General features: G+C 70.9%; 51 protein-coding genes and 2 pseudogenes (1 of these 53 running past the window's edge). 25 read left to right on the plus strand and 28 right to left on the minus strand.

Features of this window, described 5'->3' with window-relative positions:
* Positions 1-284: 284 nt before the first annotated feature.
* The 8 genes from V7E46_RS10475 to ssd form a co-directional block, all read right to left on the minus strand.
* Positions 285-1,388, minus strand: a complete 1,104-nt coding sequence (locus tag V7E46_RS10475; protein ID WP_333768156.1) for a hypothetical protein — start codon at positions 1,386-1,388, stop codon at positions 285-287.
* Positions 1,385-1,906 carry a hypothetical protein gene (locus tag V7E46_RS10480; protein WP_333768157.1) on the minus strand — a complete coding sequence of 174 codons (522 nt, stop codon included), beginning with the start codon at positions 1,904-1,906 and terminating at the stop codon, positions 1,385-1,387. The genes V7E46_RS10475 and V7E46_RS10480 overlap by 4 nt, the downstream gene beginning before the upstream one ends.
* Positions 1,903-2,322, minus strand: a complete 420-nt coding sequence (locus V7E46_RS10485; protein WP_333768158.1) for a DUF6907 domain-containing protein — start codon at positions 2,320-2,322, stop codon at positions 1,903-1,905. Before V7E46_RS10485 ends, V7E46_RS10480 begins: the two co-directional genes overlap by 4 nt.
* The gene (locus V7E46_RS10490) at positions 2,319-3,350 is read right to left on the minus strand and encodes a hypothetical protein (protein ID WP_333768159.1); all 1,032 of its coding nucleotides are present in this window, start codon (positions 3,348-3,350) and stop codon (positions 2,319-2,321) included. The genes V7E46_RS10485 and V7E46_RS10490 overlap by 4 nt, the downstream gene beginning before the upstream one ends.
* A gap of 201 nt (positions 3,351-3,551) precedes the next feature.
* Complete coding sequence (locus V7E46_RS10495) at positions 3,552-4,028, minus strand: hypothetical protein (RefSeq protein WP_333768160.1); 477 nt, start codon at positions 4,026-4,028, stop codon at positions 3,552-3,554.
* Positions 4,029-4,424: 396 nt separating this feature from the next.
* Positions 4,425-6,329 (minus strand): type II secretion system F family protein, encoded by a 1,905-nt coding sequence (locus V7E46_RS10500; protein ID WP_333768161.1) that lies wholly within the window; start codon positions 6,327-6,329, stop codon positions 4,425-4,427.
* Positions 6,330-6,587: 258 nt separating this feature from the next.
* The gene (locus V7E46_RS10505; protein ID WP_333768162.1) at positions 6,588-7,742 is read right to left on the minus strand and encodes a TadA family conjugal transfer-associated ATPase; all 1,155 of its coding nucleotides are present in this window, start codon (positions 7,740-7,742) and stop codon (positions 6,588-6,590) included.
* Positions 7,739-8,848: a septum site-determining protein Ssd gene (gene ssd / locus V7E46_RS10510; RefSeq protein ID WP_329176255.1), complete on the minus strand. Its 1,110-nt coding sequence runs from the start codon at positions 8,846-8,848 to the stop codon at positions 7,739-7,741. The genes V7E46_RS10505 and ssd overlap by 4 nt, the downstream gene beginning before the upstream one ends.
* 438 nt (positions 8,849-9,286) lie before the next feature.
* On the opposite strand from ssd, the gene V7E46_RS10515 reads away from it, so the two are divergent.
* Positions 9,287-10,132 carry an HAD family hydrolase gene (locus V7E46_RS10515; RefSeq protein WP_329182441.1) on the plus strand — a complete coding sequence of 282 codons (846 nt, stop codon included), beginning with the start codon at positions 9,287-9,289 and terminating at the stop codon, positions 10,130-10,132.
* Between the two features lie 363 nt (positions 10,133-10,495).
* Here the strand turns inward: V7E46_RS10515 and V7E46_RS10520 are convergent, their stop codons facing one another.
* A complete protein-coding gene (locus tag V7E46_RS10520; RefSeq protein ID WP_329176257.1) occupies positions 10,496-11,356 on the minus strand; it encodes an oxidoreductase in 861 nt (286 codons plus the stop codon).
* Positions 11,357-11,462: 106 nt separating this feature from the next.
* On the opposite strand from V7E46_RS10520, the gene V7E46_RS10525 reads away from it, so the two are divergent.
* Entirely contained in the window at positions 11,463-12,491 is a 1,029-nt protein-coding gene (locus tag V7E46_RS10525) for an ATP-binding protein (protein WP_333768163.1), read from the plus strand.
* Here the strand turns inward: V7E46_RS10525 and V7E46_RS10530 are convergent.
* The gene (locus V7E46_RS10530; protein WP_333768164.1) at positions 12,472-13,878 is read right to left on the minus strand and encodes a hypothetical protein; all 1,407 of its coding nucleotides are present in this window, start codon (positions 13,876-13,878) and stop codon (positions 12,472-12,474) included. The genes V7E46_RS10525 and V7E46_RS10530 overlap by 20 nt on opposite strands.
* Before the next feature lie 255 nt (positions 13,879-14,133).
* Between V7E46_RS10530 and V7E46_RS10535 the strand changes: the two genes are divergently transcribed.
* The 6 genes from V7E46_RS10535 to V7E46_RS10560 all read left to right on the plus strand — a co-directional run bounded on the left by V7E46_RS10535 (position 14,134) and on the right by V7E46_RS10560 (position 22,012).
* The gene (locus V7E46_RS10535; protein WP_333768165.1) at positions 14,134-16,410 is read left to right on the plus strand and encodes a bifunctional SulP family inorganic anion transporter/carbonic anhydrase; all 2,277 of its coding nucleotides are present in this window, start codon (positions 14,134-14,136) and stop codon (positions 16,408-16,410) included.
* Positions 16,411-16,497: 87 nt separating this feature from the next.
* Positions 16,498-18,456 carry an acetate--CoA ligase gene (gene acs, locus V7E46_RS10540; RefSeq protein WP_333768166.1) on the plus strand — a complete coding sequence of 653 codons (1,959 nt, stop codon included), beginning with the start codon at positions 16,498-16,500 and terminating at the stop codon, positions 18,454-18,456.
* A 276-nt stretch (positions 18,457-18,732) separates the two neighbouring features.
* Positions 18,733-20,127, plus strand: coding sequence for a Na+/H+ antiporter NhaA (gene nhaA / locus V7E46_RS10545; RefSeq protein WP_333768167.1), 1,395 nt, complete (start codon positions 18,733-18,735; stop codon positions 20,125-20,127).
* A gap of 92 nt (positions 20,128-20,219) precedes the next feature.
* Complete coding sequence (locus tag V7E46_RS10550) at positions 20,220-20,723, plus strand: phage holin family protein (protein WP_333768168.1); 504 nt, start codon at positions 20,220-20,222, stop codon at positions 20,721-20,723.
* Between the two features lie 13 nt (positions 20,724-20,736).
* The gene (locus V7E46_RS10555) at positions 20,737-21,693 is read left to right on the plus strand and encodes an alpha/beta fold hydrolase (protein ID WP_333768169.1); all 957 of its coding nucleotides are present in this window, start codon (positions 20,737-20,739) and stop codon (positions 21,691-21,693) included.
* 139 nt (positions 21,694-21,832) lie between these two features.
* Complete coding sequence (locus V7E46_RS10560) at positions 21,833-22,012, plus strand: hypothetical protein (protein WP_329176270.1); 180 nt, start codon at positions 21,833-21,835, stop codon at positions 22,010-22,012.
* A 156-nt stretch (positions 22,013-22,168) separates the two neighbouring features.
* Here the strand turns inward: V7E46_RS10560 and V7E46_RS10565 are convergent, their stop codons facing one another.
* The 3 genes from V7E46_RS10565 to nth form a co-directional block, all read right to left on the minus strand.
* A complete protein-coding gene (locus tag V7E46_RS10565) occupies positions 22,169-23,368 on the minus strand; it encodes a MarP family serine protease (RefSeq protein ID WP_333768170.1) in 1,200 nt (399 codons plus the stop codon).
* Positions 23,369-23,493: 125 nt separating this feature from the next.
* Positions 23,494-24,243 carry an NUDIX hydrolase gene (locus V7E46_RS10570; protein WP_333768171.1) on the minus strand — a complete coding sequence of 250 codons (750 nt, stop codon included), beginning with the start codon at positions 24,241-24,243 and terminating at the stop codon, positions 23,494-23,496.
* Positions 24,240-25,073 carry an endonuclease III gene (gene nth, locus V7E46_RS10575; protein ID WP_333768172.1) on the minus strand — a complete coding sequence of 278 codons (834 nt, stop codon included), beginning with the start codon at positions 25,071-25,073 and terminating at the stop codon, positions 24,240-24,242. The genes V7E46_RS10570 and nth overlap by 4 nt, the downstream gene beginning before the upstream one ends.
* Positions 25,074-25,336: 263 nt before the next feature.
* On the opposite strand from nth, the gene V7E46_RS10580 reads away from it, so the two are divergent.
* Positions 25,337-26,011: a Crp/Fnr family transcriptional regulator gene (locus V7E46_RS10580; RefSeq protein ID WP_033174884.1), complete on the plus strand. Its 675-nt coding sequence runs from the start codon at positions 25,337-25,339 to the stop codon at positions 26,009-26,011.
* 327 nt (positions 26,012-26,338) lie between these two features.
* Here V7E46_RS10580 and V7E46_RS10585 read toward each other — a convergent pair whose 3' ends face one another.
* The 11 genes from V7E46_RS10585 to V7E46_RS10635 all read right to left on the minus strand — a co-directional run bounded on the left by V7E46_RS10585 (position 26,339) and on the right by V7E46_RS10635 (position 37,263).
* Entirely contained in the window at positions 26,339-27,253 is a 915-nt protein-coding gene (locus V7E46_RS10585; protein ID WP_333768173.1) for an alpha/beta hydrolase family protein, read from the minus strand.
* A gap of 3 nt (positions 27,254-27,256) precedes the next feature.
* Complete coding sequence (gene kynU / locus V7E46_RS10590; RefSeq protein ID WP_333768174.1) at positions 27,257-28,492, minus strand: kynureninase; 1,236 nt, start codon at positions 28,490-28,492, stop codon at positions 27,257-27,259.
* A complete protein-coding gene (locus tag V7E46_RS10595) occupies positions 28,485-29,321 on the minus strand; it encodes a tryptophan 2,3-dioxygenase family protein (protein ID WP_333768175.1) in 837 nt (278 codons plus the stop codon). Before V7E46_RS10595 ends, kynU begins: the two co-directional genes overlap by 8 nt.
* Positions 29,322-29,490: 169 nt before the next feature.
* Entirely contained in the window at positions 29,491-30,366 is an 876-nt protein-coding gene (locus tag V7E46_RS10600) for a DUF3152 domain-containing protein (protein ID WP_333768176.1), read from the minus strand.
* A gap of 232 nt (positions 30,367-30,598) precedes the next feature.
* Complete coding sequence (locus tag V7E46_RS10605) at positions 30,599-31,012, minus strand: DUF3151 domain-containing protein (RefSeq protein WP_329176287.1); 414 nt, start codon at positions 31,010-31,012, stop codon at positions 30,599-30,601.
* 113 nt (positions 31,013-31,125) lie between these two features.
* A complete protein-coding gene (gene fbaA / locus V7E46_RS10610) occupies positions 31,126-32,148 on the minus strand; it encodes a class II fructose-bisphosphate aldolase (protein WP_333768177.1) in 1,023 nt (340 codons plus the stop codon).
* Positions 32,149-32,383: 235 nt separating this feature from the next.
* The gene (pyrE, locus tag V7E46_RS10615) at positions 32,384-32,926 is read right to left on the minus strand and encodes an orotate phosphoribosyltransferase (protein WP_333768178.1); all 543 of its coding nucleotides are present in this window, start codon (positions 32,924-32,926) and stop codon (positions 32,384-32,386) included.
* Between the two features lie 96 nt (positions 32,927-33,022).
* Positions 33,023-33,826: an aldose epimerase family protein gene (locus V7E46_RS10620; protein WP_333768179.1), complete on the minus strand. Its 804-nt coding sequence runs from the start codon at positions 33,824-33,826 to the stop codon at positions 33,023-33,025.
* Between the two features lie 86 nt (positions 33,827-33,912).
* Positions 33,913-34,908, minus strand: coding sequence for an SRPBCC domain-containing protein (locus V7E46_RS10625; protein ID WP_333768180.1), 996 nt, complete (start codon positions 34,906-34,908; stop codon positions 33,913-33,915).
* 69 nt (positions 34,909-34,977) lie between these two features.
* Positions 34,978-36,651: a polyamine aminopropyltransferase gene (locus V7E46_RS10630; protein WP_333768181.1), complete on the minus strand. Its 1,674-nt coding sequence runs from the start codon at positions 36,649-36,651 to the stop codon at positions 34,978-34,980.
* Positions 36,652-36,741: 90 nt separating this feature from the next.
* Positions 36,742-37,263 carry a DUF2617 family protein gene (locus tag V7E46_RS10635; protein WP_329176294.1) on the minus strand — a complete coding sequence of 174 codons (522 nt, stop codon included), beginning with the start codon at positions 37,261-37,263 and terminating at the stop codon, positions 36,742-36,744.
* 506 nt (positions 37,264-37,769) lie between these two features.
* On the opposite strand from V7E46_RS10635, the pseudogene V7E46_RS10640 reads away from it, so the two are divergent.
* The 5 genes and pseudogenes from V7E46_RS10640 to V7E46_RS10660 form a co-directional block, all read left to right on the plus strand.
* Positions 37,770-38,447: pseudogene (locus V7E46_RS10640) on the plus strand (aminotransferase class I/II-fold pyridoxal phosphate-dependent enzyme); the annotation flags it as partial.
* Positions 38,448-38,554: 107 nt separating this feature from the next.
* Entirely contained in the window at positions 38,555-39,721 is a 1,167-nt protein-coding gene (locus V7E46_RS10645) for a pyridoxal phosphate-dependent aminotransferase (protein ID WP_333768182.1), read from the plus strand.
* Between the two features lie 300 nt (positions 39,722-40,021).
* Positions 40,022-41,779, plus strand: coding sequence for a class I SAM-dependent DNA methyltransferase (locus tag V7E46_RS10650; protein ID WP_333768183.1), 1,758 nt, complete (start codon positions 40,022-40,024; stop codon positions 41,777-41,779).
* On the plus strand, positions 41,776-43,023 hold the full coding sequence (locus V7E46_RS10655; RefSeq protein ID WP_333768184.1) for a restriction endonuclease subunit S: 1,248 nt from the start codon (positions 41,776-41,778) through the stop codon (positions 43,021-43,023). The genes V7E46_RS10650 and V7E46_RS10655 overlap by 4 nt, the downstream gene beginning before the upstream one ends.
* Entirely contained in the window at positions 43,023-46,172 is a 3,150-nt protein-coding gene (locus tag V7E46_RS10660) for a type I restriction endonuclease subunit R (protein WP_333768185.1), read from the plus strand. Before V7E46_RS10655 ends, V7E46_RS10660 begins: the two co-directional genes overlap by 1 nt.
* A gap of 105 nt (positions 46,173-46,277) precedes the next feature.
* On the opposite strand, the gene V7E46_RS10665 is transcribed toward V7E46_RS10660, so the two are convergent.
* Positions 46,278-47,456 carry a helix-turn-helix domain-containing protein gene (locus tag V7E46_RS10665; protein ID WP_333768186.1) on the minus strand — a complete coding sequence of 393 codons (1,179 nt, stop codon included), beginning with the start codon at positions 47,454-47,456 and terminating at the stop codon, positions 46,278-46,280.
* Between the two features lie 211 nt (positions 47,457-47,667).
* On the opposite strand from V7E46_RS10665, the gene V7E46_RS10670 reads away from it, so the two are divergent.
* The 11 genes and pseudogenes from V7E46_RS10670 to V7E46_RS10720 all read left to right on the plus strand — a co-directional run.
* The gene (locus V7E46_RS10670) at positions 47,668-47,901 is read left to right on the plus strand and encodes a hypothetical protein (protein ID WP_333768187.1); all 234 of its coding nucleotides are present in this window, start codon (positions 47,668-47,670) and stop codon (positions 47,899-47,901) included.
* Positions 47,882-48,406: a DUF6879 family protein gene (locus tag V7E46_RS10675; RefSeq protein ID WP_333768188.1), complete on the plus strand. Its 525-nt coding sequence runs from the start codon at positions 47,882-47,884 to the stop codon at positions 48,404-48,406. Before V7E46_RS10670 ends, V7E46_RS10675 begins: the two co-directional genes overlap by 20 nt.
* Before the next feature lie 21 nt (positions 48,407-48,427).
* Positions 48,428-49,276 carry a helix-turn-helix domain-containing protein gene (locus V7E46_RS10680; protein ID WP_333768189.1) on the plus strand — a complete coding sequence of 283 codons (849 nt, stop codon included), beginning with the start codon at positions 48,428-48,430 and terminating at the stop codon, positions 49,274-49,276.
* A 361-nt stretch (positions 49,277-49,637) separates the two neighbouring features.
* Entirely contained in the window at positions 49,638-49,880 is a 243-nt protein-coding gene (locus tag V7E46_RS10685) for an ATP-binding protein (RefSeq protein ID WP_333768199.1), read from the plus strand.
* Positions 49,870-50,259 (plus strand): hypothetical protein, encoded by a 390-nt coding sequence (locus V7E46_RS10690; protein ID WP_333768190.1) that lies wholly within the window; start codon positions 49,870-49,872, stop codon positions 50,257-50,259. The genes V7E46_RS10685 and V7E46_RS10690 overlap by 11 nt, the downstream gene beginning before the upstream one ends.
* 36 nt (positions 50,260-50,295) lie before the next feature.
* Positions 50,296-51,321, plus strand: a complete 1,026-nt coding sequence (locus V7E46_RS10695) for a radical SAM protein (RefSeq protein ID WP_333768191.1) — start codon at positions 50,296-50,298, stop codon at positions 51,319-51,321.
* On the plus strand, positions 51,318-51,953 hold the full coding sequence (locus V7E46_RS10700) for an AAA family ATPase (protein ID WP_333768192.1): 636 nt from the start codon (positions 51,318-51,320) through the stop codon (positions 51,951-51,953). Before V7E46_RS10695 ends, V7E46_RS10700 begins: the two co-directional genes overlap by 4 nt.
* On the plus strand, positions 51,946-52,452 hold the full coding sequence (locus V7E46_RS10705) for a hypothetical protein (RefSeq protein ID WP_333768193.1): 507 nt from the start codon (positions 51,946-51,948) through the stop codon (positions 52,450-52,452). The genes V7E46_RS10700 and V7E46_RS10705 overlap by 8 nt, the downstream gene beginning before the upstream one ends.
* On the plus strand, positions 52,449-53,240 hold the full coding sequence (locus V7E46_RS10710; RefSeq protein WP_333768194.1) for an STM4013/SEN3800 family hydrolase: 792 nt from the start codon (positions 52,449-52,451) through the stop codon (positions 53,238-53,240). Before V7E46_RS10705 ends, V7E46_RS10710 begins: the two co-directional genes overlap by 4 nt.
* Positions 53,241-53,261: 21 nt before the next feature.
* The gene (locus V7E46_RS10715) at positions 53,262-53,696 is read left to right on the plus strand and encodes an NUDIX hydrolase (RefSeq protein WP_333768195.1); all 435 of its coding nucleotides are present in this window, start codon (positions 53,262-53,264) and stop codon (positions 53,694-53,696) included.
* A gap of 55 nt (positions 53,697-53,751) precedes the next feature.
* Positions 53,752-54,192 (plus strand): annotated as a pseudogene (locus tag V7E46_RS10720) (helix-turn-helix domain-containing protein); the annotation flags it as partial.
* A gap of 37 nt (positions 54,193-54,229) precedes the next feature.
* Here V7E46_RS10720 and V7E46_RS10725 read toward each other — a convergent pair.
* From V7E46_RS10725 to V7E46_RS10735, 3 genes are all read right to left on the minus strand, one after another.
* Complete coding sequence (locus V7E46_RS10725) at positions 54,230-55,927, minus strand: relaxase/mobilization nuclease domain-containing protein (protein ID WP_333768196.1); 1,698 nt, start codon at positions 55,925-55,927, stop codon at positions 54,230-54,232.
* On the minus strand, positions 55,928-56,497 hold the full coding sequence (mobC, locus tag V7E46_RS10730) for a plasmid mobilization relaxosome protein MobC (RefSeq protein WP_333768197.1): 570 nt from the start codon (positions 56,495-56,497) through the stop codon (positions 55,928-55,930). It abuts the gene before it with no gap.
* A 270-nt stretch (positions 56,498-56,767) separates the two neighbouring features.
* Positions 56,768-57,068, minus strand: partial view of a DUF2637 domain-containing protein gene (locus tag V7E46_RS10735; RefSeq protein ID WP_333768198.1) — the end only. 620 nt of this gene lie beyond the right edge of the window; only the last 301 of its 921 coding nucleotides appear in the window; its start codon lies off the right edge, out of view; it ends in the stop codon at positions 56,768-56,770.

Genomic DNA, 57,068 nt, shown 5'->3' on the forward strand with positions numbered 1-57,068 from the left:
GGTGTGTCGTCGGGGTAGAGGGCGGTCCACCAGTCGTCGCCGGGGGTGGCGGGGGCGTGGGCGACGCCGAGGTCACGCAGGTAGTGGAGGATGCGCAGCTCGTCCGCGTCGGGACTGCTGGTCATGACGGGGTGCTCCAGTCGGGGGTCCGGTCTGGTCGCTCGCGGTCTGCTCGCCGGTCTGCACCGGGTGGTGCTCGCGGGTCTGCTCGCGGTCTGCGGGCTGCATCGGGCAGCCTCAGCACCGGCCAGCACGGGGCTGGCCGGCACTGGGGGCGCCCGGCGTCAGGCGGTGGGAGCCCCGCCGTCCTGCTTCTCGCGGGCGACCAGCGCGGCGTAGGCGCGGCGCACCCGGTCCTCAGCCCCGATGAACCCGGCGACGCGGAAGGCGTTCACGGCCTGGCGGTAGGACAGCGGCGGGTCGGTCTGGTAGCGCAGCCAGCGCAGGACGACGTCGAGGTGGGCGTCAGTCAGGGGCTCGCCCGTCACGGGCACCGTCACGCCTGCGACGGCGGCGAGGTCGGCGAGCGTGACGGCGGGCGTGACGGTCGACTCTTCGTCGGGCTCGGCTGCGGTGCTGACCTGCGTGACGGAGTCGGGCTCGGGGTCCGTGACGGGTGTGACGGGCTCGGGGTCGACCGGTTGCTGGACGGCCGGGGCGGGTGCCGGGTCGAGGGCGGGCGTCACGCCCCCCGTCACGGCGTCACGGTCGGGTGTGACGGTCTCGGGCAGGGGTGTGACGGCGGGGGCGAACATCGCGGCGAGGGCCGTGTCGGCGCCCTCGGTGAGGCGGGCGCGCTGGACGTCGGCGAGCTGCTCGCCGAGGCAGGTGTCGCCGTCGCCGACACGGCGGGCCAGGCGCCAGGCGCGGCGCTCGGCACGGTCGCGGACGGCCTGGTCGGGGTGCCGCTGGGCGCGGGCCTGCTCGTAGGCGAGTGCCCGTACGGCGGCTGCCGTACGGCGGCGGGCCTCGGTGTCCACGCCGGTCGTCCGCACGACGATCCGCCGGGCGAGCAGCCCGGCGCCCTCGGCGGCGGCGACCATGGCGAGCGGGGTGGCGGCGTAGACGACGGTGGAGGTGAGGCCATGGGCAGCGACCGCGCCGACCGTGGCGGCGACCGCGGGCAGCGCCCACAGGCCGAACCGGACGGCGGCGGGCGCCGTCTGGCCGAGCATCACCAGGCCGACGTAGACCAGGGCGAGGATCAGGGTCGCGCCCTCGCCGGCCGCGACGGCGCCGAGCGCGGTCGGTCCGGCGAACGCGGTCGTCAGGTTGCTGTAGGTGCCATAGGCGCCGAGGCCGCCGATGGCGAGCATGCCGGTGGCGGTCACGCCGAGGACGACGGCCTGGGAGGTGCTGAGCGGGCTGCCCGCAGGGGTGGCGGTCATCGGGCACCGCCGGCGCAGATGGGGCAGCGGTGGTCGGCAATCTCGTTGTCGTGGCACCGGTCGGTGCAGGCCCGGCAGAACGGGGTGTCGCGGTGGCGGGCGTGACCGTCGAACCGCGTGTCGGCCTCGTCGAAGGGCTTCCGGCAGACGGCGCAGGCGTCCGCAGTGGCCACCGCGAGGGCGATGGGCTCGGCGGGCTGCCACAGGGTGTAGGTGACGGGGGCGGCGGCGGTGCGGGCGCGGAGGTCCGCTGCCAGGTCGGCCGGGTCGAGGTGGGCGACGTACTCCGGGTGCAGGGCGACCGCGAGCACGGCGTGGAGGTCGATGATGCGCTGGTGCATCAGCTGGTGCCAGGTGGTCTCGTCGGCGTCGGCGGTGCTGGGCAGCGGCAGCTTGACGGTGTCGCGGATCCCGGCGAGCAGGTCGAGGACGCCGCTGTCCAACGTGGACTCGCCCTTGCGGGTGTCCTTCGCGGCGGCGTCGGTGGTGTGGCCGTGGCCGTGGCCGGGCTCGGTCATCGGCCCTCCCCGCGGTGCTCGACGGCCAGGCGGCGGGCGACGCCGCGGACCTTCGCGGCGGCCTCCATCAGGTCCGTGGCGAGCGCGTCGAGGCCGTCCGGGTCGTAGCCGGGCGCGTGGTCGTCGAGGAGTTGCACGACGACGTACACCTCGTCGGAGTGGGTGCACGACGGGGTGGGGAACGGGTCCTGCCACAGCATCAGCTCGATCAGCCGGCGCGGCCCCTGCTCGGTGTTCACCGTGACGTCGATCGGGGGACCGCTGTGGACGATCTCCTCACGAGGGGGCAGCAGTACGGTTCCGTCCGGGCCGGGCGGGTGTCCCTGGTGGTGGATGCCGGTGCACCAGGTGGGTTCGGGGATGGTGATGGTGCCGTGGTCGCGGGTGTGCACCGTGATGGTGCGGTCGGCGGTCACCGGTTGCCGCCGGCCGGGCGGGAGGTGTCGGCGTCGGCAGGCTCCGCCGAGGCCGGGCCGGTCGACTGCGCCCCGAGCGCGTCAACCATCACGGCGAGCTTGGTGCGGAACGCGTCGAGCTGGGCGAGGAGGTCGACAGCCTTGGCGTAGTCGAGGTCGTCTTCGTGGCTCGGCTCGGCGTACACCGACAAGAAGGTCGGCCCGTCCGGCTTGCCCTCCCACTCAGAGCTGCAGAGGTACGCGTTGAGGATCGCGCCCTTCGCGTCACCGCACGTGACGCGCTCGGCGACGTCGCAGTCGGTGGGCGGGACGTACGGGGGTTTCCCGTCGAGGGTGTCCGCCATGGCTGCCAGCCGGGGCAGGGCGTCCAGGATCTTGGTGATCTCGCGGCGCAGCCCGCCGGCGGTCAGCTCGCACTCGCCGAAGGAGACCGCGGCGCCCGCGCCTCGCTGGCCGGTGTCCCGGTCGTCCTCGGCGATCAGGTAGGCGTCGAGGTACGGGGTGGCGGTGTGGTCGTGCTTGTAGGTCCCGCCCAGGCCGCAGTCCTGGGCGACCTGGACGGGCTCGCCCTTGTGCCATTCGTGTTCACCGGTCTCGGTGCACCAGGCGAGGACTCCGCAGCGCTGAACGGCGTGACCGGTGAGGGCCTGCTGCTCGGCGCGTTCGGCGTCGATGTGGGCCAGCACGCGGGCGGCGAGGCCGGCGGGGTCGTCCGCGTCGGCGAAGATCTGGTTCATCTCCGCCATGGCCGCTGCCTGCTCCGGCGTGGCGTCGGACGTGATGGTGAAGATGCCGGGAGGGGTGATGTCCGCGGCCCGGGTGTGTGCGGCGACGTACGCGAGGCCGGTGCTTCCCGTACGGGCGTCTGCGCTGGACATGGCGTCGATCAGGGCGGCCGGGTTGGCGTGCCGGCCGTCGTCGGCGAGGACCGCCGCGGGCAGCGGCGGGGGTGTCATGACGAACCCGCGGCGCTGCTGTGTCGGGGTCTTGGTGGGGGTGACGGGTGTGGTGGGTACCTTGGTTTTCACGATCTGCTCCCTGCGGTTTCAGGTGGTGGATCGAGGCCCCGGCCGGAGCTACCGACTCCGGCCGTGGGCCGTCTTGCTGTTACGGCTCGTCGTCCTCGTCGGCGTCGAAGTCGTACCGGTCCGACCAGTAGTCGCGGTCTTCCGTGGCGACGTCCCGGGCGGTCAACTCGTCGTCGGCGTAGAACATGAGTGGGGCCTTTCTCAGGCGGCGACGGGGCGGTACTCGTCCAGGACGGCCGGCGCCTTCGCGCGCTCGACCTTGAGGGACGGGGCGGACTGCTTCATCGGGACGGGGCCGAGACCGAGACGCTTGTACGTGGCGCGGATCGCATCGAGGTCGGCGGTCTGCCGCGACGACGGGGTACGCGACACCAGCCACTGCCCGTACAGGCCGGCGGGGAGGCGGTCCAGGATCTTGCGGGCGGCGCGCTTACCGCGGTCCGCACGGCGGGCCTGGTCAGCGGCACGGGCCAGCTCGGCGGCGGCGGCCTCGATGTCAGCGAGGTCCGGCAGCTCATCCGGGGTGTACGCGTCGGCGGGGTCCGGGACGACCGGCGCCTGGTCGACGACCAGGGCGGCCGGGGCGACCACGGAACGGAACGCGTCCGAGAGGCGGGAGAGCATGCGGCGGGGAGCGGTCTGGCGCTCACCCTGAGGGCGCATGAGAACATTCAGCACAGCGGGCTCCTGGTTGACTCAGGTGTTCCGTTAGGCCCTGGCCGGGAGGTGAGATTCCCGACCGGGGCTGCCTTGCGTTTAAGAGCGTGTCAGATCAAGTTCCGTCCCGACGGCGTATTCCGCCGTGCTCATGCCCGCCTCGGCCGCCGCCCGGCACACGCGCATCCTGCGGTCCCACCACGCCGGCCGGCGGCGTGCGCCCGGCCTGCGGCTGTTCACGTCGAGCGGCACCGGTGACGAAGACCGCGGGGTAGCCGTCCTGAAGATATTCATTGCTGGTTCCTCCCGTTTCGGGTTGTTTCGCGACCGGCTCAGCGCCGGTCCTGAGGTGATCCGGGGCATGCGGGACCACGCCCCGGGTGTGTGGTTGGTCTGCGAACGGCCGGTGTGCCGGGTTCAGCCGCTCCCGGCGCCGAGGACCGCCCCTGCCAGGCCGATCACCACTGGTACGACGCCGACCAGCAGGAAGGCCGGCAGAAAGCACAGGCCGAGCGGCGCGGTCGCCATCACTGCGGCCCGCCTGGCCCCCGCGAGAGCCGTCCGGCCGTGCGCGGCACGCAGGTCCGCCGCGAGGCGGGACATCTCCGCCACCGGCGCGCTGCCGGTCGTGGAGGCCCTGGAAAGGCACCGGCCCATCTCGCGGGCGGCGGGCAGCCCGCCGAAGCGCTTCCAGCACTCCACGGGGTCCCCGCCGAGCCGCAACTCGGCCTGAGCCCGTATCAGCGCGTCCCCCAGCGACCCGCCGAGACAGCCGCCGACCGCACCGGCCGCCTCTCCCGGCGTCGCACCGGCCGCAAGGCAGGCGGCCATGAGGTCGGCGCACAGCGGCAGTTGCGCCGGATCGGGCCCCGGGGGCGCCGTGCGGCCGCCTGCGGCCCTCCGACGGCCGCCGAGCACCCGTCCGGCCCCGGCGGCCGCCAGTAGCCCCACAAGGACGCCCAGCGCTCCGCCGACGAGCACGCCCGCCATGAGCCCGGCGGCTGCCGCGGGACCCCACCGCCGTGCCGGCCCGTCCACCGCCTGCCGCAACCGGCCGGGCTCCGTCCGGCGCGGACGGACCTCGCCGAGCGCCGCCCGCAGTCGGCGCACCCGCTTCCGCCGCCGCCCACCGTCGACGGCGACGACCAGTGCCGCGCCGCCCGCAGCCACTGCCGCCACCGCTGTCCCCAGGCTGTGGACAGACCCGGCGCCCGCGAACGCCGCCAGCGTCAGCGCCCGTGGCCCCCGGTCCGGCCCACCCGGCAGCCCGGCCCTGTCCCACCGGGCCGACCCGCCCGTACCGTCCACGGGCGTCGTACGGCCGGTGCCGGAGCCGCGCCCGTTTTCCGCAGCCCGGATGATCCGGGCCGTCCAGGCGAGCCCCGCCCATTCCAGGAGGCCGCCCGCCAGCAGGCACACCAGGCCGGTCGGGGTGTGCAGCAGGATCACCGCCGGACGGGCGCCAAGGCCCGCGCCCAGCACGATGCCGAACAGCGGCAGCAGCGCGAGCAACCCCGCGGTGGACCGCGGCCCCGCCAATTGCGCCCGCAGGTCGTCGCGCTGGTCGGCCTCGGCCCGTAGTGCTGCGGCCACCCTGTCGAGGGCGGCGGCCAGGCCCGCACCGCCGTCCACTGCGACCTGCCAGCACGCCGCCATCGCGGCCAGGCCCCTCGTGCCCTCCGACAGCCGGGCCGCCGCCCGCAGGGCCTGCGGCACATCACCGCCGAATCTGGCGGCCGACAGCAGCAACCGGGCCGCGCCGGACAGCTCGGGCGCATCGGGCCAGCCGGCTGCCTCGACCACGTCGCCGAGCGCGGCATGCGGCGGGCGGCCCGCCCGCAGGTCACCGGCCAGTGCGCCGCACAGCGCGCCGACCGCGGCGGCGCCGCGATGCGCCGCAGCCCGCTCGGCCCGCCGCCGCAGCGCACGCCGCGTCAGCGGGATCGCGGCGACACCGGCGAGCAGCGGCAGTACCGACCGGGTCGACAACGCCAACGCCGCCCCGGCCGGCAGGCACAGCGTCTCCACGCCGGCCCACCGCCCCAACCGGACCGCACGTCCGAACCATCGCCCCGGCCAGCCAGCCTCCCGCCGGGCGGCATACCGCTCCACGCGGCACCGCAGCCCCACGGCCGCCTCCCGCAGCCGCTCCCCGCCGGATCCGCCGGGCGTCCGCCGCCGCTTCGGCCCGTCCTGCCGGGCCGCGCCGAGCGTCCGGTGCGCCCGCCGCCGCGGCCCGCCGCCTTCCAGCGCCGTCCACAGAAGCACGCACGCGCAGAGCACGGCCGCCCACACCACCGCCATCGGATCAGTCGCCCTCATGACGCCCCCCGCTCCCGAGCGCGTGGCCCAGCCGCAGTCCGACCTCTGACACCCGCCACCGCCGCCTGCTGCGGAGCACAGGCCCTCGGCCACGTCCTGGCGGCTCGAACCCCTGCACGCCGGACCCCGACACGCACCGCCGCCGGCCCCTGGACGCACCCCGCAGGCTCCCCAGCGCCCGCGCCGAGCGGAAGCCGAGTCCTCGCCCCCGCCGCCACCGCCGGCCGCGGGCCATCCGCGTCCGCCCGACCGCCGCGCTCATGCCGCACCCCGGGCGCACAGTTCCGTCAGCCGCGCCCAGCCCGGGCCGTGTTCGACCCGGCCGCGGCCGTCGCGGAACATCGCGGGCACAGTGCCGACCAGGCCGTCCGCCCCGCGGCGCAGTACGTGGATCTCGGCGACCCGGCGCAGGCCCGCGGTGTCGCGGGCCAGATGGATGACGAGCGACAGCGCCGCCGCCAACTGGCTGTGCAGGGCGGCCCGGTCGAGGCCGGCGGTCGAGCCGAGCGCTTCCAGCCGGGCCGGGACGTCCGCCGCCGCATTGGCGTGAACGGTGCCGCAGCCCCCTTCATGACCGGTGTTCAGCGCACTCAGAAGGTCAGTGACCTCGGGGCCCCGCACCTCGCCGACCACAAGCCGGTCGGGACGCATCCGCAGCGCCTGTCGGACCAGGTCCCGCAAGGTGACCTCGCCCGCCCCTTCCTGGTTGGCCGGGCGGGTCTCCAGCCGGACGACATGCGGGTGGTCGGGACGCAATTCCGCGGAGTCCTCGGCGAGCACGATGCGCGCGGCGGGATCGACCAGGCCGAGGAGGCAGCTGAGCAGGGTTGTCTTGCCCGAGCCCGTGCCGCCGCTGACCATGAACGACAGCCGGGCGTCCAGCACGGACCGCAGCAGTGCGGCGGTCCCGGCGTCCAGGGTGCCCGCGCAGACGAGTTCGCCGAGGGTGAAGGCGCGGGAGCGCACCACCCGCAGGGACAGGCAGGGCGAACCGACCACGACCGGCGGCAGCACCGCGTGCAGCCTGGTGCCGTCCGGCAGCCGAGCGTCGACCCAGGGACGGGCGTCGTCCAGCCGCCGGCCCGCGCTGGTGGCCAGCCGCTGGGCGAGCCTGCGGACAGCGGCGGCGTCGGCGAAGCGGACGGTGCCGCGCTCCAGACCCCGGCCGCGGTCGATCCACACCTCGTCAGGACCGTTGACTAGGATGTCGGTGACGTGCGGGTCGGCGAGCAGCGGCTCCAGTGGTCCCGCGCCGACGAGTTCCGACCTGAGCGCGCCGACCACGCCGAGCACTTCGGTGTCCCCGAGCAGTCGGCCCTGGGCGCGCAGCGCCGCCGCGACCCTGGCGGGTGTCGCTTCGCCGCCGTGTTCGGCCAGCCGGAGCCTTACGGCGTCGAGCAATTCCGTGCTCATACCGGCACGCTCCCGCCGCCGGCCAGTGCCTGTGCGAGGAAGGCGGTGCAGAAACGGGCCAGCGGTCCGCGCCCGGACGAGCCCGGCGGTCCACCGCCGTCGAGCGCGTCGACCGCCCTGCCCTCCAAAGGCAGTTCGCCGGCCAGCGGGAGTCCGACCAGCCGGGCGGTCTCGCGGTCGTCGAGCCCGGAGGCGAAAGGGCCGCGGGCCACCACCCGCAGGTCCTTGAGGACCATGCTGACGGCCGCCGCGACCCGGGTGGCGGCGGCGACCGCCCGCAATTCGGCGGGCACGACGATCAGTCCGACATCGATCTGCGCCAGTGTCTCGGCAACCGCCTCGTCCACCCGGCGCGGCAGGTCGACCACCACCACTCCGCCGCGCCGCCGGGCGGCGCCGAGCACCGACCGCATGGCCTGCGCCGGGACGAGCACGGAGTCCCCGCGGTCCCAGCTGAGCACGCTCAGCGATTCGAGCCGCGGCAGGGACTCCTCCAGCGCCCCGCTGTTGACCCGGCCGCGTGAATCGGCGAGGTCGGGCCAGCGCAGCCCGCCGGTCCTTTCGGCCCCGACCAGGATGTCGAGGCCGCCGCCGAGCGGATCGCCGTCGATCAGCATGGTGCGGCGGCCGGCCCGTGCCGCGGTGACGGCGAGGGCGCAGGCCAGCGTGCTCGCGCCGGCGCCGCCGCGGCCGCCCACCACTCCGATGGTCAGGGCGGGTTGGCCGACCCCTTCCGCGATGTCGGCGATCCGGTCGACAAGCCAGCTCTCCGCGTCGGGCAGCAGCAGCACGTGGTCGGCCCCGATGTCGAGCGCTCTGCGCCACACTTCGGAGTCGTCCAGGTCCCGCCCGATGAGCAGGACGCCCTTGCGGCGGGCGGTGCCGCGCACCCTCTCGGTCGCCTCTGCGCCCACCAGGACCAGCGGTGCGCTGTCCCAACTCGACGCGCGCGGTGGCGCGGTGAAGACGACTTCCGGTTCCGAACCGGCGGCCGCGCACAGTCGTAGCAGATCATCGAGGAGTCTTTCGTCCTCGGTGACAATCAGCGGCCCGCCCGGCCGCTCGGCTGCGGCCCGCAGTGGCCCGGGCGTGATGGATCCGAACATTTCTCTGTCCCCCGTCGCTTGTGATGCGAGCACGGCGTGCGTCGCTGAGATCAGCTTGGGGGGAGAAGAGGGAATTGCGATGATCTTGGTCGGAATCTGTGGACAACTCGGCGATTGTGGATAACTCGCCACTCGCACGAGTGACTTCACGCCGATCCGGCAACGATTACAGACCGTCACACGTCGTATCTGTCAAAGCCTGCGCGCACGCGAAGGAGACCGGCATGGACGAGCACGGCACACGACCCGGCCGAATGCGGCAGAACGGGTCCGGACATGCGACGACCCCCGCCGGGGGGGAGAGCGGGGGTCGTCCCCACGGTCCGACTCGGGGGGGGAGGAGCCAGACCGGGTTAGCACGGTCGCGAACGATCCGTGACTTCCATGGTGTACCCGATGGCCTTCCAGAGCAAACCCACGCGCCGGACCTTACGCCGAATGGTGGTTGCCTATGCTCGTCCTGTGGAAAACCACCTGCCACCGCGCACCGCGGCGTTCTTCGATCTCGACAAGACCGTGATCGCCAAGTCCAGCACGCTCGCCTTCGGGCGATCCTTCTACCAGGGCGGTCTCATCAACAGGCGAGCGGTATTGCGTACCGCATATGCCCAGTTCGTGTACTTGGTCGGCGGCGCAGATCACGACCAGATGGAAGGCATGCGCAAATACCTCTCCGAGCTGTGCCGCGGCTGGAATGTCCAGCAGGTGCGGGAGATCGTCGCAGAGACCCTGCACGACCTGATCGACCCGATCATCTACGACGAGGCCGCCTCGCTCATCGAGGAGCACCACGCCGCCGGGCGTGATGTCGTCATCGTCAGCGCCTCCGGCTCCGAAGTGGTCGAACCCATCGGCGGCATGCTCGGCGCCGACCATGTGGTGGCCACCCGGATGGTGGTGAAGGACGGGGCGTACAACGGCGAGATCGAGCACTACGTCTACGGCCCCGCGAAGGCCGACGCGATCGAGGAACTCGCCCGCTCGGAGGGCTACGACCTGGAGCGGTGCTTCGCCTACAGCGATTCGGTGACCGACATCCCGATGCTGGAGTCGGTGGGCCACCCCTACGCGGTCAACCCGGACCGCGCGCTGCGCCGGGAGGCGGCGGCGCGCGAGTGGCCGGTGCTCACTTTCAACCGTCCGGTGCGCCTGAACCAGCGCATCCCGTCGCTGTCGATGCCGCCGAGGCCGGTGCTGGCCGCAGCCGCGCTGGGCGCGGCAGCCGCCACCGCGGGGCTGGTCTGGCTGGCGGCCCGCCGGCGGCGGCCGGTTGTTTTGTCATGATTCCACCCAGAAGCAAAGAAGCGTAGCCAGGGGTTCCGCTACTGGCCGGTCGGCGGTAAAAAGGACGCAGCGGCCCGCGAGACCAGGGACTTCCGAGAGGAAGACCGCAGATCACAGCAGTTGGCCCCACGGACCGAGCATGGAAGCCGGGCACCCACGCGTAGCCGACCCGCCAACCGGGCCAGCCGCACCAGGTGATGGGCGAAGTCCCCGACCTGATGTGCAGAATTCGCGCACGCACTGGTAACTCGGCGGACGTGTCAGCGGCGGCACCACCACGGTGCCGCCGCAACGCTTTGCGGCCGCAGCACGCACCCCTCAGCGGGACGTACCGGGGCCAGGACGCCGCAGTGCAATGTCCGCTCAGGCGGCGCCGCGCTGCAGGGCCTCGCAGACGGCCACGCTCTCACGTACTCCGAGCTCCAGAGCCCTGCCGCAGTGACCGATCCATACGGCCATGCCCTCGGGAGTGCCCGACGCGTAACCCTCCAGGGCCTTGAGATAGTCGGCCCTGCCCAATTCCGCGTAGCCGACCTCGGCCGGGCAGATGGACTTCGGGTCCAGGCCGCTGCCGATCAGCACGATGCGTTCCGCGGCCCGCGCGACCGGGCCGTTGAAGGAGCCGAACGGGCGCAAACAGAGCAGCTCACCGTGCACGACCGCCGCCACCACCAGCGCGGGCGCCGCGGTGCCGGCCAGCAGCAGCGCGGTCAGGCCGTCGAGCCGGGCGGTGACCTCCGGAGGCTCGGGCAGGTCGATCTCCGCCGCCGAGAACAGCGGCTCGTCCACGGGCTCACCGGCGAGCCTCGGCCGCCCGACCGTCGCGTCCATGGCCGCACCGCTCGCCGCCACCAGATGCAGCCTGGCCAGCGCCTGCATCGGCGAGCGGCGCCACACACCGAGCAGCTGGCCGGCCTCCGCGGTCAGTCGCAATGCCGCGCCGACCGCACGGGCCTGGTCGTCGGCGGAGAAGTCACTGCGTCTGCGGACCTCCTCCAGGGACCAGTCGGCGCCGGCCAGCGCCGCGGAACCGCGGGCCGCGCGCAGGGCCGCCTCGGAGGTCACTTCATCCGATCGGCGGCGCATCACCCGGTGCCCGTACAGCTTGTCCACAGCCTGCCGGACTGCGTCGACAGCCTCGGGTACGCCGGGCAGCGTGCCGAGTACGACCATCGGGTCGGTGGACAGCCCCTGGGCGGCGGACGGATCAGCGTTCGTAGCCATGCACACGACCCTACGCACCGCGCGACACGGCAATCGACCACGATCGAGTGGCTTTCCCCACTCCACCTGCTCATTCTCCGTGATCATACGGCTACTCTTGGCGAACATGAAGATCGCTTTCGTCGGAAAGGGGGGCAGCGGCAAGACCACGCTGTCCTCGCTGTTCATCCGTCATCTCGCCGCCGCCCGCGTCCCGGTCGTCGCCGTCGACGCGGACATCAACCAGCACCTCGGCCCGGCGCTCGGCCTCACGGAGGACGAGGCCGCAGCCCTGCCCGCGCTCGGCGCGCACCTGCCGCAGATCAAGGAGTATCTGCGCGGCGCCAACCCGCGGATCTCCTCGGCCGAGGCGATGATCAAGACCACACCGCCTGGTTCCGGCTCCCGCCTGCTGCGGCTCACCGAGGACGACGACCCGGTCCACACCGCCTGCGCCCGCACGGTGGCGCTCGACGACGGCGCGGTCCGGCTGATGGTGACCGGCCCCTTCAGCGAGTCCGACCTCGGTGTCGCCTGCTACCACTCCAAGGTCGGCGCGGTGGAGCTGTACCTGAACCACCTCGTGGACGGCCGGGACGACTATCTGGTCGTCGACATGACCGCGGGCAGCGACTCCTTCGCCTCCGGGATGTTCACCCGCTTCGACGTGACCTTCCTGGTGGCGGAGCCGACCCGCAAGGGCGTCGCCGTCTACCGGCAGTACCGGGACTACGCCCGCGACTTCGGTGTCGCGCTCGCCGTGATCGGCAACAAGGTGCAGGGCGAGGACGATCTGGCCTTCCTGCGTGCCGAGGTCGGCGACGACCTGCTGGTCACCGTCGGGCACTCGGACTGGGTGCGTGCGGTGGAGAAGGGCCGCCCGCCGCGCTTCGAGCTGCTGGAGGAGGGCAACCGGTGCGCCCTGCGCACACTGCACGAGCGGGCCGACGCCGCGTACGAGCGCCGTGACTGGGCGCGCTACACGCGGCAGATGGCGCATTTCCACCGCAAGAATGCGGAGAGCTGGGGAAACGCGAGGACCGGGGCCGACCTGGCGGCCCAGATCGACCCCGGCTTCGTCCTGGGCGAGACCGCGCTCGGCGGCCCCGCGGCGCAGGACCGCGCGAGGCCCGCAGTCAGCGCGCAGCCGGCCTGACCGGCTCGGACGGCACCCCCGGGGCGGCGGGCGCCCCGGGCGCGGCCGGAGCAGCAGGTGCGGCCGGAGCCGCCGGCGCCTGGCGGACGAAGGACTTCCAGCCGCCCTTCGGGGCCTGCCCCACGTCGAGGCCGCGCAGCCGGTCGAGCACCTGCGGATCCTGCAGGTCCAGCCAGTCGGCGAGCTGCTTGAACGACACGCACCGCACGTCCTGCTCCCCGCACACCTCCTTGGCGGTGTCCCCGGCGGCCTTCAGGTAGACGCCGCCGTTCCAGGACTCGAGGTGACCGCCGATGACGAGCGGCGCGCGATTGCCGCGATAGGCCCGGTCGAAACCGGCGATCAGGCCGTCGTGCATCTGCCGGCCCCAGATGGCGTACTGCCCGGGGTCCTCGGTTCCGTTGTCCGGTGTTCCCGACTGGACCGACAGGAAGCCCTCGTCCGTCGACAGCGTCTCGACGTCCCGGCCGGGCACCGGGATGTCCTGCACCGGGAAGTGCCACAGCCCGTCGGTCTTCGCCGGCCAGATCTGCGGCTGCCCCGAGGGGTCGGCGGTGTAGCGGAATCCGGCGGCCTTCGCCGCCGGGGGCAGCCCCGCCGGGTCCGTGCGGCAGGGAGCGCGTCCGCCGACGACGCCCTTGGCGTAGTCGAAGGGCAGCGGATCGAGCGCGGTCAGGCCCGTGTTGGTCTTCCAGCGCTGGGTGAAGTCCTGCGCCTGCCGGATCTCACCGGCCCATTCCTGGGGTGTCCAGGCTCCAGGACCGCTGTCGGCAGCGTCCTCGGCGACGGCGGTACCTGCCGCACCCGCGTCGGCCGGCTGGTCGGCGGCGCCGCCGTCCTGGCCGCAGAAGTGAGCGTTGAAGTACGTGCCGATCTCGCTGCCGTCCGCCCAGGCGATCCGCAGTTCGTGCAGGGTGTCGGCGATGGTGGCGCGGTCGGTGAGGCCGGTGTCGGCGGCGCCGCGGGGGTGGCGGGGCGGCGTGTAGAGGTCCTTGCGGTCGGCGGGCAGCAGGCCGACCCCGCTGAGGAAGTACGTCATCGCCGCGTCGTCGCGCTCACCGATCCCGCGGACGTACGACAGCAGCCGCCGGCCGTCCTCGACCGCGCCGTCCCAGGAGAAGACGACGAACTGCGGCGGCTTCTCGCCGGGACGCAGCCGGTGGAAGGCCGGCTGGTGCGGCTGCGGACCGGTGTCGGCGGTGGACCCGTCACCGATCGACCGCAGCACGCGGGGCGCTCGGGGTGCCGCCTCGATACCGGGTCCGCCGGGGCCGTCCGAGCCGCGGCGGCCGACCGCGCCCGCGGAACAGCCGATGACGCCCATGGCCAGCATGACGGCTGCGGCGCCCGCGGCGGCGAGCTTGGGCGTCTTGCGCACGCAGTGCATTCGTACCTCGCATCGCAGGGGGTCGGCGCGGGTATCCACCAGCTGGACCCAAGCTGGCACGGTGACCCGGCGTGGCCGAATCGACCGGCCCGTTCATCTGCTGAATCACTCGATAGCAGTAAATAAGCTCCGGATCCGACCTCCGCACTTCACTCTCTGCATTCGATCCATTACTCTCCATTTACCAGCTCTTGAGACGATCAAGTGCTAACGCTGCGCTACCGAGTCCCGCCCCCCACCGAAGGAGACGGGAAAATGAGACTCCGCAGAAACCTCCTCCGATCCGATCTGTCCGCCTCGATCACGGTTTTCCTGATCGCCGTCCCCCTGTCGCTCGGCATCGCGCTGGCGACCGGTGCGCCCCTGCAGTCCGGCCTGGTCGCCGCGGCTGTGGGCGGTATCGTCGCCGGCTCGCTCGGCGGGGCGCCGCTCCAGGTCAGCGGCGCCGCCACCGGCCTCGTCGTGGTCACAGCCGATCTTGTCCAGCGCTACGGCTGGCGGGCCACCTGCGCCATCACCGTGCTCGCCGGGCTGGCGCAACTGCTGCTCGGGGCGCTGCGGGTGGCCAGGGCGGCCCTCGCGGTCAGCCCAGCCGTCGTGCACGGCATGCTGGCCGGTATCGGTACGGTCATCGCCGTCGGCCAGCTGCACGTCGTGCTCGGCGGCAGCCCGCAGAATTCGACCGTCGACAACATCGCGGCGCTGCCGGGCCAGTTGACCGACAGCCATCCCGTCACCCCGTTCATCGGCGCGATCACGGTGCTCGTGCTGCTCGGCTGGCCGCGGCTGGGCGGCCGGACGGGCGGGGCGCTGCGGAAGGTCCCCGCCCCGCTGGCCGCGGTGGCGCTGGCGACGCTGGCCACCGCGGGGCTTTCCGTGCCCCGGGTCGACCTGCCCGCCTGGCAGGCGCCCGCGCTGCCCGCACTGCCGGAGGGGCCGGTCCTCGGGGTGGCCGCGGTGGTCCTCACCGTGACAGCGGTGGCGAGCATGGAGTCGTTGCTGTCGGCGGTCGCGGTGGACGCGCTGCAGGCCGGACGGCAGGCGGGCGCCCAGACCGCCCCGGCGAAGCTGGACCGCGAGCTGCTGGGCCAGGGCGCGTCCAATGTGCTGTCAGGGCTGCTCGGCGGACTGCCGATCGCGGGCGGCGCGATGCGCGGTTCGGCCAATGTCGAAGCGGGTGCGCGGACGCGGCGGGCCACGGTGCTGCACGGAGTGTGGGTCCTGCTGTGCGCCGGGCTCGCCGGACGCGCGCTGGGCGCGATCCCGCTGGCCGCACTCGCCGCCCTGGTGATGCTGGTCGGGGTGCGCATGGTGAGCTTCGCACACATCCGCCACATCCACCGGCACCGCGAATTCCCGGTGTACGCGGCCACGCTGGGCACGGTGGTCGTCTTCGGGGTGCTGCAAGGGGTCGTCGCGGGCGGCGCGGTGGCCGTCCTCCAGGCGCTGCGCGGGCTGACCCGCACTCAGGTCACCGTCATCGAGGAGCCGCAGGGCCACCGGGTGCGGGTGACCGGGCAGCTGACGTTCCTGGCGGTGCCGCGACTGACCAGGGCGCTCGCCCGGATCCCGGACGGAGCCGATGCCGTGGTGGAACTGGACGGGTCGTTCATGGACCACGCGGCGTACGAAGCGCTGCGCGGCTGGGGCGTACGGCACAGGTCGCGCGGCGGCCGTGCGGTGTTCGGCGACGGCGCGGGACGGGCGGTCGCCGAACCGCTCGGCGCACACGCCTGCCGTCCGTGGACATCGTGGCGCAACCACCACTGCACCCGGCCGGAATCGGTGCCGGCCACCAGCGGCGGGCAGTTGCTCGACGGGGTGAGCGCCTTCCAGCGCAATACGGCGCCGCTGGTCCGCGAGGAGCTGGCACGGCTGGCCCGCGAAGGACAGCGGCCCGGGCAGCTGTTCCTCACCTGCGCCGACTCCCGGCTGGTCACCAGCATGATCACCTCAAGCGGCCCCGGTGATCTGTTCACGGTCCGCAACGTCGGGAATCTGATGCCGCCGCCGGGCTCCGACGCCTCCTGTGACTCGGTGGCCGCCGCCGTCGAATACGCGGTGGACGTACTGGAGGTCTCCAGCATCACGGTGTGCGGGCATTCGGGGTGCGGCGCGATGCAGGCGCTGCTCGGCTCGGACCACGAGCCGGGCGCGCAGACACCGCTGGCGCGCTGGCTGCGGCACGGCAGACCGAGCCTGGCCCGGCTGTCCGGGGTAGGCCGGCTGGGGCGCGGCGAAGTGGCGCTCGCCGACCGCCCGGTGGCCGACGACCACGAACGCCTCAGCCTGGTCAATGTGGTGCAGCAGCTGGAGCATCTGATGGCCCATCCGTGTGTGGCCCGCCGGGTCTCGGAGGGGGCGCTCCAGTTGCACGGCATGTATTTCCACGTCGGGGAGGCGCAGGCGTACATCCTGGACCGCCCGACAGGTGTGTTCGCGGCGGTAGGGCCGGAGGACGGACGGCAGACGGCCCTGGTCACCGGCGGTGGCCACGGGCCCGAGGCGTACGGGCTGGCCACAGAGGTCTAAACCATTTCGGAGTGAACCCTTGTCAGGCTGCGTCAGGACTGATGAGGTAGTGCTGGGACATCTGGGACACCCTGACAAGGAGCTGGCGTGAGCAGCAACGAGAGCCTGGCCAACCTGCTGAAGGAGGAGCGGCGGTTCGCTCCTCCGCCGGAGCTGGCCGCCGCCGCGAATGTCACCGCGGAGGCGTACGAGCAGGCCGCGGCGGACCGGCTGGGCTTCTGGGCCGCGCAGGCCCGGCGGCTGACCTGGGCGACCGAGCCCACCCAGACGCTGGACTGGTCCAACCCGCCGTTCGCCAAGTGGTTCGCCGACGGCGAGCTGAATGTCGCGTACAACTGCGTCGACCGCCACGTCGAGGCCGGGCACGGCGACCGTATCGCCCTGCACTTCGAGGGTGAGCCGGGCGACAGCCGAGCGATAAGCTACGCCGAGCTCAAGGACGAGGTCTGCCGCGCCGCCAACGCGCTGGGCGAACTCGGCGTCACCACGGGCGACCGGGTCGCGATCTATCTGCCGATGATCCCCGAGGCTGTCATCGCGATGCTGGCCTGCGCCCGGATCGGCGCCGCGCACTCGGTGGTCTTCGGCGGCTTCTCCGCCGACGCCGTCGCCTCCCGTATCGATGACGCCGACGCCAAGCTCGTCATCACCGCCGACGGCGGCTACCGGCGCGGCAAGCCCTCCGCGCTCAAGCCCGCGATCGACGAAGCGGTCTCCCGCACCCCGCAGGTCGAGCACGTCCTGGTGGTACGCCGCACCGGACAGGACGTCTCGTGGACCGGGGGACGCGACGTGTGGTGGCACGAGATCACCGGCCGCCAGTCCGCCGAGCACACCGCCGAGGCCTTCAACGCCGAGCACCCGCTGTTCATCCTCTACACCTCGGGAACCACCGGCAAGCCCAAGGGCATCCTGCACACCTCGGGTGGCTACCTCACCCAGACCAGCTACACCCACCACGCCGTCTTCGACCTCAAACCGGCCACCGACGTCTACTGGTGCACCGCCGACATCGGCTGGGTCACCGGCCACTCCTACATCGTCTACGGACCGCTGGCCAACGGCGCGACCCAGGTGATCTACGAGGGCACCCCCGACACCCCGCACCAGGGCAGGTTCTGGGAGATCGTGCAGAAGTACGGCGTCACGATCCTCTACACCGCGCCCACCGCGATCCGCACGTTCATGAAGTGGGGCGACGACATCCCCGCGAAGTTCGACCTGAGCAGCCTGCGGGTGCTGGGCAGCGTCGGGGAGCCGATCAACCCCGAGGCGTGGGTCTGGTACCGCGAGCACATGGGCGCGGGAAAGACCCCCGTCGTGGACACCTGGTGGCAGACCGAGACCGGCGCCATGATGATCAGCCCGCTGCCCGGCGTCACCGCGACCAAGCCGGGCTCCGCGCAAACCCCGCTGCCCGGCATCGCCGCCACCGTCGTGGACGACGAGGCCCAGGAGGTGCCCAACGGATCGGGCGGGTACCTGGTGCTCACCGAGCCGTGGCCCTCGATGCTCCGCACCATCTGGGGCGACGACCAGCGCTACATCGACACCTACTGGTCCCGCTTCCCCGGCCGCTACTTCGCCGGCGACGGCGCCAAGAAGGACGACGACGGCGACATCTGGCTGCTGGGCCGGGTGGACGACGTCATGCTGGTCTCCGGCCACAACATCTCCACCACCGAGGTCGAGTCCGCGCTCGTCTCGCACCCCAAGGTCGCCGAGTCCGCCGTGGTCGGCGCCGCCGACGCCACCACAGGGCAGGCCATCGTCGCCTTCGTCATCCTGCGCGGCTCCGCCGAGGACAGCGCCGACCTGGTGGCGGCCCTGCGCGACCATGTCGGCAAGACCCTCGGCCCGATCGCCAAGCCCAAGCGCGTCCTGATCGTCTCCGAACTGCCCAAGACCCGCTCCGGCAAGATCATGCGCCGCCTGCTCCGCGATGTCGCGGAGAACCGCGAGCTGGGCGACGTCACCACCCTCACCGACTCCTCCGTGATGGACCTGATCCAGACCAGGCTGCCCAGCGCGGCCAGCGAGGACTGACCGGCAGCGGGGGGGGGGGGGGGGGGGGGGGGGGGGGGGGGGGGGGGGGGGGGGGGGGGGGGGGGGGGGGGGGGGGGNCCGCGGGGCGGGGGGGGGGGCCGCGGCGGGGGGGGGGGGGCCCCCGCGGGGCGGGGGCCCCCCCCCCCCCGTTCGGGTTAGGCTGACAACACGTCGCGACGAGATCGCGACGAGACTTATGGGCGCGCCGGGAAGTCTGGTCGGCACACAGCACAGCTGTGTCCACAGCCGGTCCACGACTCCGCAGGAGGCCGCCCCGTGTCGTCCGAAGCCAGGCGCCGCCGCACCGCCGTCCTGCTGTCCCGGCTCTCACTGCCGGAGCGCAACTTCGTCGCCGACGCCCTGCGCACCGAGACCGTCGGCGGCGTGCTGCTGCTGCTGGCCGCCGTGGTGTCACTCATCTGGGCGAACACGTTGCACCACAGCTACGAGGCGGCCAGCGGCTTCCACCTCGGGCCGTCCGCGCTCGGCCTGCACCTGTCCGTGGCGCACTGGGCGGCCGACGGCCTGCTCGCCGTCTTCTTCTTCGTCGCCGGCGTCGAACTCAAACGCGAACTGGTCGCCGGCGAGCTGCGTACGCCGGCCGCCGCCGCCCTCCCCGCCATCGCCGCGCTGTGCGGCATGGCGGTGCCCGCGCTCGTCTACACGGTGGTCAGCGGCGCGGGCGGCGGCTCGCTGCGCGGCTGGGCCGTCCCCACGGCCACCGACATCGCCTTCGCGCTGGCCGTCCTCGCCGTCATCGGCACCGCCCTGCCGGCCGCCCTGCGCGCGTTCCTGCTCACCCTCGCCGTCGTCGACGACCTCTGCGCGATCCTGATCATCGCGGTCTTCTTCACCTCGACCATCAACGCCGCGGCGCTGGCCGGCGCCGCCGCCTGCCTGCTGCTCTTCTGGCTGCTGCTGCGTGCCCAGGTGCGCGGCTGGTACGTCTACCTGCCGCTCGCGCTGGTCACCTGGGCACTGATGCTCAACAGCGGGGTGCACGCCACCATCGCGGGCGTGGCCATGGGCCTGATGCTGCGCTGCACCACGCGGGAAGGCGAGCGCCAATCCCCCGGCGAGCGCATCGAGCACCTGGTCCGGCCGCTGTCCGCAGGGCTGGCCGTACCGCTGTTCGCGCTGTTCAGCGCGGGTGTGACGGTGTCGGGGCACGCGCTGGGCGATGTCTTCGGCAGGCCCGAGACGCTGGGCGTCGTCATCGGCCTGGTGGCCGGCAAGACCGTCGGTGTCTTCGGCGGCACCTGGTGCGCGGCCCGCTTCACCCGTGCCCGGCTCAACCCGGACCTGACATGGCCCGACGTCTTCGCGCTCTCCACACTGGCCGGCATCGGCTTCACCGTCTCCCTGCTGATCGGCGAACTCGCCTTCGACGACGATCCGCTGCTCACCAACGAGGTCAAGGCCGCCGTCCTGGTCGGCTCCGTCGTGTCCGCGGTGCTGGCCGCGACCCTGCTCAAGCTGCGCAACAACACCTGCCGGCGGCTGTACGACACCGAGGAGCGCGACGAGGACGGCGACGGCATCCCCGACGTCTACGAGCAGGACGAGCCCGCCTACCACCTCCGGATGGCCGAGATCCTGGAGCACAAGGCCGCGGAACACCGCAGGCTCGCCCAACTGGCCCGCCGTGACGGCGGGCCTGACAACATCTGAGGCATGATCGGGTGAGCGACGGTGAGGAAAGCCAGTGTCAGGCCCGAAGCCGTACCGCCCCAGCAGTGGACGACGCAATGACGGAGGACGCGATGAGCGCAGCCCACAACGGTGACAGCCGCAGCATCGGGCAGCTTTTCGCCGCCGCCACGGCGGAGATGAGCGCCCTGGTGCACGATGAGATCGCCCTGGCCAAGGCGGAACTGCGGCAGGACGCCAAACGGGCGGCGTTCGGCAGCGCGGCCATCATCGGCGCCCTGGCACTGGCCGTCTTCGCCGTGCCGATGCTCAGCTTCGCCGCGGCGTACGGCATCCAGGCGCTGGGCCTGACCCTCGGCTGGTCGTTCCTGATCGTGGGCGGCGCCTACGTCGCGATCGCGCTGCTGCTCGGTGCGTTCGCGTACGGGCGGTTCAAGAAGGTGAAGAAGCCGGAGCGCTCGATCACGTCGGCGAAGCAGACCGCCGCGGTGCTGCAGAGGGCCAAGCCGCATCCGCGCGAGCTGACCGACGGCGCCGTGCCCGTGCTGCGCGCCGGGGCGACGGAGGCTTCCCGCGTGGTGCCCTCCACCGACGCCCCGGTGAAGGCCAAGATGTGACACGCTCTGCTGCATGAACCTCGCCGACGGACCGGGAAACCCCTGGAAGAAGGGTGGGTCGAGCGCGTCGGTGGCGCGGCCTGACGGCCCCTGGACCCACCGTGACGTGGCGGCCAACGGCGCCCGCTTCCACATCGCCGAGGTCGGTGACGGGCCGCTGGTGCTGTTCCTGCACGGCTTCCCGCAGTTCTGGTGGACCTGGCGGCACCAGCTCACCGCGCTGGCCGACGCCGGTTTCCGCGCGGTGGCGATGGACCTGCGCGGGGTCGGTGGCAGCGACCGTACGCCGCGCGGCTACGACCCCGGCAATCTCGCCCTCGACGTGACCGGGGTGATCCGCTCCCTCGGCGAGCCGGACGCCGCGCTCGTGGGCCATGACCTGGGCGGTTATCTGGCCTGGACGGCCGCCGCGATGCGGCCCAAGCTGGTGCGCCGGCTCGCGGTCTGCTCGATGCCGCACCCGCGCCGCTGGCGCACCGCGATGCTGACCGATCTGCGGCAGAGCCGTTCGGGGGCGTACATCTGGGGCTTCCAGCGGCCGTGGCTGCCGGAGCGGCAGCTGGTCGCGGACGACGCGGCGCTGGTCGGGAAGCTGGTCCACGCCTGGTCGGGGCCGTCGCTGCTGGACGACGAGGCGATCGACGTCTACCGGCGGGCGATGCAGATCCCGTCCACCGCACATTGCGCGGTGGAGCCGTACCGCTGGATGGTGCGGTCGATGGCACGCCCGGACGGCATCCAGTTCAACCGCAGGATGAAGCGTCCGGTCAGGGTGCCGACACTGCACCTGCACGGTTCACTCGATCCGGCGATCAGGACGGGCAGCGCGGCGGGCAGCGGCGAATACGTCGAGGCGCCCTACCGCTGGCGGCTCTTCGACGGCCTCGGGCACTTCCCGCACGAGGAGGATCCGGTGGCCTTCTCCGCCGAGCTGATCAACTGGCTCAAGGACCCGGAACCCGACCGCTGACCGTAGCGCCCCGCGCCGATGACGCCCTCCCGCCGCACGGGTACGACCATCTGATGGTCACTTAAAATGCCGGGCGCATACGCCAAGAGGACCACCAATCGGCGATTACCGACCAAGAGGCGCGGGCACGTAGGTCGGTATGGGTTGGACGCACGACTACCGTGATGTGTCACGAAATCGCCGAAGTACCTCCACCGCCGTCAGCAGCACGGCGCCCATGGACCTCTTCCCGCCGGACGAGGCCAGGTTGGGCATTCCGCGCATCCTCAGGCGCAGGGCCAGATGGGTCGGCACCCGGCTCCGCCATCCGCGCGACTGACGCAGCAAGGCCGACGCAGCCGACCGCCACCACCACGCACGACCGCCACGCAGCACCGCGCACCACCGACAGGCACCGCCAGCGGGCACGACCAGCAGACGCAGCCGGCAGACGCAGCCGGCCGGGATTCCCGGCCGGCTTACCCGTGGCGGCGGGTCACAGCGCGCAGCTCTCGGTGTCCACCTGCTGGCCCGCGGTACGCCCCGCGGCCGCGTCGGGGGCGACCTCGTCCGCGGTGAGCGCGTAACCGGTGTTGGAGTCGTCCAGCGACTTGGCGAAGACCACTCCGGCGACCTGGCCGTCCGCGGTGAGCAGCGGCCCGCCGGAATTGCCCTGCCGGACCGTCGCGTAGAGCGAGTAGACGTCGCGATGGACGGTGCCGCGGTGATAGATGTCGGGGCCGGTCGCCTCGATACGGTCGCGGACGCGTGCCGCGCGGACGTCGAAGGGGCCGTTCTCCGGGAAGCCGGCCACGATCGCGTCGTCGCGGCTGTGCTCCCCGGTGGTGGCGAAGTGCAGCTCGGGCGCGTCCAGGCCCGGTACGTCCAGGACCGCGATGTCGCGGTGCCAGTCGTAGAGCACCACCGTGGCGTCGTGCAGCTTGCCCTTGCCGCCGACCTGCACGGTCGGCTCCGAGACGCCGCCGACGACGTGCGCGTTGGTCATGACCCGGTCCTTGGCGAAGACGAAGCCGGAGCCTTCGAGCACCTTCCCGCAGCCGGGCGCGGTGCCGACCACCTTCACGATGCTGCGCCGGGCGTTCGTCACGACCGAGCTGTTGACCAGCGCGGCGTCGGGCGCGGGCACCGAGGTGATCGGCTCGGAGCCGAAGGTGCCGAAGACCTGCGGCAGGCCGTTCTGCGCCAGGGTCGAGCTGAAATCGGTGAACCAGGTGTCGGCCTGCGCCGGCACCACCCGGGACACGCCGAGCAGCACCTTCGACGAGCGCACCTCGCGGCCTATGGTCGGCAGCGCCGTGGTGGCCAGGGCGCTGCCGATCAGCCACGCGACCGTCAGCATCGCCAGCACATTGACCAGCGCGCCGCCGCTCGCGTCAATCGCCCGGGCCGGCGACCAGGTGATCTTCGTACGCACCTTGTTGCCGAGGTGAGTGGTGAACGCCTGCCCCACCGACGCGCACACGATGACGATCGCCACCGCCGACACCACTGCCGCGGAACCCGGCGCCGCGTCGTCGGTCGCCTTGTCCCACAGCATCGGCAGCAGGTAGATCGCGACGAGCCCGCCGCCAAGGAAGCCGATGACCGACATGACGCCGACGACGAAGCCCTGCCGGTAGCCGATCACGGCAAACCAGACGGCGGCGAGGATGAGCAGGAAGTCCAGCACGTTCACGGGGAACACGGTCTCATGGCGACCTGAGCGCGCGGGACCTTACCGCCGCCATGAGCACCCGTACGGTGCCGGCCGTCAGCAGCGCATACGAGTACGCGCACGCTGCCGTACGCCGACAGGCCGGTCTAGCCGAGCGGAACAGTACGGTCCCGGTCCCACGGCAGCTCCCAGCCGGCGAAGTGCAGGATCTTGTCGATCAGGCCCGCGGTGAAACCCCACACCAGGGAGTTCTGGACCAGGAACGCCGGGCCGCGGAAACCGCTGGGATGCGTGAGCGTGGCACGGTTGGCAGGGTCGGTGAGGTCGGCGAGCGGGACCCGGAAGACCCGGGCGGTCTCGGCCGGGTCGACCACGCCGACCGGGCTCGGCTCGCGCCACCAGCCCAGCACCGGCGTCACCACGAAGCCGCTGACCGGGATGTAGAGCCTGGGCAGCACGCTGAAGAGCTGCACTCCCGCGGGATCGAGGCCGGTCTCCTCGCGGGCCTCGCGCAGCGCGGCACGCAGCGGGCCGTCACCGTCGGGGTCGCCGTCCTCCGGATCCAGGGCGCCGCCCGGGAAGGACGTCTGCCCGGCGTGCGAACGCAGGGCGGCGGAGCGCTCGATGAGCAGCAGGTCGGGACCGGGTCCCTGGCCGACGCCGTGTGCCGCGCCTGCGTCTTTTCCCGCGCCTATCGCCGCGTCCTCCGCCCCACCCGCGCCCTCACCGAAGAGGATGAGGACCGCGGACTGGCGTCCGCCGGCTGCGGGCGGCAGGAAGCGGCTCAGCTGCTCGGGGCGTATCCCGGCCGCCGCGTCCGCCACGGGGCCGAGCCAGCCGGGGAGCCCCTCCCGGCTGACCGCCACGTCCGCGCCCGTTCCCCGTGCCTGCGTCATGAGGCCGCCAGCGGGGGCGCGGGCTGCCCCGGATAGTCCGGCGGCGGCTTCAAGCGCTGTCCGGGTGAGCCGCCCTTCTCGTACTTGAGCAGCTTCTTCGCCTTCTCCGGGTCCATCTCGCCCTCGCCGTACGACGGGCACAGCGGCGCGATGGGGCAGGCGCCGCAGGCGGGCTTGCGCGAGTGGCAGATCCGGCGGCCGTGGAAGATGACGCGGTGCGACAGCATCGTCCAGTCCGACTTCGGGAAGAGCCCCGCGACATCCTGCTCGACCTTCTCCGCGTCCTGCGACGTGGTCCAGCCGAACCGCCGGGACAGCCGCCCGAAGTGGGTGTCCACAGTGATCCCCGGCACACCGAACGCGTTGCCGAGCACCACGTTGGCGGTCTTGCGGCCGACGCCCGGCAGCTTGACCAGGTCCTCCAGGCGGCCCGGCACCTCGCCGCCGAAGTCGTCGCGCAGCGCCGCGGACAGGCCGAGAACCGCGCGGGCCTTGGCGCGGAAGAAACCGGTGGGCCGCAGGATCTGCTCCAGCTCCTCCGGCTGCGCCGCCGCCATCGCCTCGGGCGTCGGATACTTCGCGAAGAGCGCCGGCGTCGTCTGATTGACCCGCAGGTCGGTGGTCTGCGCGGACAGCACGGTGGCGATCAGCAGTTCGAAGGGATTCTCGAAATCCAGCTCCGGATGGGCGTACGGATACACCTCGGCCAATTCGCGGTTGATCCGCCGGGCCTGCCGTACCAGCCCCGCATGTGTCTGCGCGACCTTCGCCTTCTTCACCGCGGCCCCGCCGGCTGCGGCCGCGGTCGTCGCGTCACTACTCGTCGCCATGCCGCCAGACTACGGGCCGCCACCGACACCAGGCGGCGATCCGCACGGCCGGTGCGGCGGCCCGCTGTTGAGGACTGTTCGCTGACAGCGGAATTCACGCCGGAGGCCACTCGTTCAGCCGCCGAGGGCACCTCCCGGGACGCCCGATCGGACCCCCGGAGCACGGATACGGTCCCGGATAAGACATCCTTGTGATTGATCGCACTGTTTGAGACGTCATGCATCATGGGGACATCCCAGCGATGCCGACAAGGAGTGAGCTCGTGGACGACGTTCTGCGCCGTGCCCCGCTTTTCGCGGCGCTCGACGACGAGCAGGCCGCTGAACTGCGTGCCTCCATGACCGAGGTCACGCTCGCGCGTGGCGATTCGCTGTTCCACGAGGGCGACCCCGGGGACAGGCTGTACGTCGTCACCGAGGGCAAGGTGAAGCTGCACCGCACCTCGCCCGACGGCCGGGAGAACATGCTGGCCGTGGTCGGCCCCGGCGAGCTGATCGGTGAGCTGTCGCTCTTCGACCCCGGCCCGCGGACCGCCACCGCCACCGCGCTGACCGAGCTGAAGCTGCTCGGCCTCGGCCACGGTGACCTCCAGCCCTGGCTGAACGTACGGCCCGAGGTCTCCACGGCGCTGCTGCGCGCTGTCGCCCGCCGGCTGCGGCGCACCAACGACGTCATGTCCGACCTGGTCTTCTCCGACGTGCCCGGGCGGGTCGCCAAGGCCCTGCTCGACCTCTCCCGGCGCTTCGGCGTCCAGTCGGAGGAGGGCATCCACGTCGTCCACGACCTCACGCAGGAGGAGCTGGCCCAGCTGGTCGGCGCGTCCCGCGAGACCGTGAACAAGGCGCTCGCCGACTTCGCCGGCCGCGGATGGCTCCGCCTGGAGGCGCGTGCGGTGATTCTCCTCGACGTGGAGCGGCTGGCCAAGCGCAGCCGCTGAGCCGCCCCGCTCTGGCGGGTCCCGCAGTCCCTCTGCCCCGCGCGGGCAGCCGCGTCCTGCTGCCCACGTACCCGCGACGCCGTCCTGGCTGGTCGCGCAGTTCCCCGCGCCCCCGAGAGGGTGCCCTCCGCCGCAGAGGAACCGTGCCTCGCAAGGGCGCGGGGAGCGGGGCGACCAGCCAGGACGGTCAGCCACCACCCCATGGGGCGGGGGGAACTGCGCGCTCGGCCGACACGCACCGCACGTGGGAAAGCCACCGCACGTGGCACTCATCCCCGAGGCGAGCCGCACGGCGGCAGTGGTGCGCCGGGGCACCGGCGAGTGCGGCTACCAGGCGAGCTGGCCGATCTCATCGGCCACCGCGGCCACCGCCGGGCTCGACGGGTCGATCAGCGGGAAGTGGCCGACGCCGGGCAGCCACGCGGTGACGACCTCCTCCCCCGCTGCCGCCGCTGCGCGGGCAAAAGCCTCGCTGACCTGCGGCGGAACCTCATTGTCAGTGGTGCCGTGCACGATAGTCGCAGCGATTCCGGTGGGGAGCAGTGCGGCGGGATCAGCGTGCGGGAGCCGGGCGGCGAGGTGGTCGGGGCCCCCGAGCAGCTCGGTCACGGCGTCGGAGCACACGCGCAGCCGTATCGCGGAGGTGAAGTCGGCTATCGGGGCGAGCGCCACGACGCCGCGTATGGGGGGAGGCGAAGGGCGGTGCCAGGGGGATTCGGGAGGCAGCACATGCCGTGCGGCGGCCCACAGCGCGAGATGACCGCCCGCGCTGTGGCCGGCCAGCACGAGGCGGCGCGGGTCGACCAGGTCAGGGCCGAGCGCCCGCAGGGCCAGTGCGGGCAGCGCGTCGGCGGCGGCGGCCACGTCATCGAAGGTGTCGGGCCAGCGGCCGGCAACCGGGCGTTCCTCCGGGCCGTCGGACGGTAGCTGCCGCGGTGCGCCCCTGCGGTATTCCACCGACGCCACCGCGAAGCCGCGCGCGGCCAGGTGCGCGGCCAGCGGGGACAGGTGGGCGCGGTCGTAGCGGGCGCGCCAGGCGCCGCCGTGCAGCAGCGCGACCAGCGGCGCGGGCCGGGTGCCGCTCCCGCGCGGGGAGCGGGGGCGGTAGAAGTCGACCAGGTGGTCCTGGTGGCCGCCGTAGCGGACGGTGGCGTCCGCCGGCACGGTCGCGTGCCGGAAGGCCGACGCCTCCTCCGCCTCGGCCTGGGACAGGGGCGGGGACCCGGCGGAGTCGGCAGCCATCGCTCAGGCGGTCCCTTCGATCACATCGGCCAGTACGCGCGCGGCGCGCAGCGCGTCCGCGTAGCGGGTGTAGAGCGGAGTGAAGCCGAAGCGCAGGATGTCGGGCCGCCGGAAGTCGCCGACCACACCGCGCGCGGTCAGCTCGCGCATCACCTCGGCGGCGCCCGCGCAGCGCAGCGACACCTGGCTGCCGCGTTCCGCGTGCGCGGCGGGCGTGACGGACTCGGCCCGCTCAGCGGGCAGCAGCGCGCCGGTGCAGTCCAGGAAGAAGTCGGTCAGCGCGAGGCTCTTGGCCCGTACGGCAGCTGTCGTCACGCCGTCCCAGACGTCGAGCGCGGCGTCCAGGGCGAGCAGCGAGAGGATCTCGGGGGTGCCGACCCGGCCGCGGGGCGCGCCCTCGGCGGGCTGGTAGCCGGGCGCCATACCGAAGGGGTCGGCGTGCGAGTTCCAGCCGGGCAGCGGCGAGTCGAAGCGCGGCTGCACGTCGCGGCGTACGTAGAGGTAGGCGGGCGAGCCGGGGCCTCCGTTGAGGTATTTGTAGGTGCAGCCGACCGCGAGGTCCACCCCGTCGGCGTCCAGGGCCACCGGCAGCGCGCCCGCGCTGTGACACAGGTCCCATACGGCGAGCGCGCCCGCCTCGTGCAGGGCGGCGGTGGTCCCGGCCAGGTCGTAGAGCCGGCCGGTGCGGTAGTCGACATGGTTGACCAGCGCCGCCGCCGTCCGTTTGCCGGCCGCGGCGCCGATCTCCGCCGCGGGCACGGCCCGTACGGTGTGGCCGGTCAGCCGGGCCGCGGAGGCCGCGATGTAGCCGTCGGTGGGGAAGGTCGCGGCGTCCACCAGGATCTCGGTCCGCCCGGGCGGCGCCATCCGGACCGCGGCGACCAGCGCCTTGAAGATGTTGACGCTGGTCGAGTCGCCGACCACCACCTGTCCCGGCGCGGCGCCGACCAGCGGGGCGATACGGTCGCCGATCCGCTCGGGGGCGGTCCACCAGCCGCTCTCCTCCCAGGACCTGATCCGCAGCTCGCCCCACTCCCGGGTGACCACGTCGGCCAGCCGCGGCAGCACCCCGGCGGGCAGCGCGCCCAGCGAATTGCCGTCGAGATAGACGGTGGCGTCGTCGAGCGAGAAGCGGTCGCGGACGGCGGCGAGCGGGTCGGCGGCGTCCAGCGCGGTGGCCCGGGCGGTCAGGTCGGCCTGGGCTGTCGGGTCGTCGGCCCGGGCGGTCGGGTCAGACATGGCTGCGCGCCGTCCACAGCTCGGGGAAGACGTTCTTCGTGGCCCGCTTCTCCAGCCAGGCCACCCCCGCAGAACCACCGGTGCCCGTCTTCGCGCCCATCGCGCGGCGGGTCGCCACCAAGTGGTCGTTGCGCCAGCGCCACACGTATTCGGCGACGTCGGTGAGGGTCTCACCGAGCCGGATGAGGTCGGAGTCCTGGTCGTCGGCTGCGTAGACGCGCTGCCAGGCGAGTTCGACCTCGGGGTGCGGCTCGTAGCGCAGCTCCGGGTCGCGGTCGAGCACGGCGGCGGGGATGGCGTATCCGCGCCGGTCGAGCAGCCGCAGCACCTCGTCGTAGAGGCTGGGCTCGGTAAGTGCCTTCTCCAGTTCGGCGTGGGCGGCGGGCGTGCCGCGGTGCGGCACGAGCATGGACGCGGACTTGTCGCCGAGCAGGAATTCCAGCCGGCGGTACATCGCGGACTGGAAGCCGGAGCCCTCGCCGAGGGCGGACCGGTAGGCGTTGAACTGTCCGGGGGTGAGGTGCGCGATCGGTTTCCAGGCGGCGTTCAGCGACTCCAGCTCCGGCAGGCTGCGGTGCAGCGCCGCCATCGCGGTGGACAGGTCGTCCTGCCGCAGTGCGCGGGCGGCGGTGGTCCATTCGTGGACCAGCAGCGTGAACCACAGCTCCATGACCTGGGTGGTGACCAGGAAGGCCATCTCGCCGGGTTCGTCGGACAGCGGGTGCTGCAGATGGGTGAGCACGGACGCCTGCACGTAGTCCTCGTACGGCGTGCTGCCCTCGAACGAGAGGTTCGGGGTCGCCGCCTCGTCGGTCGGTGATTCGGACATGGGTACCTCCAGAAAGGACCGCCCGGGATCACCGGGCCACGCCGAGATCATCTGTGGTGCGGACGAATCCGGCAAGGCCTGGCCTGTGGCGGCGCGCCGCCGCACCCCCGACCGGGGCCGCACGAGGGCCGTGCCCGGCACCGTACGAGCGCCGTACGCGGGCGGCCGGTCAGGCGACGGCCGGTCCGGAGATGTAGTGGCCGCGGGTGTCGTAGGGCCACTGGTTGGCGGTGCAGCCCTTCAGGCCCTTGATCTGCTGCATCATCACCGGTGCGGGCTTGCCGGGTCCCGGGCAGCCCTCGTGGTGGTGGCCGATGCGGTGGCCGACCTCATGGTTGATGATCAGGGCCCGGTAGTCCCCGATGGGACCGTCGAATTCGGGCGAGCCGAGCATCCAGCGCTTGAGGTTGACGACGACGGTGGCGCCGACGTCGCAGTTGACCTCGCCGCGGGTGAGCAGGCCCGCGGCGCCGCAGATGTCGTCCACGGTGTCCGGCGTCGCGATCTTGATCACGAAGTCGGCGTGGCCGGAGGAGACCAGCTGGAAGCCGTCGTGGCCGTCGGCGGTCCAGCCGCGCGGATTGGCCAGGACGGCGGCGATCTCGTGGGCCGCGTCGGTGGCGGACAGCGTGATGCCGCCCTCGACCTCGACCTTGTAGCGGCGGATCGTCCCGCGGCCCGAGGCGCTGCCGCTGGCCTTGGCGGTGCTGAAGTGACCGCTGCCGGACTTCGGCACGGACGTCGGCGGCACAGAGGGCGTGTGGGACGCGCTCGGCGAGCTGCTCTTCGGGTTGTGGCCGGCGGACGGCCGGGTGGACGGACTGCCGCCGCCCTTGGCGGTGGCGGACGGCGGCGGGGCGGTGGTCGCCGTGATGCCCTGGTCGAGCACCGCCGAGCCCACGGTGTCCTGGGACTTGTGCCAGGCGGCGTATCCCGCGCTGACGACGAAGAGAAGGACGACCGCCACGCCCAGCGGCCCGGCTATCGCGGCGCGGCTCTTCGCCCGCCGCCGCCCATGACGACGCCGGCTGCTCTGTGCTGCCAAAACTCCCCCTGCGGCCGCGCAGCCGGGGCCACGGCCCCGGCCCCGTTCCGGCCCCCCCATGGCATATCCGCGCTGCGTGTGAACACGCGATCGGACTGCACGCGTGTATGACACGAACAACTGCGGCAACAATCGCACAAAGGTACGTGGCTATGCCATGAGCTGCCGTTCTGTGGCAGGACTGCAACATTGAGCCGGGGGCGGAGCGGGTCGGCGGGCGGCCCCGGGGGGCTCAGCTCAGGGTGTCGGCGGCGGTCGGCGAGCTGTCCCGCAGGAAGCTGGTGCAGCGCTCGTACTCCTCCTGCTCGCCGATGGCCTGGGCGGCCCGGCCGAGGGCGTGCAGGGCGCGCAGAAAACCGCGGTTGGGCTCGTGCTCGAACGGCACCGGGCCGTGGCCCTTCCAGCCGGCCCGGCGCAGTGCGTCCAGGCCGCGGTGGTAACCGGTACGGGCGTAGGCGTAGGACTCGACCACACGTCCGCCCTCGAAAGCGTCGTCAGAAAGCTGCGCCCACGCCAGTGAGGACGCCGGGTACTTCGCCGCGACCTCGGCGGGCGCGGCACCGGAGGCGAGCAGTTCGCGCGGCTCCGGGTCGTCGGGCAGGCGGGTGGGAGCGGGGCCCCCGAGCAGATTCTCGTGATTGGACATGGTTTCCAGTCTGCCCGAGCCCGGCCGTGAAAGGACCCCCGGCAACTTGCCAGGGGTCCTTTCAGGCGGTTGTCGCGGCTTTTCGCCCCGCGGACTACGTCACTTGTTACCGGCTACTTGCGCTTGTTGCCGGCCGACCGCAGGTTCTCCGCGGCGACGACGACACGGGCGGCCATGCCCGCCTCGGCCGACTTGCCCCACACGCGCGGGTCGTAGGCCTTCTTGTTGCCGACCTCGCCGTCCACCTTGAGCACACCGTCGTAGTTGCTGAACATGTGCGCCGCGATCGGCCGGGTGAAGGCGTACTGCAGGTCGGTGTCGATGTTCATCTTGACGACGCCGTTCTCCAGCGCCTCGTCGATCTCCTCGACCGTGGAGCCCGAGCCGCCGTGGAAGACGAAGTCGAACGCGTTGGTCTTGCCGTACTTCTGCGCGACCGCGTCCTGCAGCTCCTTGAGGATGCCGGGGCGCAGCACCACGTTGCCCGGCTTGTAGACGCCGTGGACGTTGCCGAAGGAGGCAGCCAGCAGGTAGCGGCCCTGCTCGCCCAGGCCGACGGCCTCGACGGTGCGGAAGGCGTCGTCGACCGTGGTGTAGAGGTTGTCGTTGATCTCGTGCGAGACGCCGTCCTCCTCACCGCCGGTCGGGGTGATCTCCATCTCCAGGATGATCTTGGCCTTGGCCGCCTTGGCCAGCAGTTCCTTGGCGATGGCGAGGTTGTCGTCGAGGATCTCGGCGGAGCCGTCCCACATGTGGGACTGGAACAGCGGGTTGCGGCCCGCGTCCACCCGCTCCTGCGAGATCGCCAGCAGCGGACGGACGTAGCCGTCCAGCTTGTCCTTCGGGCAGTGGTCGGTGTGCAGCGCGACGGTGATCGGGTACTTCTCGGCGACGATGTGCGCGAACTCGGCGAGCGCTACCGCGCCCGTCACCATCTCCTTGCTGTACTGGCCGCCCAGGAATTCCGCGCCGCCCGTGGAGATCTGGATGATGCCGTCGCTCTCCGCCTCGGCGAGGCCGCGCAGCGCGGCGTGCAGCGTCTGCGACGAGGTGACATTGATGGCCGGGTAGGCGAACTTGCCTGCCTTCGCCCGGTCGAGCATGTCGTTGTAGACCTCGGGGGTTGCGATGGGCATCGTTTCCGCTCCTCAAGTTCCGCGGGTGGTGGTGCTGGCGTGGCGACGTCATCGTCGGCCCTATCTTCCCATTCTCGAACGGATACACCACCTTGGTACGGCGACAGTCCGGAGCGGCCCTCGGAGTGTTTCACGTGAAACATCCCGAGGGCCGCAAAATCGCAGGTCAGCGCACCGCGCAAAAGGATCGCCCGGGCCGCCGCCGTTCCGCTTGCGGTACGCGGCGGCCGGCAGGTCAGTCCAGACCGAGGTCGGCCAGCGAATACGCGGCGAGATACGGAAGACCCGCCTGCGTAACCTTCGGCTCCGCGCCGCGGTCCACGATCACCGCGACCGCGACCACCTCGCCGCCCGCCTCCCGGACCGCCTCGACCGCGGTCAGCGGCGAACCGCCGGTGGTCGAGGTGTCCTCCACGACCAGCACCCGGCGGCCCTTGACCTCGGTGCCCTCGATACGGCGCTGCAGCCCGTGCGCCTTGTTGGCCTTGCGCACCACGAAGGCGTCCAGCCGCTGCCCGCGCGCGGCGGAGGCATGCAGCATCGCGCCGGCCACAGGGTCCGCGCCCAGCGTCAGGCCGCCGACGGCGTCGAAGTCCAGGCCGGCCGTCAGGTCCAGCATCACCTGGCCGGCCAGCGGTGCGGCCTGGCCGTCCAGCGTGATGCGGCGCAGGTCGATGTAGAAGTCGGCCTCGAGCCCTGAGGAGAGGGTCACCTTGCCGTGCACCACGGCCTTGTCCTTGATCTGCTGCAGCAGCGCACTGCGTGCGTCGTCACTCATGCCGACAAGTATCCGGCCCCGCGGCCGGGCGCACGCAGCGCCGGTCGCGGGGCCGGTCCCGTTCCTGCCGAGGGTCGGCTGCGGCTGCGCCGCAGGTCAGCCGATCCGGTGCCAGCTCCAGACGGTGGAGATCTCCAGCGGGTCGATCGGAGTGACCAGCCGGGGCGCGGTGTTGAGGCCGTTCGGCGGCCCGGACTGCGGCTCGACGCACACCGCTTCCGGCTGCTCGTCGTAGACCACGACCCACGGCGCCGGGCTGCGTACCTCAAGCCGCATCTCGCCCGGCCAGGTCAGCGTCACATCGACCCCGTCGGGCATGCCGAAGCAGTCGTCCCAGGGGCCGGGCTTGGGGGTGATCCGGTTGCCGTTCGGCAGGTGGTTGCTGCCGCGCTCCTCCTGCCAGGCCGCGCTGAAGGCCAGCTCGACGTCCTGGCCGCCCTGCCCGAGGTTGCGCCGCCACCACGGGTGCCAGCCGGCCTGCGCAGGGAAGGAGTCCCCGCCCACCGCCGCCTCGACGCTCATCGTCAGCGTCACCGAATGCGGCGCCAGCTCCACGGTGTGCGTGACCCGGCCCGGATAGGGCCAGGGGTCGGTCAGGTCGAAGTAGTAGGCCGCGGTCGTGTCGGTGGCCGGGGCCGCCTCCTTCCAGGCGACATGCCGCCCGGTGCCGTGGATGGCGTGCGGGGCGGCGTTCACCGGGAGCTGATGGGTGACTCCGCCGTTCCGGAAGACCCCGTTCTCGGTTCTGCCCGCCCACGGCACCATAAGGAAGGCGCCGAACCGGTCGCCCTGGACCAGGAGTTCCGTCCCGGCGACCCGCAGGGAGGCGATCCGGCAGCCGTGCCCGGGCTCCAAGGTCAGTTCGGCGTCGCCCGCCGTCAGCTTCGTCTCGTTCTCCACGCGACGAGCGTAGCGGGCGGGTGCTCTGACGTTCGCTTTTGGCGCCGCGAGTGGGTGGTGGCGGCGCGGGTTCGCCAGCCAGGGGATCAGGCGCGGCGCCGCAGCACCCGGCCCACGACGACGGCCGACGCGACGAGTGCCGCGGCCACCGGCGCCGCCCAGCGCAGGGTGGCCGCCGCCGACGTGCTGTCCGGGGCGGGCACGGGTGCGTACCGCCCGCGCGGCGGCGCGTGGTCGACCTCTTCCGCGCTGCGGCCGATCATCGTGCGCCGGGCGTGCGCCGCCTCCGCGGGCGGTACGAGGTCGTCCAGCGCGGCGGCGCTCTCCGGGACCTCCACCTCGACCTCGACCAGCTCGAAGTCGTCGAGCTCGGAGGGCGTCCCTGGCTCGCCCAGGTCGTCCACGACGTCAGCTTCCGGCTCGGGCTCGGGCTCCGGTGCGGGCTCGGCTTCCGGCTTCGGCTCCGCCTCGGGCTCGCTCTCCGGCTCGACGTCCGCGTCCGCCGGCTCCACAGGCACGGCCTCGGGTTCGGCCACTCCGTCCCGCGCCGCCTGCGGCTCGTCCGGCTGGCCCGGCTCGTCCGCCGGGGCCGCGTGGCGTACGTCGGCGGCCGGGGCGTTCGCCGCCAGCTCCGTACAGAAGCGGTCGAGCAGCCGCCGCACAGCCGTCTCCACCACCGCGGGCTCGTACGTCGCGAGCCGGCCCTCCGCCGCCGCCTCGCCCCGCCAGGCCACGGTCACCCCGGCCTCGGGCTGCACCACCGTGACGACGCTGACCTCGGCGTTGGCGGTGACGCTGCCGCCGCCGCGCACCTCCGTGCCCACCGCCGTGACGGTGAAGCCCGGCCCGTTACCGTGCACCGACACCGTGCCGCGGTAAGTGATCGTGGACCCGCCGATGCGCAGCCGCAGCCGCCCCACAGCGCCTCCGGACGTACCGCCGGACGCTCCGGCGCCGTCCCCGGGCGCCTCCCCGGCGTCGGGCTGCCAGCCGGGCAGGCTGGCCCGCACCACATCCGGCGTGCGCAGCGCCTGCACCAGACGCGCCGTGGTCATGCCCGGAACGAAGGACTCATGCTCCATGCGGCGGAGCCTACCCATCAGCGCGCTCCCTTGACGTTTCCCTGGCTGCCACTTTTTCGAGCACCTGATCTACGACGTCGGCAGGCGCGGCCGCAGCAGAGTCGACGGCGGCAGGGAGCGGCTGGGCCGGGTGGGAAGGGGCGCGCGGGCGGCCATCCGGAGAGCCGGCGGCGTCAGGCCGGACGGTGTGCCCGGGGGCAGGACCAGTGGCGGCGCGCCCGAGCGGGCGGCGAGCAGATAGGCCTGCTCCGGGGTGCCGGCGGGGCCGGAGCCGCGCGCGGGGGCGGTCGGCAGCCAGTACGGCGAGGTGTAGAGGCCCGCGGCCCGCACGGTCGCGTCGATCGTCCAGAACGTCCGGGCGGCCCCCGCCGCCGCGCCCGCCCGGACGGCGAGCCGGCCGCCGGGGGCCAGCGCGCGGGCGGCGAGGCCGTAGAACTCCTGCGAGTAGAGCTTGGCGCTGCGGGCGACGCCCGGATCCGCCAGGTCGGCGACGATCACGTCGTACGGCCCGGCCCGCGGACCACCGGAACCCGAGCCGGAACCCGAGCCGGAGCCGGAGCCGGAGCCGGAACCATGGCCGTCCCCGCCGCCGGAACCGGAGCCGCGCAGGCCGCGCAACCAGTCGAAGGGGTCGGCGGTGACCGCCCGTACCCGGGGGTCGGCGTAGGCGCGGCCGTTGAGCGCGGTCAGTCCCGGGTCGGTGCGGGCCAGCCGCAGCAGTTCGCCGTCGGGCTGGACGGCGGTGACCGCGGCGACGTCCCCGCAGCGCAGTACCTCGCGCAGGGCAAGGCCGTCGCCGCCGCCGAGGACCAGCACGCGGGTGTGCGGGCCGTTCATCGCCGGCTGGACGAGGGCCTGGGCGTAGCGGGCCGTGCCCGTGCCGGAGACCCGCAGCCGGCCGTCGAGGTAGAGCCGCAGCGGCCGGCCGCCGGAGCCGCCGCCGGTGAGGACGATCTCCTCGACCTCGGTCTGCTCCGCGACCCGCACGTCGGCGCCGTAGACCGCGCGCCGAGCCGCCCGCTCGAAGGGTCCGGCCGTGGCGGCGGCGCCGGCGAGCACGGCGAGCACCAGGACGTTGGTGACCAGCAGCCAGCCGCGGGCGCGCCGGCTGAGGTCGCAGCGGAACAGCCACAGCACGGTCGCGCCGCCGGCCGCCGCGTTGACGACCCCGGTGACCAGCGCGCCGGTCAGCTGCCCGAGGTGCGGCAGCAGCAGGAAGGGGAAGGCAAGGCCGCCGACCAGCGCGCCCACGTAGTCCGCGGCGAAGAGGTCGGCGACGGCGCCGCCCGCGTCCTGCCGCCTGATCCGCTGCACCAGTGTCATCAGCAGCGGCACTTCCGCCCCGGTCAGCACCCCGATCGCGAAGGCGCAGCCGACCATGGCGGGGGTCGCCTGCCCAAACCAGGCGAAGCAGCCGTAGAGCACCATCACCGACAGGCCGCCGACCAGGGCGAGGCCGGTCTCGACGGCGGCGAAGGCGGCGGCGGCCTGGCCGCGAAACCGTTTTGCCAGCAGCGAGCCGCAGCCCATCGCGAAGACCATCACCGACAGGATCACCGACGCCTGGGTGACCGAGTCGCCGACCAGATACGAGGCGAGGGCGACGAGTTCCAGCTCGTAGACGAGCCCGCAGGCGGCGCAGACGAAGACGGCGGCGAGCACCAGCGCGCGGGCCGCCGCAGCGGACACCGGTAACCGCAGGGCGAGTCGGGGGGCCTCGTCGCGGCGGTGCTGGTCGATCATGAGTGCACGCTATGTCAGGGTCGAGCCGCCACCGGTCACCCACAGGGGTGCAATCGGCGGCTTCGGGCGGCAGCAGGGGCGGTATTCGGGTCAGGCCAGCGCGTTCACCCGCGTCCTGGTGGTGACCAACCGCCCCTCCTGTGGATACGCGTGCCAGGTGCGCCAGCGCACGCCCCCCTCCGCGTACTGCACGAGCATCGCGGTGAAGGCGTGCGGGTCGCCGGGGAAGGTCCCGGCGAGGCCGTGCGGATGGTCGGCGACCAGCGCGAGCAGCTCCTGCGCCCGGCCCGCGAAGGAGCCCTGCGAGAGGGTTTCGATCCGGGCCGCGAACTCGTAGTCCCACACGCCCACCCGGCGTGCCACCCCGAACGGCAGCGGCGCCTGGCTGCCCGGCATGCACGCCACCGTCTCCGAGCACTCGCCGCGCCCGGCGTCGACCAATACCTGGTGCGAGGCGCCGAGCAGGCGTAATTCGACCTTGGCCCGCAGCCGGCGACCGTCGCCGACCTCGACATTGTGCACGGCGAGCGCGGGCAGCGCGTCTTTGCCGAGGCACCAGGCGAGGTCCCCCGCACGGGTGTCGGTATAGGAGGTTTGCAGGGTGGTGAGCATGGGTCGGCTCCGCAAGCACGCAGTGGATCGAGCACGCAGTGGATGTGATGGGCCGGTCCGCGCCCGGCGGGAGGACGCGCGTCGGCTCGTGCCCACGTGGGGTCCGCTGGACCCGAACGGTCCTCAGGGGTTCCTGGGAGGGGCCCCGAAGCACCTTCGAAGTCCTCTGAGCCCTCCGAGCCGCCCCCTGAGAAGTCCGAGGAGTCTCCGAGTGGTCTCTGCTGAAGCCCTCGAAATGGGTCCGAGAGCTACGGAATCATGAATCGCGGGTCGCCTTCAGCGTTTTTACCCATCTGTGTGCACTTTCCATCCCTTGGAGCGCCGAAGAGTTCACGTGTTCACCCGCATCCGCACCAGTACGCTCACGAGACCCGGACGACACACGAACGCGCGCAAGGTGGGCGGACACATTGGCTGAGCACACTGGACACGGGCCCGCGGGCGGCCGGCGCAGGCCGCCGCTGAACCGCCGCCTCGACGGCCTCGGCACGACGATCTTCGCGGAGATGTCCGCGCTGGCCGCCTCGACCGGCGCGATCAACCTCGGCCAGGGCTTCCCCGACACCGACGGTCCCGAGGCGGTACGGGAGGCGGCCGTCCGCGCGCTGCGGGACGGCCGCGGCAATCAGTACCCGCCGGGCGCGGGCGTCCCGGAACTGCGTACCGCGGTCGCCGCGCACCAACAGCGCTTCTACGGGCTCGCGTTCGACCCCGACACCGAGGTCCTGGTCACCGCGGGCGCCACCGAGGCCATCGCCGCCGCGATGCTCGCGCTGCTCGAACCCGGCGACGAGGTCATCGCCTTCGAGCCCTTCTACGACTCCTACGCGGCCTGCGTCGCGATGGCCGGCGCGACGCGCGTCCCCCTCACCCTGCACGCGCCCGACTTCCGCCCCGACCTCAACGCCCTGCGCGCCGCCGTCACCCCGCGCACCCGGCTTCTCCTGCTCAACTCCCCCCACAATCCGACCGGTTCGGTCCTCACCCGCGAGGAACTGACCGCGATCGCCGAACTCGCCGTCGAGCGCGACCTCCTCGTCGTCACCGACGAGGTCTACGAGCACCTGGTCTTCGACGGCGAGCACATCCCGCTGATCTCCCTGCCGGGCATGCGCGACCGCACCGTCTCCATCTCCTCGGCCGGCAAGACCTTCTCCTTCACCGGTTGGAAGGTCGGCTGGGTCAACCCGTTTTCACCTACCTCTTGGACGCTGGCCGCGTAGGCGTGCTGCCGTGCGTCGGCCAGGATGGACCTCGGACGATCGGTACCCGGGTTGAGGACGGTGGAGAGATGAGCGGCAGGCCGCTGCTGAACCGCAGGCTGGACGGGCTCGGGACGACGATCTTCGCGGAGATGTCCGCGCTGGCGCTGGCGACCGGTGCGATCAACCTCGGCCAGGGGTTCCCCGACACGGATGGGCCGGAGGCGATCCGGGAGGCGGCCGTGCGCGCCCTGCGTGACGGGCGTGGAAACCAGTACCCGCCGGGGATGGGCGTTCCTGAGCTGAGAACGGCGATCGTCGACCACCAGCGGCGGTTCTACGGCCTGAGTTTCGCCCCGGACGCGGAGGTGCTGGTCACTGCGGGCGCCACCGAGGCGATTGCGGCGGCGATGCTCGCGCTGCTGGAGCCTGGCGACGAGGTGATCGCGTTCGAGCCGTTCTACGACTCCTACGCGGCGAGCATCGCGATGGCCGGCGGGGTACGAGTCCCGCTGACCCTGCGCGCCCCCGATTTCCGCCCCGACCTGGACGCCCTGCGCGACGCCATCACCCCCCGCACTCGGCTACTGCTCCTGAACAGCCCGCACAACCCGACCGGCATGGTGCTCACCCGCGACGAGCTGACGGCCATTGCCGAACTGGCCGTCGAGCGCGACCTCATCGTGGTCACGGACGAGGTCTACGAGCACCTGGTCTTCGACGGCGAGCACGTCCCGCTGATCTCGCTACCCGGCATGCGCGACCGCACGGTCTCCATCTCCTCGGCGGGAAAGACCTTCTCGTTCACGGGTTGGAAGGTTGGCTGGGTTACCGCCTCCGCTCCCCTCGTCGCGGCTGTCCGCACCTCCAAGCAATTCCTCACCTACGTCGCCTCAGGCCCGTTCCAGTACGCCATCGCGGAGGCCGTGCGCCTCCCCGACGACTACTACACGGCCTTCCGCGACGACCTCCAGGCGAAGCGCGACCTCCTGGCCGACAGCCTCACCGCGGCCGGCTTCGAGGTCTACCGCCCCCAGGGCACGTACTTCATCACGACGGACATCGCAGCCCTCGGCGAGAAGGACGCCCTCGCCTTCTGCCGCGCCCTCCCCGAACGCTGCGGCGTTGTCGCCGTCCCCAACTCCGTCTTCTACGACGACCCTGACGCCGGCCGTACCCAGGTCCGCTTCGCCTTCTGCAAGAAGCAAAACGTTCTCCAGGAAGCCGCCAGCCGCTTGCTGCGCTTGTCGACCTGAACCTAAGCCTCCGGCCGAATGCGGTCGCGACCAAGATCGCTAGCCGAAGGCTCAGTATCGTCGCTAGTCAAAGCGTTGCGACGAGTGGGTCTGTAGTTGCCTCGTGGGGGCTCCGGGAGCGAGTCGGCTCCCATACGACGCCCAGCGATGCCTGGGAGCCCAGCACCGGAACAGCCCGCCGTAGGGCTGGATGCCAGGGAAGAGCGAGGTGGGGCGGGGCCCAAATCTGAACCATCAGACGCTGATCGCTAGCTCTGGCAAAGTGGTCATCACTGCCAGTCGATTCTCGTGAGGAACTCTGTGAGCACGCTCGGTCGCTTCATCTGGTCGATCGCTGACCAGCTTCGAGGCCCCTACCGGCCCAACCAGTACGGGACAGTGATCCTCCCGTTCACCATCCTGCGGCGACTCGACTGCGTGCTCGAGCCAGACCGAGCCGCGGTACGGGAACTGGCTGCGCGGTACGAGAACCCGAACCGGCTCAAGGTCGAGGTCAAGAAGCTCACGGGACGGCAGTTCTACAGCACCTCCAACTACGGCTTCGCGAACCTGCTGGCCGACGCGGATGGACTGGCGGACAACCTCGCCGATTACATCGACCGGTTCTCCGCCGACGTGGACGTGTTCGAGTACTTCGACTTCAAGAAGGAGATCCTGGCCCTGGAGAAGGCTGGGCTCCTGCGCGAGATCGTCCAGTCCTTCAGCGGTGTCGACCTCCATCCCGACGTGGTGTCCAACTCGGACATGGGCGACGCGTTCGAGTACATCATCCGCAAGTTCAACGAGGCCGCGAACGAGACCTCCGGAGACCACTACACGCCGCGCGACGCGATCCGGCTGCTGGTGGACCTGCTCTTCACGGAGAAGGACGTCGAGGAGGAGGCCGGCCGCCCCGAGGGCGCCATTGTGAGGTCACTCTACGACCCCACCGCTGGCACTGGCGGCATGCTCTCCCTGGCCGAAGAGCACCTGCTCGGGCAGCATCCCGACGCACGGCTGAGCTTGTGGGGGCAGGAGTACAACCCGCAGTCGTACGCCATCTGCAAGTCCGACCTGCTGGCGAAGGGGCACGAAGTAGCCCATATCGCGTTCGGTAACACCCTCACTGATCCAGCCTTCAAGGAACGCCAGTTCGACTACTGCATGTCCAACCCGCCGTACGGGGTGGACTGGAAGCAGTACGCCAAGGCGGTCAAAACGGAGCGCGACGCTGCCGGCCCCTACGGCCGCTTCGCACCGGGCCTCCCCGCAACCTCCGACGGCCAAATGCTCTTCCTGCTGCACCTGGTCCACAAGATGCGCGCCCCGGAGGACGGCGGCGGGCGCGTCGGCATCGTCATGAATGGCTCGCCCCTGTTCAACGGTCCCGCCGAGTCCGGTCCCTCCAACATCCGCCGATGGCTGATCGAGAGCGACCTGGTCGAGGCAATCGTCGCGCTGCCGACCAACATGTTCTTCAACACCGGCATCGCCACATACATCTGGATCCTCGACAACACCAAGCACCCCGACCGCCAGGGCAAGGTCCAGCTCATCGACGGCACGTCGTTCTGGACCAAGATGCGCAAGAACCTCGGAGCCAAGGGACGCGAGATCAGTGACGCCGACCGCGCCGAGGTCGTGCAGTTGTACGCCGACTTCGAGGCTGCCGACCCTGACTTCTCCAAGGTTCTGCGCAACGACGAGTTCGGCTACTGGACAGTCACTGTCGAACGCCCCCTGCTCGACGACGAGGGTAACCCTGTCGTCGACCGCAAGGGCGCCCCGAAGTCCGACTCGAAGAAGCGTGACACTGAGAACGTGCCCTTCACCTACGGCGGCTCGACTGCTGGCGCGGAAGGGATGCGTGAGGTCGTCCAGGCGTACTTCAACGCGGAGGTGAAGCCGCACGTTCCGGACGCCTGGATCGACTGGTCCAAGACCAAGACCGGCTACGAGATCCCCTTCACTCGCCACTTCTACAGGTACAGCCCTCCTCGCCCTCTCGCTGAGATTGACGCTGACCTGGAGAAGCAGGTCGCCAAAATCCTTGACCTGCTGCGGGAGGTGGAGAAGTGACGGGGCCTCTCTGGAAGGTATTGCCCGATGGGTGGCTGACAGGCCAGGTCAAGAACGCTGCTACGGTCACGCTCGGCAAAATGTTGCAGAGCAAGGACTCGGGTAATGACGCGCGCGCCTCCTACATGCGTGCTGCAAATGTGCAGCCCAATGGCGTGTTGGCCCTCGATGACGTAAATGAGATGTGGTTCGGCGAGGACGAACTTAAGCAGTTGAGCATCCGCGCGGGCGACGTGGTCGTTGTAGAGGGCGGTCAGGGCGGTTTTGGCCGCGCCGCGTATGTCGATCAAGATCTTCCTGGCTGGGGATTCCAAAACTCGATCAACCGGCTTCGACCAATTGAAGGCTTTGACGGTCGCTTCATCGCGTTCTACCTGATCGCGCTGCGGGCTAGCGGCTTCATCCGCGCCTACTCCAATGTTGTCTCAATGCCGCATCTCACAGCAGAGAAGCTTGCCAGGATTCCGATCCCGCTGCCGCCAGTGGAGGAACAGGCCGCCATCGCCGACTATCTCGACCGCGAGACGGCTCGCATCGAAACGCTCATCGAAGAGCAGCAGCGGCTGATCGAAATGCTCCGTGAGCGGCGATGGTCGGTCGTAGAACGAAGTGTGGCGCTACTCGGTTGGCACACGCCACTGAAAGCAGTCTCCGTCTTGATTCAGACAGGACCATTCGGCAGCCAGCTGAAATCCGATGAATATGAGGATGGCGGCACGCCGATTATCAATCCATCCCATATTATTTCTGGAGAAGTAGTCCCCGATCCACGAATTGCGGTTAGAGCAGCAAAGGCGGCACAGCTTGCGCGCCATGCTCTGGCGGAGGGTGATTTGGTTGCTGCCCGCCGAGGGGAGCTAGGACGCTGTGCGGTCGTACGGCCTTCGGCAGCAGGATTCCTCTGCGGAACCGGCTCAGCGCTTGTCCGATTCGATCAGAATCAACTCGATCCGGAGTTCGGGGCCATCGTATTCAGCAGCCGACGCAACCGCGATGCACTTGCTCTCGCCTCAGTTGGCTCGACGATGGACAACCTGAACTCTGACATCATTGCGTCCCTGCGCGTGCCGGTTCCAGCGATTGCGGAGCAGCACAGGATCGTGGCTGAGATCAACTATACGACCACGAAGATCGACACGCTCATCGCCGAGACTGAACGGTTCATCGAGCTGTCCCGGGAGCGCCGGTCAGCGATGATCACGGCCGCTGTCACGGGTCAGATCGACGTTCGAGAGGCGGCATAGTGGCTGATCACAACGAGGCTGTCTTCGAGAAGGAAATCTGTGAGTACCTTCGGGACCGTGGCTGGCTGTACTCGGTAAACGATCACGATGGCGGGGAGTACGACCGGGAGAGGGCGCTGTTCCCGGCTGACCTGTTCGCGTGGCTGGAGGCGACGCAGAAGCCGGCGTACGAGAAGGCATTGAAAGCGGCGGGGTCGCAGGCGAAGTTTCTCGACGTGCTGACCGCGGCGCTTGACCGGCCGTTGGAGCACGGCGGTGGGACGCTGAACATCCTGCGGAGCGGGGTGCAGTTCATCGGTGGCGGCCGGTTGAAGATGGCGCAGTTCCGTCCGGAGACGTCGCTCAATGCGACGAGCACGGCTCATTACGAGGCGACGCGGGTGCGGGTGGTGCGGCAGGTGCACTTCTCGACCGCCGACCAGCGCAGCATCGATCTGGTGTTCTTCGTCAACGGGCTCCCGGTGGCGACGGTGGAGCTGAAGACCGACTTCACCCAGTCGTTGAACGAGGCGGTCAACCAGTACAAGCAGGATCGCAACCCGCTGACGAACGGCCGCCCCGAGCCGTTGCTCTCCTTCGGACACAGGGCTCTGGTGCACTTTGCTGTCTCGAACGACCTGGCGGCGATGACGGCGAGGCTGGAGGGTGACAAGACCCACTTCATGCCGTTCAACACCGGCTTCGACAGCGGCGAGGGCAACCCGCCCGGCGCTGACGGCCGGTCGGCGACGGCGTACCTGTGGGAACGGGTGTGGGAGAAGCACGCCTGGCTGAACATCGTCGGCCGACTGATGATCGTCCAGACCAAGGAAGAATGGGACGTCTCGACCGGCACCTCGGTACGGCGCATAAGCATGCTCTTCCCGCGGTTCCACCAATGGGAGGCCGTCACGAACATCGTGAACGCGGTGCGCGAGGAAGGCGTCGGGCAGCGGTACCTGATTGAGCACTCGGCCGGGTCGGGGAAGACGAACACCATCGCCTGGACCGCGCACCGCCTAGCGCGGCTGCACATCGACGACCAGAAGGTCTTCGACTCGGTCATCGTCGTCGTGGACCGCACCGTGCTCGACACCCAATTGCAGGACGCGATCCGGCAGATCGACGGCACCGGCAAGATCGTCGCCACCATCGGGCCCGAGGATGTCCGCAAGGCCGGTGCGAAGTCGAAATCGGGCCTGCTGGCGCAGGCGCTGAAGAACGGCGAGCTGATCATCGTCGTGACGCTGCAGACGTTCCCATATGCCCTGGACGAGATCCGCAGCGACGCCGGGCTGAAGGGCAAGCGGTTTGCCGTCATCGCCGATGAGGCGCACTCCTCCCAGTCGGGCCAGATCTCCGCGAAGCTGAAGCAGGTGCTGACTGCCGAGGAGATCCAGGAGATCGAGGACGGCGGCGAGGTCGACGTGGAGGCGGTCCTCGCGTCCGAGATGACAGAGCGAGCCGAGTCGGAGAACATCTCCTACTTCGCCTTCACCGCGACGCCGAAGAGCAAGACCCTCGAACTGTTCGGCCGCAAGGGCGCCGACGGGAAGCCGCACGAGTTCCACCTGTACTCGATGAAGCAGGCGATCGAGGAGGGCTACATCCTCGACGTGCTCAAGGGTTACCAGAGCTACGACACCGCACTGAAGATCGCGGGCAAGGCCGGGAGCGGTGATGATGCTGGGGGCGAGGTCGAGGAGGGCACCGCCCGGAAGGGCCTGATGCGGTGGGTGCTGCTCCACCCGACGAACATCAGCCAGAAGGTGCAGATCATCGTCGAGCACTTTCACACCAACGTGGCCTACCTCCTGGAAGGCCGAGCGAAGGCAATGGTGGTGACCGGCTCCCGTAGGTCCGCGGTGAAGTACAAGCTGGCCATAGACGCCTACATCACCAAGCGCCGCACTGAGGACGCCTCGTACAACTACCGCACCCTGATCGCCTTCTCCGGCGGGGTGACGATGCCCGAGAACGAGACCTGGCACAGCGACTGGGGCCCGCAGCCGTCAGAGGACGACGAGTACACCGAGGCCAACATGAACCCCGGTGCCGGGACGGATCTGGCAGCCGCATTCAAGGGGCAGATCTACAAGATCATGCTGGTCGCCAACAAGTTCCAGACCGGCTTCGACCAGCCGCTGCTCTCGGCCATGTACGTCGACAAGAAGCTGCCGGGCATCACCGCGGTGCAGACGCTCTCACGGCTGAACCGCACCCACCGCACCGCTGGCGGCGAGCAGAAGCGCAAGACGTTCGTCATCGACTTCGCCAACAAGCCCGAGGACATCAAGGCGGCCTTCGAGCCGTATTTCAAGGACGCCACGCTGGAGACCGAGACCGACCCGTACGTCGTCGTCCACCTGTCCAACAAGCTCGCCCAACTCGGTTTCTACACCGAGGAAGATGTCCGCAAGGTCGCCGAGCTGTGGGTGACTCGGAAAGGCAACAACGCGCTCTCGGCGGCGATCAGCCCGGCGCAGCATGACTTCCGCCGCCGCTACGCGCGCGCGATCGAGGAAGAGGACAAGGTCACGCTCAACGAGCTCGACCTCTTCCGCAAGGACGTCTCCACCTATGTACGCCTCTACGACTTCATGTCCCAGATCGTCGACTACGGCGACCCCTACATGGAGATGCTCTCCATCTTCCTACGGCTGCTGGAGAAGGTCATCGCCGAGTCCTCGTGGACAGCCGAGGTCGACCTCTCCGACGTGGTGCTGGTCGGGGTCAAGCACAGCAAGGCGATCCCGGTCGACATCTCCCTCGTGGGCGACGGGCAACTGAAGGGCATCAGCGCCGCCGGCACTGGGGCGAAGAAGGACCCGAAGTACGTCGCGCTCCAGGTCGTCATAGACAAGATGAACGACCTTTTCGGCGCGGAGTCCTTCGCTGCCTCCCAGGTCCGGGAGTTCGTTCAGGGGCTCGTCCAGCGCCTGCTCGCCAACACTGATCTGGTCAACCAGACCAAGGCCAACAGCAAGAAACAGTTCCTGGAGTCGCCGGACTTCCAGGCAGCAGTCACGGAAGCGGTTGCAGATAACCAGGACGCCCACAACGCGATGGCTGACTACTTCTTCACCGACGGTCCGGCTATCAACGCGATCATCGTGGCCCTCGCGGATGCCTTCTACGAAGCCGCAATCGATCAGCAGGCAGACTCTTAACCCTGGCAGCGCGCATGTTCTCAGCAGACCAGCTGCGGCCTACTGAGTTCGGGCTGGGGCAGCGGGACCATAGCCTGCTGTTCTCGCTTTCGCTGCGGCCTACCGCTACGCCGTGAGACCGGCTCGCTCGGCCATGGCCACGAGGTCGGGGCGGGCGCGTTGGTGGAGGATGAAGAGGACGCGGAGGACTTCGCGGCTCATCGGGTGGATTTCTGCCATCTGCGGCGACACCTTGAACGCGGCCTTCAGCGCCTCCTCGGCTCCTGCTGCGTCTTTCAGTGCGAGGCGGGCGCGGGCGACGTCGATGTAGAGGCGGCCGAGGCGGTTGGGCTTGAGGCCGGTGGGGGGTTGGTCGATCAGGGGGGTCGACATGGTCACGGCCTTGTTGGGCTGGTCGAGTTCGACGTGGGCGGCCAGTTCGTAGAGGGCGGTGTTGCCCTCGCCGAAGGTGAGGTTGTGCATCAGCACGTCACCGTCGAGCTGGGCGGCCAGGCCCTTCGCGTGGCGCAGGTGGGCCTCGGTGGCGTGTCGGTCGCGGTTGCGGGAGGCGAGGACGACTCCGCGCAGGTGGAGCGAGCCGAGGATGACCACGGACTCCGGGCCTTCCGTGCGGGCGCTCTCGTACTGGCTGATCGCGCGCTCGACGATCGCCATGCCGTCGCCGTAGGCGCCGGCGCTCTGGTAAGTGCCGGCCTCGTTCCAGGCCGCGGTCGCTTCCGCGGCCGGATTCCAGGTTCGCTGGGCGGCCCACTGCTGGCGGGCGACGATGATGTCGGCCAGGTCGGGCTGCACGAAGCGGTGCGTGACGCTGTAGGCGCAGCCGTAGAGGTCGGCGAGTTGTCCCCAGGCCGGTGAGTCGCCGCCGGCGGCGAGCGCTGTCGCCGTCGCCTGGCCAAGGAGGGTCGGCAGCTCTCGGAGGAGTTCGAGGTACCGCGTCTCGGATCGAAGCCGAGCTGCGAGCTGTAGCCGTTCGGCCAGCACGTCAGGAGGAGGCGTGTCCTCCCTGGGGAGGGTGTGGCGGCGGACGGCGTCGCGGAGGTCGTTGAGCAGGTCGGCCTGTTCGGTGAGGCCGAGGAAGGGCTGCCCGTAGATCCGTGCGGTGGAGACGCGTAGGGGCTTGGCTATGGCGGCCACCACGGGGGGCGTCGCGGGCCGGTCGCCGGTCTCGATCTTGCTCAGGTAGGAGACGGAGATGCCGGACAGGCGGGCCAGTTTCGCCTGGCCCATCCCGCGGGCCTTGCGCAGTACCGCGATGTTCTCCCCGGCGGCCGGTGTGCTGTCCATGACCCCACTGTTCCAGGGCAGGGCGGCTCACGGCCGGGTTGTGCGCGCCTTGTGCGAACTGATCTTGCCGCCCAGAGAGTTCACTGATTGTCCAAGGTTCGTGACGTCAGGTGAAGGAGTGTTGCGGGGGGACGCCCAGGACAGCCACACCGGCTGGTCCTCGGCACGGCTTCTGCAACCGACTGCAACTGGCTCGACATCGGAGGTCAGCATGGCACTACGGTTCGTCGGGAAGGACCCGGAGTCGGGGGACCACGGCTCCCCGGCCGTCTGGGTGGACGAGGACGCGAAGGATCTGCTGTTCCAGGGCGTCAAGGTCGACCGTCAGACGGAGGCGGCCTGCAACCGGGATGTCGCGATGCCTTCCTACGAGGGGATCGTGCGAGTACCGAAGCGGATGATCCCGCTTCTCAGGGAGGCGCTTGATGTCGCAGAGCTTGAGTAGCTTCGCCGACCTGCTCCGTGCCGTCGAGCACACGGCGGTTCACTTGGAGCTGCGTGACGACTACGACATGGGGAACGAGACGGCCGGATTCGAGGCGTGGAAGCAGGGCCACCGTCTCGACCCGGCCGACCGCGCTTCGTGGTGGCGCCCCTGGCTCGGCCTCGTGCAGGAAGTGACCGCGAAGGGCGTCCAGATCCGTCGGGCAAGGGTGATTACGGAGCCTCCGAGCGAGTACATCCGCTACGAGCACTCGTTCACCTTCACCAACGTCGCCGCGGGCGAGGAGGTGCGCTGGCTGCCCAGGAGCAGCGCGGCGGGAATCGCCCTCCCGGAGCACGACTTCTGGCTCTTCGACGGCCGTCTCGTCCAGTTCAACATCTTCGACGACGCCGGCCGCTGGATCCGTACCGACCAGACCGAGGAGCCGGTGGCGGTCTCCGGCTGCGTCAGGGCGTTCGATGACGTGTGGGACCGCGCCTTCCCGCATGAGAAGTACAGCGTCTGACCGCGGACGATCAGCCGGCTCATGGGCACGTCACCTCTCTCCTCGGCTCGGGCGGCCCGTGCCAAGATCGCCGAGCGCCTGAAGCAAGCGATGCTCGATGCCGGGCTGACGGGGCTGGAGTTGGCTGATCGCTGCGGTTGGCACAAGTCGAAGTCGTCGCGTATCGCCCGCGGCATCACACCGCCCTCGGACGACGACATCCGTGCGTGGTGCGACGCTTGCGGTGTTCCCGAGTTGGCCGCTGACCTCGTCGCGGCGGCGCGGACCGCCGATTCGATGTACGTCGAGTGGCGGCAGCTCCACCGGGACGGTCTGCGACAGGTCCATGCGAAGTCCACCCCGCTCTACCAGCGCACCCGCACTTTCCGCGTCTACGCCTCCAACGTCGTGCCCGGCATGCTCCAAACCGCCGAGTACGCAACGGGGTTGCTGCGCTCGATCACCACCTTCCAGGGCACGCCCGATGACGTCGAGCGGGCGGTCGAGGCGCGGCTCGCGCGCTCCCGCGTCGTCTTCGAGGGCGATCACGGCTTCGCCCTGCTGCTCGAAGAGGCGGTGCTCTACTACCGGGTCTGCGACGACGAGGCCATGGCCGCCCAACTCGGGTCGCTGCTCTCGCTCATGGCCAGGCCCAACGTCTCCCTCGGCATCATCCCGTTCGAGGCCAGGCGCACCGTGTGGCCGCTGGAGGCGTTCTACGCCTTCGACGAGGACCTGGTGGCCGTCGAGACGCTCACAGCAGAGATCAACGTGAGCAGTCCGGGCGAGATCCGGACGTACCTGCGAGCCTTCCACCAGCTCTCCCAGCACGCCCTGCGCGGGGCCGCCGCCCGCAGCCGCATCACGCGCGCCCTCGACACCCTCGGCTGAAATCGTGCAACCGCGTGCAACCGCGTGGACCCCCAACTGCTGATTTTCCTAGCGTCATTGGTGTCCACCGGATCGCTCGCGGCCCTGTCGCGGGTTCCAGCACTCGGAGGGAACCTATGGCGTCGCCCATAGCAAGCACAGGGCTGAAGGCACCACAGCACCGTACGCAAGCGACGGTCGGCGTGAGCGCGGCCAGGGACTTCGCGTCCCGACCGGAGTCAGTGAGCGAGGTCCGTGCCTTCACGCGGGATACCCTCGCCAACCTGGGTCTCGCGATCGACGACGTCGTGCTCTGCGTATCCGAGCCGTCACCAACGCGGTCCGGCACAGCACCCCACCCGACGGCACCTTTCACCTGGACATCCTTGTCGACCGGGACAAGCTCCGCGTCGAGTGCCACGACTCCGGAGGCACAAAGCCCACTCTCCTGACGCCTTCGGACGCCGATGAGGGCGGCAGGGGGCTCCTGCTCGTGCAGGCACTGACCTCCCGATGGGGAGTGGGACCGAGGCCTGCCGGTAAGTGCGTGTGGTTCGAGATCGACGGCGTTCCGAGCGTGCTGCAAGGGTACCGGCGGGCTGGGCGGCCGACTCGTGAACGTTGAAGAGCCGTCCACGCAAGCGTTCATCCCGACCCTGCTTCCCGTCTGCGGGTCCCTGACAGATCTGCCCGCAGCTCTCCAGGACGCCGCCCGCACCCAGGCGTCGGCAGAAGGCGCCGACCCGGGCGACGTCGAGTCGAAATTGCGCTGCATCCTCCAGGCGCACGTCGCCGGCGACCACCAGGCGTTCGTACGTGAGCTTGCCGACTCGAAGGACGGCTCCCTCTGGGCGGAGTGGAGCGACGGGCAGGACCCGGCCGGGCTGTCGGTGCGATCCGACTGCCCGGCTCGGAGGGCGGACGAGGCCTGCTGCTCCTTCGCACACCACCCCGGAAGCCACACCTATGACGTCACCAATCCGTGCGATTTGCCCGTCCGCTAGCCCGCCGATCCGCCAACCCTGAGAGGAAGTCCGTCAATGATTGCTGCTCCCACCTCCTTACCGGCGTCCGGTGTCGACTGGACCGCGCTGCACAATTTCGCCGCCCTGCGCGGCCAGCTCCGCGTCTCCTTCACCCCGCGCTGCAACATCGCGTGCTGGTTCTGCCACAACGAGGGCGACGTACCGCCGCCGCTGACCCGGCAGGACCGCTCCCAGCAGCCGCGGGAGCGGCAGCTCGACGCTGACGCCTACCTCGCCGTCATCCGCACCCTCATGAACGCCGGCCTGAAGCGCGTGTACTTCACCGGCGGCGAGCCGCTGACCTCGCCGACCGCCAGGCCGGTTTTGGAAGGCCTGGCCGAGCCCGGCCCGGACGCCTCCTACACGCTGATCACCAACGGCACCAGGATCCGTACCCACCGCTCCTGGCTGGTCAGGACGCACCTGGACAAGGTGAAGGTGTCCCTGCACTACTTCTCGGACGCTTCACTGCGGGCCATCGCCGGGACGCGAATCGGGATCGGCACGATCCTGGACGGCATCGAGGTCGCCCGCGACACCTTCGAGCGGGTCGAGCTGAACACCCTGCTTCAGAGGGAGAACGCCCACGAGGTCCGGCAGATCCTTGACTTCGCCTTGGAGCGGCGGCTTCCCGTGCAGTTCATCGAGCTGGTCGGCACCGACTTCAACGAGGGTCGCGCCGACTCCGCGGTGTCGGCCGATGAGATCGTCGCGCACCTGCGCACCCTCACCAGCGACGAGCACATCGAGGTCGCCGGAGTGGGCCAGGGCCGCAGGGTCTTCCGTATCGACGGCATCGAGATCGACGTCATCCACCGCGACCTCGGCCGCCACCACGTCGGACAGTGCGGCACCTGCCCCGTGCGGTCCCGGTGCGTCGAGGGTTTCTGGGCGCTGCGGGTCGACCACGGCGGCGGCATACAGTCCTGCCTGCTCCGCGACGACCTCCGTGTCCGCGTGAATGACCTGGTCGCCGACCCCGACCGGCTCGCCCAGACGGTTGCCGGGCACGTCACGGCTTTCACGGAGGGGACGCTGTGAGCCTGCCTCCTCCGTACCGGCCGCTGTATCTCGATGGGCCGCAGCACCCGTTCGTCGTCCTCGAAGGCGTCTCCGGCATAGGAAAGTCGACGCTCGCATGGGCATTGACCGAGCGGCTGGGCGCGACATCGCTGCACACACTCCCGACGCCCCACGCCGGGTGGTCGGCACTGATCAACGAGCGCCTGCGCGGGTTGCCGCAGTTCGCCTTCTACCTGTCCGGGCTGCTGCACGCCGCCGACTCGATCCGGCTCGCGCGGGCGATCGGTCCTGTCGTCGCCGACCGTTACGCCTCGTCGGTGGTGGCCTGCCACGCCGCTGTTCACGAGGTCGCCGTCGAGGAGGTCGCCGACCTTCTCGAACCCTTCCGGCCCTACCTGGAGATGCCGACCCGCACCTTCTACCTGGGCTGCTCCGAAGCAGCCCTGCGGGAGCGCCTCGCGGTCAAGCGCGACGCCAAGCAGGACGACCTCGACCTGTTCGCCGTCCCCGGCCGACTCGCGCGTCTGCTCGCCAACTTCCGGACCGTCCAAGCCGCCGACTCCACAGCCGTCGCTCTCGACACGGACGGCAAGTCCCCGGACGACCTGGCCGACTGGATCATCACCGACCTGGAGGCCCAGGGTGCTTAACCCCATCGACACCGACGCCGTGATCAGGGACGGCGGTGCGGTCGGCCGCTTCCCCGGCGAGATCCACGAAGGTGTCGCCTGGTGGCTCGGGGCAAGCTTCGTCGCACTCACGGCGGCCAAGCAGTTGGTCGTGGGGAGCGATGGCGGGGCGGTTACGGCCGAGTTCTTCCACCGCCTGTGCCGCGGCGCTGTCAACGCTCACCACCACGCCTGCCGCGTCACCGCCATCGACGGCATCGCCGAGGACACCTTCCTCGCCTACGTCCGAGGCCGGCTGCCACTGGCCAGCGCCTATCTGGCCGCGACCGATGGCCCGGACGGTACGCACGTCATCCGGATCCGGCTCTACGACGCTGACGGCCTGGTGCTCCAGGAGGACACCGGGCTCGCCGCCATCCGCGGGATGGTCGCCGAAGACCGCGTACCGATCCCCGTCAGCGACAGCGCCCGCGGAACCATCGAGCACCTCGCCCCCACCACTGCGGAGACGTCCGCATGATCGACGCGGCCGAGATCATCCGAACGCAGGCCAGCATCCTGTTCGTCACCCTGGACTCCCTGCGCTACGACACCGCCCGCACCGCCTACGACAACGGCCTGACCCCACATCTCGCGGCCCTTCTCCCGGAGGGCGGCTGGGAACGGCGCCAGACCCCCGGCACCTTCACCCTCCCCGCCCACATGGCCTTCTTCTCCGGCTTCCTGCCCAAGCTGCCCCAGCCCCAGCAGCCGCCCCGCCTGTGGGAGTGCCGTCCGCACGCCTTCAAGACCGTCCCACCGCAGACCTTCGTCTTCGACGCCCCCAACCTCCTGGCCGGCCTCGCCCAGCACGCCTACCGCAGCATCTGCGTCGGCGGCGTAACGTACTTCTCCCGCGAGACGCCGCTCGGCTCGGTCCTGCCCGACCTGTTCGACGAGGACCACTGGCGCCCCGAGTTCTGCTCACCCGAACCCGACTCCACCCGCCACCAGGTCGACCACGCCCTGGAGATCGCCGAACACCACGACGGCCAGCCCGTGTACCTGTTCGTCAACGTCTCGGCCACCCACGTCCCCCACGGCCACTACCTCGACCATAGCCGCGACACCGCCGCCTCCCAGCAGGCCGCCCTCGCCTACGCCGACGCCCACCTCGCCCGCCTGATCACCACCCTCACCGCGAGGAAGCGCTGGCTGATCATCTTGTGCGCCGACCACGGCGACGCCTACGGGGAAGAGGGCTACCACGGGCGCGGCATCGCCCACCCGGTCGTCATGAACGTGCCGTTCGCCGCGATGGTGCGCTGATGCCCACTAACCTCGGCCGGTATGAGCGATGCCCCAGCCGTCCGCGACGCGGCCGTCGTCGTAGCCCGGGACAAGGACGGCCTCGTAGCTCTCCTCAGCGCCCACTTCCCCGCACATCAGGGCGACTTCCTCTTCCTTCCCGGCGGCCGGAGGGAAACAGGCGAGACGCCCGAGGAATGCGCGCGACGCGAGTTGCGGGAAGAGTCCGGAATCACCGCCAAGGCGTGGCGACCACTCGGTTCGTACGCCCTCACCGTCTCCTCACCCGCCCGCGTCCACCTCTACGAAGCCCGGGACCTCACCTGCGGACCGCAACAGCTCACGCCGACCGAGCAGGACTTCAAGCTCACCTGGTGGCCGATGGCCGACGCCCTGCACGCGGCCACGCACGGTCGGTTCCTGCTCATGGCTGGTCCGCTTGCCCTCTTCCTGGCGGACAGGGCCACGCCCAACTGAGCACAGGCTCGCGCGGGTCAAGACGTGGTGGCGAGACTGGCGAAAGCGAGCTGCCATGACCGAAGCTGCCTCCCCTCCGGAACAGTTGCGTGCTGCACTCCGCGACATCAGTCGCTGGGCGACCGAGCAGGACCCGAGGGACGTGGAGGCGTTGGCCGCGGCCTTGCGAGCGAAGGCGGACGCGCTGGAGCGGCAGACCGGACAGGAGCCGGTGACTGCCTCACGCGATCGTGCCGAAGTCGCGGCCGGCCACGCTGACAAGCTGCCTGCTTCAGCCGAGCTGAAGAAGCCCCACCGAAGACGGCAACGGCCACGGAACCTCCACCACGAACCGCAGGCTGTGGCATGGGCGCGGGAGAAGGCGGGCCTGACGAAGCGGGCGCTGGCCCGGACGGTAGGTATCTCCGAGCAGCTCCTGGGGGAGATCGAGTCCGGGTGGCGCAGCGCCACGCCGTCCAACCTGGACAGGATCGCCCACGCGTTGAACTGCCCGGTCGTGCTGTTGGAACGCAAACGGTGGGACAGAGCCCCCGTCAACGGCGACGGGGACGCGACGGTGGAGGGTACGCCGGAGATGGATCCGCGGTCGCCATGGGCTGACTCCGACGCGCAGGGATACCGCTGCGGGCCATCGCCGCTCGGGCCAGAGGGCTCGGCGCGGGGCGTTGGGTGAGGCGTTGGAGGCGCCAGGTGAGGACTTGGGCCGGGGAGTGGGCGTCGTCGAGGGCACGTTGATCTGCTGCTTGGCGGAGTAGTTGGGTGGGGTCGTGACCTGTGGTCTCGGCGTCGGTGAAGGCGGTGGCGAGGGCTGGCCAGGTGGGGTCGTTGAGGATCTGGTCGGCGTGGGTGGGGATGGTCTGGCGTACGCGTTGGGCGTGCCGTTCAGTAGCCGGTTGGGGTGGGCGGCGCTGGGCGAGCGCGGCCAGGGGCGCGGCTGAGGCTTGGTCGTAGGCGGCCTGGAGGTCGGCGAGAGTGCGGCGGGTGGCTTCGACTTGCTGGTTGTGGTGGCGGGCGGCGTGCCAGCGCTGGACGGCGACGGCGGTGAGGATGGCCGCGTCGAGGAGCATGGCGATGGCCGCTCCGTCGCCGCCTGAGGGTTGGCGGGCGATGGCGTGGATGGCGCCGCGTAGGGCGCGTGCGTGCTGGTGGTCGGCTTGGATACGGGAGCGACTGGCGCGTTCGAAGTCGATGGCTGCCTGGCGGAGCTGGGGTCGCAGGTCGGAGGGGGCGTGGAAGGGGAGGGCGTCGAGGGCTTCGGCGAAGGCGGCGATGTGGGCTTGGGATGCGGCGTCGTCGGTGCCGGCGAGGTGGTGGGGAATGCGTTCGGTGGCGGCGGTGGCCCGGTGCCAAGGGTTGGGCTGACGCGGGCCGGTCGCGGGAGCTTCGGTCGCGGTGAGGCGGTCGCGGATCTGGGGGTAGGACAGGTCCGGGGCGAGGGTGGAGCCGGAGAACCAGACGGGCTGGCCTTCGACGTTGATGTCGCCGTCGAGGGCGACTTTGTAGCCCCGGATGTCGCCGGAGGGGAAGCGGAGGACGTCGACCTTCATACCGCTGGAGGCGAGGAGGTGGAAGAACTCCTCGGGGCTGGTGGCCACGGCCACGACGGTGCGGATGGTGGCGCGGAGCTGCTCGCGCGGGGTGCTCCGGTGGCCGGTGCGGTGGGCTTTTTCGGTTTCGGCGCGGGTGGGGCGTTTGGCGGCGGTGCGGTCTCCCCGTGCGACGATGCGCAGGTTGTAGTCGCTCTCGACAGCCTCAAGTTCCTTGTCGGCGCGGAGATAGTCGTTCCAGTGGCGGGCGGTGCGCAGGTCTCCTCGGATGGTGGTGGCGGCGATGTGGATGTGGTCGTCGGCGTGGCGGACGGCGACCCAGCGGCAGCCGTCCGCGTCGCCGTCCGGGGCGATGCCCGTTGCGGCAACGACGCGACGGGCGATGTCGGCCCACTGGTCGTCGGTGAGCACGGGGTCTTCGGGGGCGGCGCGGACCGAGCACTGCCACACCGATTGCTCAGGGACGGTCTGGCCCTTGCTCCGCGCTTGGCTCAGGCGTAGTTCGAGGGCGCGGGTGAGCTGCTTCATGGCCGCTTTCGGGTCCTGGTCGCGGCCGGGGTCGGGTGCGAAGCCGTCCCAGGAGTCGACCAGGTGCGGGTCGGTGTGGTCCTTGGACTTCACCGTGTCGTAGAGGTAGCCGAGGAGGCGGCGGATGGCCTTGCCTCGGGTGATCTTCGCGATCAATCAGGCCGCCTTCCGGCCGGCCGCTTGGTGCGCGGCCGTTTCAATAGTGGTGATGGCGTCCCGGACGCTCTGCACGGTCCGCTCCGCTTGTGCCAGGACCGCGGTGTCGGCCTGATAGGGCTGGCCGCCGGAATTGAGGCGGTGGGCGATCTGGTTGACGTTGCCTCCGATCTTGGCGACCTGGGCGCGCAGGGCGACGAGTTCGTCGATGAGCTCGTCAGTGGCGGTGCGCTGGCCGGGCAGCGGCTGGGTGCCTTCAACGAAGGCCATGACGACCGCGCCGACCAAGTGGGCGCCGGCGATCTCCATGGCCTTCGCCTTGGCCTTGATGGCGTGGTGCTCGGCTTGGCTGTAGCGGACGTCGACGCGGAATGTGCGCTGCGTGCCGTCGCGGCGGCGACGGCGGGCGACGCGGCGAATGGCGGCTTCGGCAGCGGCACGGATCAGGCTCGACGGCTCGGCAGGCTCGGGGACGGCTTCCCCCTCCGGTGCCCCTGGCGCCGGAGTCCCTCCGCCACCCCCGGGCGGAGGAGCCAGCGTGGGACCGACCATTGGACGGTCCAGCGCCATACCTTGCTCCCCCGCAAGGCTGGGGGTAGCCGTATCCGTTGCGGGTCGGCGTAGTGGGTGGGTTGCTCTCCTCGCCTACGTGATCGTCGGTGTCGTGGTCTCGGGGCATGGGATTCTCCGACGTCTTTCGAGTGCTGCGGTGCGGAGGGGACTGGCCGCTGGACGGTTCGGCTGGCGGGAATGCGGCCGGGTGCCGGGGTCCCGCAGTCTTGGGCAGGTGGGTGGCGGACCGTGTGGGGTGGTTTTGCGGGGCCACCCCACACAGCCTGTTCACTCCGAGCTGGGGTGGGCGCGGGCTTCGTCGCCGGGCTGGAGGGACTTGAGGGCTTCGGCTATGCGCTCGTTGCCTGCGGAGATCCCCTGGGCTTCGATGGCCTCGCGGGCCATGGCGCGGGTGACCTGGCCGGAATCCGGGTGGGCACGGCGGATGATGTCGGCGAGCTGCTCGATCGACGCTTCGGCCTTGCGCCCGCTGCGCCCCGCCTGCGCGCGCTCGCCGGAAGTGCCCTTCAACTTCTGGCCAGCGCTTTCAGCGTCTGCCGGAACCGGTGCGTTGCCTTGGCCGGTGATG

It is taken from the genome of Streptomyces sp. IBSBF 2435 (assembly GCF_036815005.1).
Lineage (GTDB): Bacteria > Actinomycetota > Actinomycetes > Streptomycetales > Streptomycetaceae > Actinacidiphila.

Excerpts from the sequence above, each read along its gene's own strand:
- V7E46_RS10475 (WP_333768156.1), bottom strand. The coding sequence starts at position 1,388 with ATGACCGCCACCCCTGCGGGCAGCCCGCTCAGCACCTCCCAGGCCGTC.
- V7E46_RS10480 (WP_333768157.1), bottom strand. The coding sequence starts at position 1,906 with ATGACCGAGCCCGGCCACGGCCACGGCCACACCACCGACGCCGCCGCG.
- V7E46_RS10500 (WP_333768161.1), bottom strand. The coding sequence starts at position 6,329 with ATGAGGGCGACTGATCCGATGGCGGTGGTGTGGGCGGCCGTGCTCTGC.
- V7E46_RS10505 (WP_333768162.1), bottom strand. The coding sequence starts at position 7,742 with ATGAGCACGGAATTGCTCGACGCCGTAAGGCTCCGGCTGGCCGAACAC.
- ssd (WP_329176255.1), bottom strand. The coding sequence starts at position 8,848 with ATGTTCGGATCCATCACGCCCGGGCCACTGCGGGCCGCAGCCGAGCGG.
- V7E46_RS10515 (WP_329182441.1), top strand. The coding sequence starts at position 9,287 with ATGGTGGTTGCCTATGCTCGTCCTGTGGAAAACCACCTGCCACCGCGC.
- V7E46_RS10520 (WP_329176257.1), bottom strand. The coding sequence starts at position 11,356 with ATGGCTACGAACGCTGATCCGTCCGCCGCCCAGGGGCTGTCCACCGAC.
- V7E46_RS10525 (WP_333768163.1), top strand. The coding sequence starts at position 11,463 with ATGAAGATCGCTTTCGTCGGAAAGGGGGGCAGCGGCAAGACCACGCTG.
- V7E46_RS10530 (WP_333768164.1), bottom strand. The coding sequence starts at position 13,878 with ATGCACTGCGTGCGCAAGACGCCCAAGCTCGCCGCCGCGGGCGCCGCA.
- V7E46_RS10535 (WP_333768165.1), top strand. The coding sequence starts at position 14,134 with ATGAGACTCCGCAGAAACCTCCTCCGATCCGATCTGTCCGCCTCGATC.
- V7E46_RS10550 (WP_333768168.1), top strand. The coding sequence starts at position 20,220 with ATGAGCGCAGCCCACAACGGTGACAGCCGCAGCATCGGGCAGCTTTTC.
- V7E46_RS10555 (WP_333768169.1), top strand. The coding sequence starts at position 20,737 with ATGAACCTCGCCGACGGACCGGGAAACCCCTGGAAGAAGGGTGGGTCG.
- V7E46_RS10560 (WP_329176270.1), top strand. The coding sequence starts at position 21,833 with ATGGGTTGGACGCACGACTACCGTGATGTGTCACGAAATCGCCGAAGT.
- V7E46_RS10570 (WP_333768171.1), bottom strand. The coding sequence starts at position 24,243 with ATGACGCAGGCACGGGGAACGGGCGCGGACGTGGCGGTCAGCCGGGAG.
- nth (WP_333768172.1), bottom strand. The coding sequence starts at position 25,073 with ATGGCGACGAGTAGTGACGCGACGACCGCGGCCGCAGCCGGCGGGGCC.
- V7E46_RS10585 (WP_333768173.1), bottom strand. The coding sequence starts at position 27,253 with ATGGCTGCCGACTCCGCCGGGTCCCCGCCCCTGTCCCAGGCCGAGGCG.
- kynU (WP_333768174.1), bottom strand. The coding sequence starts at position 28,492 with ATGTCTGACCCGACCGCCCGGGCCGACGACCCGACAGCCCAGGCCGAC.
- V7E46_RS10595 (WP_333768175.1), bottom strand. The coding sequence starts at position 29,321 with ATGTCCGAATCACCGACCGACGAGGCGGCGACCCCGAACCTCTCGTTC.
- V7E46_RS10605 (WP_329176287.1), bottom strand. The coding sequence starts at position 31,012 with ATGTCCAATCACGAGAATCTGCTCGGGGGCCCCGCTCCCACCCGCCTG.
- fbaA (WP_333768177.1), bottom strand. The coding sequence starts at position 32,148 with ATGCCCATCGCAACCCCCGAGGTCTACAACGACATGCTCGACCGGGCG.
- pyrE (WP_333768178.1), bottom strand. The coding sequence starts at position 32,926 with ATGAGTGACGACGCACGCAGTGCGCTGCTGCAGCAGATCAAGGACAAG.
- V7E46_RS10625 (WP_333768180.1), bottom strand. The coding sequence starts at position 34,908 with ATGGAGCATGAGTCCTTCGTTCCGGGCATGACCACGGCGCGTCTGGTG.
- V7E46_RS10630 (WP_333768181.1), bottom strand. The coding sequence starts at position 36,651 with ATGATCGACCAGCACCGCCGCGACGAGGCCCCCCGACTCGCCCTGCGG.
- V7E46_RS10635 (WP_329176294.1), bottom strand. The coding sequence starts at position 37,263 with ATGCTCACCACCCTGCAAACCTCCTATACCGACACCCGTGCGGGGGAC.
- V7E46_RS10645 (WP_333768182.1), top strand. The coding sequence starts at position 38,555 with ATGAGCGGCAGGCCGCTGCTGAACCGCAGGCTGGACGGGCTCGGGACG.
- V7E46_RS10665 (WP_333768186.1), bottom strand. The coding sequence starts at position 47,456 with ATGGACAGCACACCGGCCGCCGGGGAGAACATCGCGGTACTGCGCAAG.
- V7E46_RS10670 (WP_333768187.1), top strand. The coding sequence starts at position 47,668 with ATGGCACTACGGTTCGTCGGGAAGGACCCGGAGTCGGGGGACCACGGC.
- V7E46_RS10675 (WP_333768188.1), top strand. The coding sequence starts at position 47,882 with ATGTCGCAGAGCTTGAGTAGCTTCGCCGACCTGCTCCGTGCCGTCGAG.
- V7E46_RS10680 (WP_333768189.1), top strand. The coding sequence starts at position 48,428 with ATGGGCACGTCACCTCTCTCCTCGGCTCGGGCGGCCCGTGCCAAGATC.
- V7E46_RS10695 (WP_333768191.1), top strand. The coding sequence starts at position 50,296 with ATGATTGCTGCTCCCACCTCCTTACCGGCGTCCGGTGTCGACTGGACC.
- V7E46_RS10710 (WP_333768194.1), top strand. The coding sequence starts at position 52,449 with ATGATCGACGCGGCCGAGATCATCCGAACGCAGGCCAGCATCCTGTTC.
- V7E46_RS10715 (WP_333768195.1), top strand. The coding sequence starts at position 53,262 with ATGAGCGATGCCCCAGCCGTCCGCGACGCGGCCGTCGTCGTAGCCCGG.
- mobC (WP_333768197.1), bottom strand. The coding sequence starts at position 56,497 with ATGGCGCTGGACCGTCCAATGGTCGGTCCCACGCTGGCTCCTCCGCCC.